The organism is Sphingobium xenophagum NBRC 107872, from assembly GCF_000367345.1.
GTDB lineage: Bacteria > Pseudomonadota > Alphaproteobacteria > Sphingomonadales > Sphingomonadaceae > Sphingobium > Sphingobium xenophagum.
In genome coordinates this window covers 1-57,671 of sequence record NZ_BARE01000011.1, presented here as the reverse complement: position 1 = coordinate 57,671, position 57,671 = coordinate 1, and the positions used below count along the sequence as shown (strand labels likewise).

Here is a 57,671-nt window from a genome sequence, read left to right as displayed (position 1 = left end):
CTGGCTCAGGCATCTCAAGGCTCTGCCGTTGATCGGCCCTCACCAGCACAAGCCCGCAACAACGATGACGACAGCAACGCGATCGTCGTTACCGCACGGCGAAAGGAAGAGTCGCTGACGGACGTGCCAGCCTCGATCACGGCCTATTCTTCGGACTTCTTCAAAAAGCAGAATATCCAGACCTTCGCTGATTATGCGACGAAACTGCCAAACGTCACGTTCCAGTACGGCCAGGGCGGCGATTTTTCGTCGGTCGGCTTTGTCGGCGGCAGGCAGACGACCATCCGCGGCGTCGCCGGAGCCAACACGACAGCCTATTACATCAACGATACCCCCGTCCCGGCCTCGATCAGCCCGCAGACCCTGGACCTTGATCGCATCGAAGTCCTTAAAGGACCGCAGGGCACGCTTTTCGGCGCCAGTTCGATGGGCGGCAATCTGCGCTTCATCACGCGCCAGCCGACCTTCACCGAAAACAGCTACACCGCCCAAATCCAGGGCGGCGGCACCAAGAATGGCGGCTTCGATTTCGACGGCAATGCCCTGGCCAACCTGGTTGTCGTACCCGACCGGGTGGGACTGGACATCGCTGGCGGCTACACGCGCGAGTCCGGTTTCATCACGCGCCGTTTCCCCGGTGCGTCTGGGGCCCTTGTTTCGGTGCCCGGTCAGGGGCGCGGCGACACCTACTCGGCCTCCGCATCCTTGCGGGCGAAGCTGACGGATGAGTTGGAGGCGACGATCAGCGGCATCGGGCAGATATATAATCTGCATGGTTTCCCCGCCGCCTATCTCCCCCTCCCCGGTTATCGCCCCGTGACCTACACGATTGATCGCGATCGCGACGTGCAGGAATATTCCAAAGATCGTTGGGGGCTAGGATCGCTTGTCCTCAAATATTCGGGCGAAGGATATTCGATCGTCTCTTCCAGCAGCTATTTTGCGCGTCGAACGAAGGAACTGGAAGACACGACCGAAGGCAATAACGGCTATATCAGGGATGTGCTTGGTGTGGATATCGGGGATCCACCTTTGCCGACCATCAACATTTCCAAGGACCGGCGCTTCACGCAAGAGGTCAGGCTTTCGTTCGACGAAGGCACCCTGCTGCCCGGCTTGTCCGGCATCGTCGGCTTTTTCTATCAGCACCGTTTCAACAGCTTTGCACAGCCGGCCCTGCCTGTTCCGGAATTCGAGGATGCGGGTTTCGATCCGCCATTCATCACGCGCCAGACGTTCCCGACGCATGAAGACAATAGCGCGATATTTGGCGAGCTATATTATGAAATTCTACCCAAACTGACACTGACCGGCGGGCTGCGCCAATATTGGATCAAGCAGAAGGCCGACGCCGTGCTGAGCGAAGGCATCTTCAATTCGCCGGGCGGCGACCTGGCACCGGCACGCCGCAGCCGCCAGAGCGGCATCGTTCCAAAGTTCGTCGTTTCTTACAAGCTGCCGCGGGAGGGTACGGTCTACGCATCGGCGTCGAAGGGTTTTCGTCTGGGCGGATCTCAGGGCCGGTTGCCGGATTTCTGCCAGTCGGACCTCGCTGCGATCGGGCGCACGCAGGATGATACGCAGGATTTCAAGTCCGACACGTTATGGAGCTATGAAGTCGGCGCGAAGAGCCGGATCGCCGGAGGGCGGCTGAACGTTGCGGCCGCCGCGTTCCAGATCGATTGGTCCAACATCCAGCAGCAGGTGATCCTGCCCACATGTACGTTCAGTTTCACCGCCAATGCCGGCAAGGCACGCATTCGCGGCGGCGAACTGGAAGTGAGTGGCAGGCCCATCGCCGGCGTGCCCTTGATGCTCCAACTCGGCCTTGGCTACACCGATGGCCGCTTGCTTGACCCCGGCCTCTTCGCGCAGGCGCCTGATACCCGGCTCGTCCAGACGCCCAGATGGACCGGATCGATTTCGGGCAATTACGATCATCCAATCAGCGACAACGCGTCGCTCCTTATCAGCGCTGACTATAGCTACACAGGGGGGCTGAAAGTCGCAAACAGCGCTGGCGGCTTCCTCGACCGCAAGCCACTTAACTTTGTCAACGCCTCCATCGGCGTGAAGTTTGGCACCTCCCAGATCACGCTTTATGGCAAGAACCTGCTCGACAAGCGCCTCAACCTCGGCGACCTGTACAGTTCGGGCATCGAGCGGTCGGAAATCCTGGCCGATGGCAGTGCCCAGCGCCTGCCGCGTGGTGCGGTCAGCCGTCCGCGCCAGATTGGCGTCCAATTCAGAACCGACTTCTGAGATGGCCATTATGAGCAAAGCGTCATCATTGCCCGACACAAAGCGACGGTGGCGCTCTCCCGCCTGCGGAACAGCACTGGCCCTTGCCATCGCTTTGCTGGTCGCGAGCGGTGCCGACGCTGAAGTGCTGCCGATGCCGACCGTCACTCCGGTCCCGCCCAGCGGAAAGCTACCGCTTTCTTCAGCGGCGCGGGCGGGAACCGAATATGTCGATCTCGAAGAGGTCGGCTATGAAGAGGCGGAATATTATCTCACGGGCGTAGCGCCCGCGATTACAGCAACGGGTCAGACCGTCACGACCGCTCCCTACATCACCCGGTTTCTGATACGCCAGCCCAAAGATCCTGCGCGGTTCAACGGTACAGTCATTATCGAACCGTTCAGCTGGTTTGGGGAGCGGGCTGCCGGCTGGATATTGACCCGCGATTACCTCACCCGAAAAGGATATGCGTTCGTCGGCTACACCCTGTCGATCAACACGCCGCCCAATGACCCGAAATTTCCGCCCGATGAAACCGGACAGAGCGGGGACGCCCGGCAATATGGCGACATCGTCAATTTCGATTTCATGCGCCGCTTCGACTATCCGCGCTATGCACCGCTTGGCAGCTACTTCGACGCAGGCAAGTTCCTGCGCGGTGGAAAGCCAGACCCGTTCATCCCCCAAGCGCAGGGCATCAGCGCTGAACTGGCGATGCTGCTCAAATCGAACCTGCCGCACGGTCCCCTGGCAGGGCGCAAGGTCGAACGGGTCTATGTCAACACCTGGGCGGTCAATGCCCAGATCTGGATGGACTATCTCGATCAGGGTCGACACCAGCAATGGCGTATGCCGGACGGACGTCCCTTGATCGACGCCTATATGACAGGCAAGCTCGCCTATGGCGAGGTGGCGGGAGACAGCATCCGCGTGCCGCGCCACATGCCGACAGACGCGCCCTTCGTCACCATTTTCAGTCAGTCTGAAACGGTGCATGATGCGATCGAACAGATAACCCTGCCGCCTGACACAGACCAACCCAAATTGCGTTATTATGAGGTGATGGGCACCCCACATTTGCGCAAAGCCGATCTGGGGACTGGCGAAGTGGAGCCCATGCCATACGAGCGCGGAAAGCCGGACGATCCGCGGTGCCAGCAGATTTACGACGAGCCATCCGAACTGCCATTCTCGGCGTTGCTGGACGCGCTTGACCGATGGGTGCGATTGGGGGTGCCGATGCCTCGTGCGGACCGGGTCGCGCGCGACGGCGCGGGCGTGCGGCGAGACGCCAAAACCGGCAATATAGTGGGAGGCGTACGCCCGCCCTGGATCATGGTGCCAAGCGCCGAATATTGGACCGACTATGAAACCGGCTGTGGCGTCGTCTATGACACAAAGCTTCCCTATTCCGCTGCGCGACTACGCGCTCTTTATGGCAATTATCGCAACTATGCCCGTCGGTTCGAGGACGCCAAGCGCCGATCCGTATCGGCAGGATATTTGCTTCCAGGCGATGCTGAAGGACTTGAGCCAATAGCCTCTCCCGCCGACTTTACGAAAAAGGCGCCCTGACAGCCGAAACATGGCTTTTGGCTTGCTGCGGAAACGGGTCGCATCGGATTTGCGGATCGGCAAATCCGATGCTGATCAGCGCAACTGCCGTTGCAAGAGCGGGAAACTCAACCACGCTCCTTCGCGGCCCTGTGCGACGCGGGCAGTAGAGAGAAACGCTGCCTATTCAGCCAGTTCCGCGTCATATTCAGCGAATGCAGCCTGTGCGATGCGGGTAGAATCGATCCCGGCGGGAATTCCGCAATATACCGCAACCTGCAACAAGGCTTCGCGAATTTCCTCGCGGGTGAAACCGTTGCGCAGAGCCGCCTTGACGTGCAGCTTCAATTCGTGCGGCCTGTTCAGCGCACTGATCATGCCGAGATTCAGCAGGCTGCGGTCCCGCCGCGACAAACCATCGCGGGCCCATATCTCACCCCAGCAATAGCTGCTCGAAAGCTCTTGCATCGGGCGGCTGAAATCATCTGCCTGCGCCATGGAACGGGCGACATAGTCCGCGCCCAGAACCTCGCTGCGAATGCTCAGCCCTTTGGCCAGTCGATCTTCGTCCATAACCGCTCTCCGAGCCAAGGCCGAGCCTATAGCCCGCCGATAAGGCAATATTTGATGTTCATATATTCCGACAGGCCATGGCTCGATCCCTCCCGACCAAAGCCTGATTCCTTGACCCCACCAAAAGGCGCGACCTCGGTCGAAATCAGACCGTCATTGACCCCAACCATGCCATATTCCAGCCCCTCCATAAAACGCCACTGCCGGGCGAAATCGGCGGTGTAGACATAGGCCGCCAGGCCAAAGGGCGTGTCATTGGCAATCTGCATGGCCTCGCTTTCGTGCGTGAAGCGGATCACGGGCGCTACCGGCCCGAATATCTCTTCATGCGCGATCGCCATGTCCGTGGTGACGCCGGTCAGAACGACAGGCGGGTGAAATGCGCCCTGCTCAGGAACGTCCGGAGCTGTTCCAGCCTTGGACGCGCCCTGGATTTCCGCCTGCTTGACCAGGTCAGCGACGCGACCGGCATCCTTGTCACTGATCAACGGACCCATGCCCGAAGGGTTATTGATGCCGTCGCCTACACGCAATGCCTCGACACGCGCGGTCAGGCGTTCGACAAAAGCGTCATGAACGCCTGCCTGAACCAGAAACCTGTTGGCGCAGACGCAGGTCTGCCCGGCATTGCGAAAGCGTGAGGCCATGGCGCCCTCGACCGCCCGGTCGATGTCGGCATCATCGAATATGATGAAAGGCGCGTTCCCGCCCAACTCCAGACTAAGGCGCTTAACCTGCCCCGCCGCCTGAGCCATGATGAGCTTCCCGACCTGCGTCGATCCGGTAAAGCTGATCTTGCGGACAAGGGGGTGGGTGCAGAACACGTCACCAGCCTCCGAAGACCGCACTGCCGGGGCGACCCGGAACAGGTCATGCGGCACGCCGGCCTGATGCGCCAGATTTTCAAGCGCCAGCGCCGAAAGCGGCGTCAGTTCAGCCGGTTTCACGACAATGGAGCATCCCGCCGCGAGCGCCGGTCCAGCCTTGCGCGTTATCATTGCCAGCGGGAAATTCCATGGCGTGATCGCAGCACAGGTGCCGACCGGCTGACGCAGCGTGATGATCCTCTTCCCCGACGCATGGGTCGGGATTACCTCGCCATAGGCGCGGCGCGCTTCTTCGGAAAACCATTCAATGAAAGCCGCGCCATATTTCACTTCGCCGCGCGCTTCATCAAGGGGCTTGCCGCTCTCCAGCGTCATCAGCATCGCCAGCGCCTCGGCATGTTCGCACATCAGATCATACCAGGCGCGCAACACATCGCTGCGCTCCTTCGCCGTGCGAGCGCCCCATTCATGCCGTGCCGCGTCAGCGCGCTCGACGATCTCGACCAATTCCGCGCGATTATAGCGGCGGATGGTCGTGACTTCGCGCCCGTCTGCCGGATTTGTGACCTTCAGCCCGCCTTGATCAAGATATTCAGGGCGTAACAAATGCAGTGCCGGGTCAGTCATTGCGACAGAACTCCAAGGAAATGAAAGAAAATGGTCTCACAACATGCGCGACAGGACGTCGGTTTCACCGCCCTTGTCTTGCAGGCGGTGCTTTGCCGCACCTGCAACGTGCAGAACGATCAATGCCAGAAGCAGATAGGCGCCATATTCGTGAAGCGCCTGAAATAACGCAAAGGCCTCATCATTCTTTGGCAGTAGTTCAGGCAAATGACCGAAGAAAAAGAAGGGAACGCCATCGCTCTGCGTAAAACTGGAGGACATTGAATAGCCAAAAATCGGGATCAGCAGTGTCAATGTCATGATCAAACGGTGGACCGCATGCGATAACATTCGTTCCCAGCCGGTCAGACCGTCCGGGGTTTGCGGCAACACCCGCCGCTTCTGCCAGCGAATAAGTAGGTGGAGCACCGCCAGCAGCCAGGCCAGGACGCCGAATTGCTTATGATTGGGATAGAAAAATTCGAATTTCGCTATCGGAGTGCTGTCCGGCAAGCTGGTCATATACCAGCCCGACCAGATCAGGCCCAGAATGATGACCGCTCGGAGCCAATGCAAAATGCGCATGGAGAGCGGATATTTGGGACTTTTCCGTCCAGTGTCTTCCTGCATGACCTTTTCCCGATCCTCTAGAGGTAAACGCCTCGCGAATAGCCTCCATCGATAGTCAGGGATTGCCCGGTTATCGAAGGACTCTGCGCATTTGCCAGAAAGGCAATGAATTGCCCGACCTGGGCAGGAGACAGGATTTCACCCGTCGGGATGTCATGGACGAATTCGGCCTCGATGTCCTTTGCGGTAACATCGCGTTCCTCGGCCATTTCGGCAAACAACTCGTCCAGGTGAGGCGTCCGGACGATGCCGGGATTGACGACATTCACCGAAATGCGAAACCGCCCGAGCTGATCGGAAAGTACCTTTGTCAAATGGGCGACCGCGGCATTGCGCAGACCACTCAAAGTGTCGCTCGACCGCCCGGTCAGCCCGCCGATATTGACGATATGTCCCGCCCCCTGTCGCTTCATCGCGGGGACGACCGCCTGCGCGTAACGCAAATATCCGCCCACCTTCACGTCGACATCGGCAATCAACGCATCAATATCGACGTCTTCGATAGCGCCGCCGATGGGCGTAGAGCTTGCTGCCGCGTTGACCAGCACATCGATGCGACCGAACCGATCGACGACCGTTTCGGCAAGGGCTTTGGTGGCGGTGGCATCGCGGGCGTCGGACGCAATCGCGACGACAGGCGTGTCGACGCTCTCCCTCAACCGCGCCGCCGCAGCCTCCAGCGCCGTCTCGCCACGCGCCGTCAAGACAATCGTAAAGCCGGCATTGGCCAGTTGATCGGCGATGCCGGGAACCAGTCCGCCGCTGCCGCCGGTCAGGATCGCAACCCGCTGGCTGCCGCTCATGGCAATTCTGCCTGTATCAGCAACGGCCCATCAAGCGTCAGGCCATGGCGTAGTGCCGCAGACAGCTCTCCATTCGTCGTGGCGCGGATCGCCTCGACACCATAGCCTTTGGCCAACGCGACCCAATCGACCTTGGGACTGTCCAGTTTCGTCAGATCGGCGACAATCTTGTCATCGAGCGGCACTTCGGCCCGATTAAGTTCGGTCTGCAGGATCGCGTAGCGATGATTGGCGGCGATGATGATCGTGACCTTCAGCCCCTCTCGCGCCATCGTCCAAAGCGATTGCAACGTATATTGTGCGCTGCCATCGGACTGAAGAGCAACGATACGGGCGTCAGGCTGCGCTAGCGCAGCGCCGACCGCGCAAGGCAGCCCCTGCCCAATCGCGCCTCCGGTATTCGTCATCACCCGGTGCCGCTTCGCGCGATGCGCGTTGCGCAGCCAGGGGCCGCCCAGAGTTGACCCTTCAAGTGAAATCACCGCGTCCTGCGGCAACTGGACCAGCAGTTCCTCCACCACCGATACCGGCGTTAAAGCTGCGTCCGCTTCGGGCGAGCAGACCGCCTCCATCGGCGCAGGCGCGGGCGCTGGCTCACCGCCAACCTGACTGGCAAGCGCGACCAGCGCGGCAACGGCATCCTCGCCAGGCGCAGCCAGGCGCACCAACCTTTCGTCGGGCACCAGCTGGCTGGGCCAGCCTTCATAGCCGAAATAGCTGATCGGCATGCGCGCGCCAGCCAGCACGACGCGGGCATCGCCCATTTGTGCGATGACATCATCGGGGAAATAGGCCTGACGCTCCACTTTCGGCAGATCCCCACCCAGCGTTACGATCCCCGGATAGGGTTCCATCAGCAACCGTCCGCCCAGAGCGGCGGCGAGCGCGGCCCCGGCACGAATCCCGGCTTCGGTGAGTGCGCTGCCCCCCAGCAGGACGATGGTTTCGCCCGGTTCGGACAGCGCGGCCACCGCTGATTTGATCCTGTCGTCCCCCACCGAAGTCAGCTGGTACGGCACGAACCCTACTGTGTTTCCGTTGTCAGGCGCCGGGGCATCAACCACATCGGTCGGGAAAATCAGCGTTGCAGCGCCACCTTCCGCCAGATTGGTCGCCGCGAACGCCTGTCGCACATCATCAGCGATCGCATCAGGCTTTGCGAGGGAGATGACCTGACGGGATACAGGTTGTGCCAGCGAGACAATGTCCGACGTCAGCGGCGCGTCATAGGCCAGATGCCATGTCGCATGATCACCGATCAGGTTGATGATCCGCGAACCCGCGCGGCGCGCATTGTGGAGATTGGCGATGCCATTGGCAAAGCCAGGCCCCAGATGCAGCAGGGTCAGCGGCACTTGTCCCGAAACGCGGGCATAGCCATCGGCCGCGCCTGTACACACGCCTTCAAACAGGCTGAGAACGCAGCGCAACCGTCCGTCACGCGCCAGCGCACTGACCAGCCCCAATTCGGTCGTCCCAGGATTGGCGAAACAAATGCGCGCGCCGCCTTCATACAGGCTGTCGAGCAAAAGATCGGCGCCCAGGCGCCCGCTGACGGGCGCTTTTGCTTCGCTTTGAACGTTCATAATATCTCTTTCCTGTCAGCCAAGCGCCGCCCCACCGACCTTCAGGCCGGCAAGGAAACCTTCGACAAGGCGCATGAAACTTTCATGTGCATCGTCATGAACATAATGGGAGGCTTCAGCCACGCTGGCATGTGCGAGCCTGGGGTTGCCGGCTTCCAGCTCCCTCACCTTATCGAGGTTGCAAAAATCCGATCGCCCGCCCCGGATCACCAGAGTGGGGGTACGGATCGCGGCAATCACCGGGTGCAGATCAACCACGCGCGATGGATCAGGTTGAATGCGGGTCGCCGCAATACCATCCGCATCATAACGCCATACCACCGAACCGCTGTCGTCTGCCCGCATCGATTCAAACAATCGTTCCTCGATGGCTGCATCAGACACGTTGGGCCGCAGCTTGCGCCAATAGGCGCGGGCCTCCGCCCAGTCGGCAAAGCGTGTTGGCAACGCAGCCATTTCTGCGACGATCCGTTCAAACCCGGCACCCGATACCGAAGAACCGGCAGTGATGTCTTCCACGACCAAAGCCAGCAACCGATCCGGATGCTTGGCGGCGTAGCAATAGGATGTCGTTCCGCCCATCGAATGACCGACCAGCACGAAGCGATCGAGCTTCAGGGCATCGGCAACCGCTTCCAGATCGCCAAGATAGGCGTCGGTATAATAGTTGCGCTCCGCATCCCAGTCGCTTTCCCCCCGGCCACGCGCGTCGAACGCAATCATGTGCCAGCGATCGGCCAGAGACGATGCCAGCTTGCGCCATGTCCCGGAATAGCCTCGCAAGCCATGCAGCAACAGCATGGCTGGCGCTTCCGGGTCACCCCATTCACGCACATATAGATCCAACGTGCCGCTCGAAATGCGGCGGGTCCGCTCCCTGTCAAGCGTCGCGACGGGAAGCGGAGCCTGGCCTTGGTCTGTCATCGTCTGGATGCTCATGCGTCAGGTCAGTCCGTTGCCTTCGGCATCTTCGGCCTTGAGGCCGCCCAGGCGCGCATTCAGCCGTCCGCGCGTGGCAAATGCCCAGCAAACGATCACTTCGTCACGATTGGGCGCATCATCGAAGGAAACGCTCATCGTGTCGTAATGCGAACGAACGTAGAGAGCATCCTTGTGGCCGAAGGGAATGTCGAGAATAGTGCCCGGAACGCCGCGCTTGCCCGTCGAGGGAACCCATGACGCGCCGCCGCCCACTGCATCACGGACCGGATTGGCCGCCGGGTTGGTCAGCAGGGCATTGCCATGCTCATACTCACCATCGATGCCGACCATGATCGCCTTGCCGTAGCTTTCGATCTTGGCACCACCCGACAGCGCATTCAGCCGTCGCCCGATTTCCGTGCCCAGTTCCGGGGAGGCATCGATCCAGGCCGAAAGATCCTCGACAAACTGGCCGGCATAGGGGTTCTTGATGCACGCGCCGATCATATATTTGACCAAAGGCTGGCCATCTGCAGGAGCGCCTGTTTCACCGGCCCAGATTTCTTCCACCTGGCTGAACCATTTGCGGATGTGGAAAGCGCCGAAGTTCGGCTCATACGTCTTCATGTCATTCTCCCTGCCTCTGCCGTTTGGCAAAGTGTGTTGGCTTGGCGGTCCAGTTCGCCGACCGCTGCTAAAGTTGGCTCGGATCTACCGGATCGGCCTGCCCCTGATTGCGGGTCAGTTCAGCCTGCGAGGCTCCGGTTTCCTGGGGAACGCGCTGGCAGAACACTTCCAGCATGTGCCCGTCAGGATCATAGAAATAGATCCCGGTCGAAACCCCATGGTCCAGGATTTCGGCGATCTTGACGCCACGCTCCGCGAAAAAAGCGTAGTTCCGCCGCAAATCGTCCATGCTCGTGCCAGCCATCATCAGGCCGACATGCTCAAACTCTTTGCCTGTGGTCGCGCCTTCTTCTGCCGGAAACAGCGCAATATCGTGGTCGCTGACCCCGAAGCTCAAAAATACGCCGCCCTTATACGGGCCATCGGCGGCACGAGCGACGATCTTCATGTTGAGGATGTCGCTATACCATTGCGCGGAGAGTTCGGGGTCCTTCACGAACAATACGATATGGGCGATCTTCTCCACCCGGATCGGGGAGGTTTCAGTTTGTGACATGCGGCAACCCCAAATCTTCAGGAATTCCAGGTATCCAGGTCAGATCCGTAATCTCGTTGAACTCGCGCCATTCCTTTGCCCAGGATTTTCCGGCATCTGTCGAGAGATACAGATAACCGAATTTGCTTCCCGCCAGCATGAAATCAGGATCGGCCGGATTTGCGCCGAATGCCCACATGCAGGAGTTTGAAGGGCGGTCGAGTTCCGCCTTCGTCCAGGTCAGGCCAGCATCGTCCGATGTCAGTATCGCGGCCGTGGTGCCGGGCGTCCCGTCACCAATTCCCAATGCAATCTCCCGATTACTGCCAGGCTTGCGCATCAGCAGTCGCGAATAGCGCAGGCCCCAACTTTCCTTGGCAGGCAGACGGACCCAGGTCTCGCCATTGTCGGTGGAACGATAGAGCGCGATGACGGTGAGCGCGAGATGCACTGTCGTTCCATCGTCCTGCTTCAGAATAACGATGTCATGCAGATCGGAATTGCCACCAAATTCCGACCAGCTCGTATCGATGCGTTGCCACGTATCGCCACCATCGCGGCTGCGGTACAGGCCGCCTTCTTCAACCCCTGCCCAAACATCATTGGAATCGGCCGGGTCGACGGCAAGCGCCAGCATGCGGGGGCGATTCACGCCCGCGCAAAACTCCGGCATTTCCAGCGGCGTGCGTTCCCAGCTCTTTCCGCCATCGCGCGAACGGAACAGGATAGCGCGCGAAGGGGCGCCAGTGCCGGCATAGATCACCTTCGGATCACTCTCGCTCACCACCAGCTTCCACACGGCAAGACCGTTCAGCGCACAATCAATCCTGCTCCAGTGAACGCCATGGTCAGCGCTGTAGAACAAACCTTTTTCCGCCCCGGCAAACAGCGCTTCGGGATTGGCGGGATCAATCAGCAGGCAGCGAACCCGGTCGTCATATTCCAGATCCTGCCCGATATTGATCCGATACCAATGCTTGCCCTCGTCATGGGTGCGAATGATCGCCTGCCCATCGGTTGCAACTATCATGGTCCTGCTCATGAGGTCTCCTGCTATTCTATCGATGCTTGCTATAGTCCGACGCCGTTCAGCTCAGATTGACCCAGATGCTCTTGATCTCGGTGTAGAGCTCCATCGCCTGGCGACCATGCTCACGCCCCCAGCCGGACTGCTTGAAGCCGCCAAATGGCGTGGCATTGTCGACAAGATTGAAACAGTTGATCCAGACCGTCCCGGCCTTGACCGCTCCGGCTAGGCGGTGCGCCTGCTTGAGGTCGTTCGTCCAAATTCCTGCCGAAAGGCCGAAATCGGAATCATTCGCCTGCGCCACCAGATCTTCGGGGTCCGACCAGCTCAGCGCGCTCAACACCGGGCCGAAGATTTCCTCTCGCACGATGCGCATGTCACGGCCCGCATTTGCCATGATCGTGGGTTCAAAGAAGAAACCCTCGCCATGGGCTTTTGGCCGACCGCCACCGATCAGGATTTCAGCCCCTTCATTCTTCCCGATTTCGACATAGCCGCTCACCTGGTCCCATTGCTCCTGTGACACCAGCGGACCGAAATTCACGCTCGGGTCCAGACCATTGCCGATCGTGAGCCGCGCCGCATGGTCAGCAACCCGTGCCAGAAGATCGTCATGGATCGAGGCATGCGCATACAGCCGCGAACCTGCGGTGCAGGTCTGCCCCTGATTGAAGAATATCCCCGCCGCTACAGATGCCGCGGCGGCATCGAGATCAGCGTCAGGCAGGACGATCTGCGGAGATTTTCCACCCAGTTCGAGACTGACCTTCTTGAGATTGACGGTAGAGCCGCGCACGATCGCCTTGCCGACAGCGGTCGACCCGGTGAAGGCTACCTTGTCCACGCCTGGATGGTCGACCAGTGCCGCACCCGCTTCGCCAAAGCCGGTTATGACATTGAAAACGCCAGCAGGAATACCGGCCTCCAGAGCCAGTTCAGCCAGCCGCAGGGCCGTCAGCGGGGTTTGCTCGGCTGGCTTGAGGATAACGGTACAACCTGCTGCCAGCGCCGGGGCCACTTTCCATGCCGCCATCGACATGGGATAATTCCACGGCACAATCAGTCCGCAAACGCCCACCGGCTCGCGCACCGTATAATTCAGGATTTTCGCGCCGCTGCGGGGCGATACCGGCAGCGTTTCACCGCCAAATTTCGTCGGCCAACCGGCATAATAGCGGAAGGTCTTGATCGAACCTTCGATTTCGACGGCCTGGGTCAGCGTTGCCGGCTTGCCATTGTCCATGCACTCAAGAACGGCCAACTCTGCTGCATCGCGCTCGATCAGATCGGCCAGACGATTCAGCAATTTGGAGCGATCCACTGCGCTCATGTCGCGCCAGCTGGGATCGACCAGCGCCTTGCGCGCGGCTTTGACCGCCAGATCGACGTCGGCTACGCCACCTTCTGCCACCTGGCAAATTTCCTGGCCCGTCGCAGGATTTACGGTGGCGAAGGTCTTGCCCGACTGCGCCTGCACCGATTTCCCATCGATAATCAGCCCGCGGGGCGTTTTGCCGAGATCAGAGCGAAGCGCTTCGGCCTTTGCATATGCTGTAGACTGTTCTGACATGGCCTTGACCCTCAATTGCTGAAACCTGTTCTGCCCGCGGCGCCTTGACGCCTGAGCGATTCCATCCATCTAATAGCGGATCGACACAATGTAAACAATTATAGATTTATCAGATTATTTGTTGCATATGCACGACAATGCCAAAGACGTTCAGACCGAAGGAATCATGGTGCAGGACAACAATTTCGATCTTGAAAGGGCACTGCTCGCGGCCACCGGGGAAAGGCGAATGTCGACGCCCCTGCCCCAGCAATTTCCGAGCGTTGACGAGGCGTATGCCATTCAGCGCAGAATCCACGCCCGGACTGGTCAACCCATCATGGTGTGGAAACTGGGCCTGACCGGCAAGGCCCCGCAGGACGCGTTCGGCGCTGCCGAGCCAACCGTGGGTCGCCTTCCGGCCAGCGCGATATTTTCGGACCGCAGCCAGATTTTCGCGGTCGTGCCGGAAATATATGCGGAGGCAGAACTGGTGTTCGAAATGGGCAGCGATCTGCCGGTGGTGGACAGGCCCTATACACGGGCCGACATCTGCGCGGCGCTCAAGGGGATTTATACCGGCATCGAGATCGTCTTTTCCCGTTTTACCGACGATCACCAATCGCTGCCCCTGCTGATCGCCGACAATGTCAATGCCTACGGCCTTGTGCTCGGCGGCAAACTGTCGTCGCAGTGGGAAGACAGGTTTGCCGATATGCCAGCCAAGCTCAGCCGCAATGACGAGGCGCCTGTCGAAGGCTCGACCGCAAGAGTTTTGGGCAACCCGCTTGATGCTGTCGTCTGGCTGGCCAACTGGTTGCGCGAAAACGAAAATGACAATTTGAAGAAAGAACAGTTGATCGCATCGGGCACCACGACCGGCGCGACCGAGATTTTCGCAGGAGACACTATAAGCGTCAGCTTCGACGGCGCACCTGCGGCCCGTATCTCCCTCATTCCGTCAGACGAGAAGGACCAGTCGTTATGAATTTGAAACTTGGTATTGAAGGCAAGGTTGCCGTCATCACAGGGGGTGGCGTTGGCATTGGCAAGGAAACGGCGCGCAAGCTGGCGCTTGCCGGCGTCAAGGTAGTGATCGCTGCGCGTACCGCTTCGAAGCTTGAAGCGGCAGCGCAGCAATTGCGTGACGAAACAGGTGGCGAGATCATCGCGGTTCCAACCGACACCACGTCCAAGGAATCGGTTCAGGCGCTTGTCGATATCGCAGTGGAAAAATTCGGTGCCGTTCACATATTGGTGAATTGCGCCGCAGCGCCGGGCGGACTGGTGCGCAATGCCATTGAGGAAGCGGACGAAGATGCGCTCATGCTGGACCTCAATACAAAATTGTTCGGCTATTTCCGCACGGCAAAGGCGTGCGTCCCTTACATGCGCAAGGCTGGCTGGGGACGGATCGTCAATGTTGGCGGGTTGACCGCGCGCTGCACCGAAGCGCTGTCGGGCATGCGCAATACAGCGCTCGTCCATTTCACAAAGACGCTGTCGGACGAAGTGGGCAAGGATGGCATCACGGTGAACATCATTCACCCCGGCGTCACCCGGACCGAACATATCGAGGAATGGTTCGCCGAAATGGCGGCCGAGGAAGGCACCACGGTCGATGCGATCGTCGCGCGCGAAGCCGGTGATCCGGCCGCGCTGAAACGCATGCTCGAAGTGGAAGAAGTAGCCGATCCGATCGTGTTCCTGTGCTCCAATCTGGGCAGCGGGATCACGGGCGAATCGATCGCCGTCGACGGCGGCCTGTCGCGCGCCATATTCCTCTAAACGGCAATGGGCTGCCCTGAGAGGGGCAGCCCGTTTTCAACCGTCGGACGATGATCGCAACGCATCGGCGCGTCGTTATGCGGGACTATATGCCCGCCATCTCCCTCATGCGGGGCTGCGTCCCCATTGTGCAGTCGAAATTGTGACAATGATGCTGAGCGCCAATATGAGACTTGCGGCATAGATCATGACCGCAAAAGATCCCGTGATCAGGCTAGCCGCCGCAGCAGCGGGGCCCAGCCCCGTGCCAAATGTCTGGATCGACGCCATTGCGCACACCACGCGTCCGCGTTTGCAGGCTTCCGAGCATATTCCTGACAAAAGCGGCTGCGCGAAATTCCAGCTGAACAACATCATCGCACAGGCCAGGATATAGGCCGTGCTCGAAACCTGGTCGCGGAACAACAGAAAGCTGATGGTGCCGATCAACCCGCTGAATATCAACGGCCAGCTCCGTCCCCAGCGGCGCGGCAGGACACCTGCCAGCCCTGCCCCGACGACGCCCGCCATGGTTCCAATGGACAGCCCGCTGGCAATGGCGTTGTCCGTCAAACGGCTCAACTGGCCGATGCGCTCGGCATAGCTCCACACCCCGCCCATGGCGAAGAAGAGCAGAAACACGCCGACAAGCGCGCCGGATGCCACCCGCAGGTCCAGCTTGCCGCCGCCCGCCGCGAATATGTCCGGCTCATCCTTGCTGCCGTCGGGAAAGGCCCGTAGCGAGAGCAGCACGAGAGCCGTAAGCCCTGCATTGGCGATGAAAATGGTGCTTGGCGCGAACATCGCCATCAACGCGGGAAGAAAGTAGAGAAACAGCGAGCTCAATGCGGCGCCGGTCACCAGATATATGGCAAACGCCCGATCCGGATTTTTCGCGCGGCCCAAAGCTGCAAAGGCAAAGCCTATCGCAATTCCTTCCCCTGCCCCGGCCACGACCCGCGCGGCGGCCATGGCCGGAAAACTGACAACGGCTGCCGTTAAAATATTTCCGCTTATTATGAGCGCCAGGCCAAGACCTACGGCCACACGCCAGGGCACTCTGGACAAAGCAAATGTGCTGAGGCCGATCGTCACGCCCATGGCGTTGATGTCCCAGGCCGCCAGATAACCCAGCTGGTCGTCGTTAAACCCGGTTTTCTGCGCTATTACCGCCAGGAAACCGGGCGTCACGAAAATCACGACCGCGCCGACCAGCCCAAGCAATATTGCAGAAATCAGTCCGCCTCTGGTCAGGCGTTCCGCGCCTTGTTCCGCAGCGCCCAGGCCCGAAATCGCCGTGTTAAGCTCCATGTCGCCCCATTCCCAAGGTTTAGTGAACGGGCCGCCCAGAAAGTCTGGACGGCCGTTATGCGATCAGGCTTTCAAAACATCGTCGACGGCCAGCGCGAATTTGTCGACGATCTCGTCGGCTTCCGCACGCGTGAGTACGAGCGGCGGGGCGAAGACAAGCGTGTCGCCCAATGCGCGGGTGATCAGCCCCCGTTGCGCCGCCGCTTTGAGAACCTGACGCCCGGTGCGATTTTCCGGCGGCAGGATTTGCTTTGTCTCACGGTCCTGCATCAGTTCGATGCCCAGCATCAGGCCCTGGCCCCGAATATCGCCGACATGGGGATGCTGGCCCAACCGGTCGCGCAAGCCCTGCATCATGTAGGGGCCAACATCGGCTACATTTTCAACCACCTTGAGCTCATCGATCAGCTTGAGCGCGGCCAGCGCGGCCGCCGCGCCGACAGGATGGGCCGAATAGGTGTAACCATGGCCAAATACGCCGATCTTGTCCGCGCCGGAGTCCAGAACGTCCCAAACCTTGGGAGAAATGAACACGGCCGACATGGGGAAATAGCCTGACGTCACCCCCTTGGCGGAGGTAATGAGGTCGGGTTCATATCCATATGTCTGGCTGCCCCAATAGGTGCCCAGACGACCAAAGCCCGAAACCACTTCGTCCGCGACCAGCAGAATGTCATTCTTCTTGAGGATCGGCATGATCTCTTCAAAATAGCCTTCGGGCGGCGGAATGAGACCACCAGCGCCCATTACGGCCTCTGCGAAAAATGCGGCGATGGTATGCGCGCCTTCCCGCTCGATCACATCTTCCAGTTCCTTGGCGAGCTGGCGGGAAAATTCCCGCTCGGACATGCCGTCAGGCGCCTTTCGGTAATAATAGGGGGCGCTGACATGCAGGATCGGCCCCTTGGGCAAATCGAACAGATTATGCATGCCCGGCAGGCCGGTCAGGCTGGCCGTGGCGACGCCGGAGCCATGATAGGCATTCCAGCGCGCAATGACCTTCTTCTTTTCAGGCTTCCCGCGCAAATTGTTGTAAACCCAGATGATCTTGAGCTGCGTTTCGTTCGCATCGCTTCCCGACGTACCGAAGAAGATGCGAGACATGGGCACCGGCGCGCGCGCCAGCAGCGCCTCCGCGCATTCGCCCACAACATCCGTGCTCATGCCGTTGAAGGTGTGGAAAAACGAAAGCTTCTCGCTTTGACGTGCAATCGCCTCGGAGATTTCCTTGCGCCCATAGCCAAGGTTCACGCACCAAAGGCCGGCCATCCCATCAAGATATTCCTTGCCGTGAATGTCCCGAACCCGCACGCCGGAGCCCGATTCCATCATCATCGTGCCTTCAGCCTTCAGATCGTTGATCGATGTGAACGGATGAAACTGGCTGCTCACGTCACGCTGCGAGGATTGGGAAAGCTTCTCAAACATCATAAATCTCCGTCGATCACCACAACACGAATCGCCGCCATGCAATTCAAGTGGGCGCACACTCGTGCATGGGCATCTGCATACGCAACAGTGAATATCAAAACAATATTATTTTTGCATAATCGCAACAATTACGAACAAGCGCGCCTTTAGCTTTCGCCCTATTTCAGCAATCCGATTGACTAATCTGGCTCTATGAAAGAGGGAGAGGCATGGAAGAAAGACCGGACCTAGGTAACGTGATGGCGATGATCTCGTTCGCCGCCGTTGTAAGCACAGGGGGGTTTTCGAACGCCGCCAATTTGCTGGGCTATTCAAAGGCCGCCGTCAGCCGCCAAATCGCCAAACTCGAACAAAGCATTGGCGTGCGCCTGCTGGAACGGACGACGCGTTCCGTTTCGCTGACCCCTGCCGGACGCGAAATGTATGCGCGCTGCGCCAGAATTGTCGATGAGGTGAACGAGGCAAATCAGATCATCACCGGGATGGTGTCAAAGCCTCGCGGCGATCTCAAGGTCAATGCGCCCGTCGTTTCCTCGCTGTTCGACCTGACGGCGATAATACCCAGATTCCTGCAAACCTATCCCGACGTACGCCTGTTCCTCAACTTGTCGGACAGCCATGTCGGAATGCTCAAAGGTCGTTTCGACGTGGCCTTCTGGATGGGCGATCCACCTGACTCCAGCTTTGAATATGTGCTGCTTCGGGATTATCCGATGGCTTTGATCGCAGCGCCGGCCTATCTCGCCAAGACCGGCAAGCCGCATACGCCGCATGATCTGAAGGATCACACTTTCATCATTGAAACCCATCTCTCGAAAGTGGGCGAATGGCGACTTTCCGATGATGTTTCGGTTACCGTCAATCGCGGCCCGCTGACCAGCAATTCGGTTCGCATGGCGCGCGAGGCCGCGCTTCAAGGTCTCGGCATCAGCTACCTGCCTCGCTTCCTGGTGGAAGAAGACATCGCGGCGAACCGGCTGGAACCGCTCCTGACCGATGTGGTCAGCGAAAGCATCCCGCTTCATATCATCTTCCCGCGCGGCAATTTCGCCCTTTCCAAGGTCAGGGCGTTCGTCGATTTCGTTCGTGAAAATATGCGGCCTGACAAGCCGGACGCTTCAGCCCCCCTGCTGGCACTCGCGCACGACCTGAAATCCTGACGCCACTTCAGCTCGGTATCCGGCCCCTCGCAGGGCCAGGATAAGCCGGGGTTGATCTGATCCGATCACAAATCCATGCAATCATTGTCGAAACCGAACGCAAGGCCGCCGACATTGCGCGCATAGGGATAGGGATTGTTGGCGACATGCGCGCGGGCGCAGTGAATATCGAGGAAAGCGCGCTGGACGACATTGCCAGAATAGATCGCCTTTCCTCCCGAAAACAGCATCAGCTTGTCGATTGCTTCGACGCAGCGCGAAACCATGGCGGTGGTGCTATGGCCCAATTCCGCGCGGCGCTCGATCGGCCAGTCGCCACTTACCGCCCTGGCTTCCAACTCCGCCAGATCCGCCGCGAGCCGCAGCTCAAGATCGCTCAATATGAGCTTCACGTCCGCGACCGCCTTCTGGATCGTCGGATCGCTCGCCACGCTCAATCCGGTATAAGTCGTGCGCTTCTTGCGCGTCGTTTCCACAAACACATTCAATGCCCGTCGCAGCGAACCTATGGACGTGGTCGAAACCGTCCGGTTGAAAAGCTGCGCAAACGGAATCGCATAGAGCGCTTCGCTGTTGAGCGCGTGTCCGGGACAATCCAGATTGAACATGTCGCGTTCGCGCAGGACGCGATGCTCCGGGACGAACACGTCATCCACAACGATATCGTTGCTTCCGGTCGGGCACAGGCCCATCACATTCCAGGTATCGACGATAGTATAGTCGCTGCGCGGCAGCAGGAAATTATAGGGTTCGGCTTTACCATCCCCCCCTTCTGCAACCATGTTCGCGCCCAATATCACCCATGAACAATGCGCCGACCCGCTCGAAAATGCCCAGCGACCGCTGAACCGATATCCACCATCCACCTTCCTGGCCTGCCCCGTTGGCATATAGGATGAACTGATCAGCACGCTTTGGTCCTGGCCCCAGACATCTTCTGCGGCCTGTGGATCGAACAGGGCGAGCTGCCAGTTGTGAACGGCGACGACGCCATAGACCCACGCGCTGCCCATGCAGCCCTCCGCCAGCGTCTTTGCCACCTCGCAATAGACAGCCGGTGACATTTCATAGCCGCCATAGCGTTTGGGCTGTAATATCTTGAAAAAGCCGGCCTCCTGAAACGCAGCGATGGTTTCCGCCGGCACCTGCCTGTTGGTGATCGCCTGTGCCTCACGCTCCTGCAAGATCGGAACGAGCGCACGGGCGCGCTCTACAATGGCGTCCGGGGTGATGCTGGTTTCCAGAGGGTGCATTTGCGATAATCCGTTTGCGGCTTTCAGGACCTGAGGCACGTTGCTCTCCTTTTCGGGCAGCGAATCACTGCGACGATTGATCCAATGTACCTCATGGCGATCTCAATTGACAATCGGCTATAATTCTCGCGATTGTTGCGTGATGGCAACATGAAGCGCGTCCATGATTGATTATTTAATGTCTATATTCAGTATGTTACATTCTCATCTGCCTGACAGCGCTCAAATCAGAAAAACCGGCTCCATCGATCAATTAATTGTTTCCATTTAGGAACAATGAAAGCATAATACCGCCTGCTGTAAATTTATATTGCCGCGTCACGACGGCTCGTTTTGCAGCTTGCCTGTTCGCAGTGCTGTGGGGACAAAAAAATCTAGGGAGTGAGTGATCATGCAGAATAAGACACGCGCCGCGCGGTGCGTTTCGTTGATATTGGCGTGCTCGGCGTTGACCGTTCCGGTTCTGGTTAGCGCTCAGGAAACCACTGATGACGGCGCGCAGCCGGCACTGTTCGGCGAAATCGTCGTCACCGCCAACAAGCGCAGTGAAAGTCTGCAGAAAGTTCCCATTTCGGTCAGCGCCTTTACCGGCGAACAGATCAACCGCCTGGGCATCACCGAAACGACGCAGATCACGCAGCAAATCCCCTCTTTGCGCGTCAATGCCTGGTCGCCGAACCTGACCATCTTCAGCCTGCGCGGCATATCGCAGAGCAATTTTACCGATAATCTGGAAGCGCCGGTCGCTGTCTATCAGGACAATGCCTACATCGCATCGATGAACGCGATTTCGGGCCAGTTGTTCGACATTAAGCGTGTGGAGGTCCTGCGCGGACCGCAGGGTACGTTGTTCGGTCGCAATGCCACTGGCGGGTTGATCCATTATCTCAGCGAAGATGCCAGTCGTGACGAATTGAACGGTTATGTTCAGGGCGAATATGGCCGATTTGACAGCAAGTCTCTGGAAGGCGCCGTCGGCGGGCAACTCACGCCGGGGCTGCGCTTCCGCGCCGCCGCCCGCATGGAAAAGGCCGATGGCTATATCAAGTCCCGCGACACGCTGGCGCCCGATGGTTCGCTGATCGCGCCAGGCAGCGGACAGGATCTGGGCGGCAAAAACGGATGGGCGGCGCGCCTCAATATCCAGGCGGACTTTTCACCCGATGCAACGCTCAGCCTCTGGTACAAGCATTCCGAAGACAATAATGTCGCGACCGGCGGCTATGTGTTTGAAAACTGCGTCTATCTCGACAATGGCTATTGCAACACCAATGCGGCGGGCCTGAGCGACGATCAGAATGGCGTGATCAACGGTGTCACTGGCGAAGCAGCATCGCCATGGGTTCATTTCGGCGAGCGCAAAGGCAGGCTCGACCGGGTGATGAACAGCTACCAGGCCGAACTGAACTGGGATCTTGGCGCGGCCAAGCTGACATCCATCACAAATTATCTGGAGATGGACAAAACCTATGCAGAAGATGGCGATGCGCTGCCCTTCCTTATCGTCAACGTCGATACCTCGATCAACTTTCACCAGTTTTCGCAGGAACTGCGGTTTGCGGGCGAGACAGACCGTCTGAAATGGCAGCTTGGCGCCTATTATCTCAACATGTTCTATGACGGCGTTCACGGCGTCACCGGCGCGCCGATCTACGATCTGGCAGTGTCGGGAAATGGCGGTTTCTCCGTCCCGACCGTCGATCAATTTTACAAGATCAGGTCGAAAAACTGGTCGCTATTCGCTCAGGGCGACATCACGCTGACGGATCGATTGTCACTGACATTGGGTGGCCGATATTCGAAAGATAATAAATCCATCGCCTATGTTAACATCCTGAGCGATCCCACCTACGCGCCGCAACCCAACCCCGTCGTGCTGTTCACCGACAAGGATCTGGCGGCCGTCGTACCTGGCGTCAATCGTGAAAAATATGGCGATTGGGCAGCCCGCGCGTCCCTCAATTTTCAGGCCACTCCAGACACGCTGCTGTTCGCATCCTGGAACCGGGGTATCAAGGGCGGCAACTGGTCGCTTTCATCCAATATCGCAGCCGCTGATTTCCAGCACCGGCCTGAAACGCTCAACAGCTTCGAAGCAGGATTCAAAACATCCCTGCTAGGGCGATCGCTGCGCCTCAACGGCACCCTATTCCATTATATCTACGATGATTATCAGGCTTTTTCCCTTGCCGGCGGCGTACCCCATGTTTTCAACAGCAATGCCCATGCGACGGGCGCAGAGCTGGAAGCCTTCTGGTCCCCGTCGAAAAATTTCGATGTTGTGTTGGGCGGCACATGGGAAACATCGTCGGTCGACAGCATACCGGCGACCGACGTCCAGTTTGGACCGGAGTTTTTTCCGGGAGCGCCTGACAGTCAATATTGCACCAATCTGGGCGGCCTGTTCCGCTGCGATTTCCCGCAAAAGACCATTAAAGGCGCACAATTTCCAAACGCCCCGCGCTTCAGCGTCAACTATCTGCTGCGCTACAACCATGACGTTCTGGGCGGCAACATCGCCGCGCAGATCGACGGCGTATGGTATGACGATCAATATCTGGAAGTGACCAACGGCCTGGGTTCGCAGCAGAAGGCCTATAATGTCACCAACGCGTCCCTGACCTATCGGCACGAAGGCACGGGCATGTCGCTCACCGCATGGGGACGCAATGTGTTCGACAAGGCCTATCGCGCCTATGCCCTCAACCTCGGCATTCTGGGCGTCACCTCCATCTATGCGCCCCCGGCCACATATGGTGCGACCCTGCGCATACCTTTTGGCGCACGATAAGCAGCCGGTGCCCAACCCCGGAGCTGCATGGCTCCGGGGCCATTTCCTCCTGACCGCAACCAGATAGCCTCCATCTCAAGCAACGCGATAACGCTCTCGACGACAACATTATCGTTTCAAATCTGTTGGTTGTATCCGACAATTCGAGTGATCGAGAGGGGCAGCAGAGCAGGTTGGCCGCCAAGGCGCGGACCTGATCGGGGCCAGGCATGACGCGCCAAGGCGCGTCAAATTTTTTTACGAACCATCCTCACCCTTTCCGACGTCGGCCGGCCAAACTGTCATGGCTGTGTCGCGAAGCGCCCCTAACCGCCCGTCATCCAAGCGGGGGAGTCGCTCAATGCAACCTACAGTTCACACGTCCAAAGCCGCCATTTTGATCACGTCGCTCAGCGTACTGGCGCTGTCGCTATCCGGCGCTGCCGCCGCGCAGGAAGCCGCGCCAGCCGTTGCTGCCGGTGCGGACGAAGATGCCGAATCGGACATCGTCGTGACCGGCAGCGCGCGCGCCCAACGCCGCTTTGACGTGTCCTATGCTGTCAATTCGCTCAGCGAGGGCGAAATCCAGAAGATCGCGCCCAAGAATTTCGCCGATCTGCTCGGCACGGTTCCGGGTATTCAGGTGGAAGCGACGGGCGGCGAGGTGCAGAACATCACCCGCGTACGCGGCATCCCGACCGATCGCGGCTATCTGATCTTCCAGCAGGACGGGCTGCCGCTCTATCATGAGATCGACGGCGTGTTCTTCAACTCCGGCGACGGCATGAACCGCTATGATCTGATGACCGAGCGGGTCGAAATCGTCCGCGGTGGTCCAGCGCCGATCTACGCGAGCAGCGCCGCCGCCATTGCAAATAACATCACGGTAACCGGCGGCCCGGAATCGCGTGGCAAGGCGCAGATCACGCTGGGCGATACCGGCCTCTATCGGCTCGACGCCATGCAGTCTGGTCCCATCAGCGATAGCAGCTATTACGCAATTGGCGGCTTCCTGCGCCAGCATGATGGCTATCGCGACGCCGGCTTTCCCAACGACAAGGGTGGCCAGATCCGCGCCAATCTGAAGCATGATCTGGATAATGGCTTCGTCAAGGTGACGATGCAGTATACGAACGATCACAACCTGTTCTATCTGCCGATCCCGATCGCCGATCCGCGCAATCCCTCCGTCTCGCTCGATCCTTACATCGACTATCACACCGGCACGATGAACTCGCCGTCGCTGCGCAACGTGAACTTCAAATATCGCGATGGCGCAGGCGTGACCCAGAGCATGACGCGCGATCTGGCCGATGGCCGCCATATCCGCTTCTTCAACGCCGGCATTCAATATGAAGGCGATTTCGACGGTTGGATCGTATCCGCCAAGGGCGGGTTTACCAAGGGCAAGAACAGCTTCGACGCCTTCTATTCGACCACCAACCCGGTCGATGGCAATGCCTTCATCGCCAGCAATCTGGCCGCCGCACGCACGGCCTTCGGTGCTGACGTGGCGCGGCTGGGCTATGCGATTGCCGGTACGAACGGCGCGACGGTCTATGATCCCTATGCCGCTTCCGGACTGGTCATGTCCGGCCAGTATCGCGTTTCGGAATCCAAATTCTATTCGGGACAGGCTGATCTGAGCGTGACCCGCCAATTCGAAACCGGCTTTGGCACGCACGACGTGCGCGTCGGCACCTATGGGTCATTCTACGGCAACACGCTGTTCCAGGCCTATCAGGACATGCTGATCGAAGTGAGGAGCCGGCCACGCACGCTCGATCTTGTCGCTTATTCGGCCACGGGCGCTGTGCTTGGCTCGGTCACGCAAAATGGGGTTTTGCGCTACACGACCACGCTCAACCAGGGCAAGGCCGATGCGAAGATGATCGCGATCTACGCAAACGACACCTGGGACGTCACCGACGGGTTGAAGATAGACGGCGGCATCCGCAAGGAATGGTACGATTATGATGGCTATTCGCTGCTGTCGACCAGCGCCAATCTGGGCGATCCCACCACGATAGCCGACAATAACACCCGCGCCTTCACGGGTGCGATCGTAACCCGGACGCTCAAGCCTTCGGCGACCAACTGGACATTGGGCGCCAATTACGATTTGAACGGCAATCTGGGCGCCTATGGCCGCGTCTCCAATCTGGAAGTGCCCCCGCAGATGGGCGTCGTATCCACCCCGGCGCCGACCATCATCAAGACCAAGGCGCGGCAGTATGAACTGGGCGTCAAGGCAAGCTACGGCCCGGCCTATGTCTATGTGACGGGATTTTACACCAAATTTAACCCGTTCAACGCCTCGTTCATCGCCTTCAACCCGGCGACCGGCCGCAACGACCAGTCCGTGCCCTTCATCGGGGAAGCTGTCGTGAAGGGGGTGGAAATCGATGGCAAGATTGCGCCTGTCCGCTGGTTCGAACTGGCGGGTTCGATCACCTATTCCGATGCGCAATATCGCAACCTGCAAAACTCGTCCGGTGCCGATCCCAGCGCAGTCAACGGCAATCAGATCATCCGCGAGCCCAAATTCTTCGGCAATGTGCGCCCGGCATTCACCTTCCCGGTTGGCGAAGGCGAATTGCAGATCGCGGGGCGTTATGAATGGGTCGGTCGCCGTTATGTCGACCTTTTCAATCTGACCGCGCTGCCCGCCTATCAGACCTTCGGCGCCAGCGCGGCCATGACCTACGGCAAATGGCGCTTCCAGGTGGTGGGCGACAATCTGAGCAACGCCAAGGGATTGACCGAAGGCAATCCCCGCACGGACCAGCTTGCCGGGCAAGGTGCAAGCGATGCGATCTATGGTCGTCCGGTGTTCGGCCGCAACTTCCGCTTCATCCTTAGCCGGAGCTGGTGATTTGCGCCTGATGCGTGCCTGCGCCTTCGGGCCTTTCGTGGCGATTGCCCTGTCGCTGGCGTCGGTAACGGCGGCGGCGCAGGAACCTGCAGGGTACGCATCACCCTTCGCCGACACGCTGTCGACGCGCGTCTTTCCGCTGTTCGCCATGTTGCGGACAGCGGACGGATGGGCCCAGGCATTGCGGGACGACAATGTTCTGCAAACGCTGATGGCCGATCGCGCGGCACGCATTCCCACAGGCACATGCACGCCATCGCCGCAATGTCTGGCCGATGCGTGGCTATGGACCGATGCGGACATCGCCTTGGTGCAGGCCCGCCTGCGGCTCCTGTTGGACGATCCCAAACTGGGCAAGGCGCTGGTCGCGCAGCAGATGCGCCCATCGGGACGTTTTGCGCGATATGCGGCTGTGTCCGATGCCGATCTGCTGGCTGCGGCATGGGCGGAAACGGCGGCGGCAACCAACCGCGTGATCGCTGTCTATGCCAAGGGTGTGGCGCCGCGCTATCCTGTCATAGATGCGACCATCTTTCCTGTAGCGTCGCCACAGATGGCCGACATTTTGAGCGCGCACGGTGTCGCCACCGCTGCGCAGGCCAAGGGCAACGACCTGTTTTTCGATCCCGCCTTGCGTTATGCGACGGGCCTGCTGCAAATGAACGAACGCATCGACGCGGGCAATTTCCGGCCATTGCTCGGCGGCGACAATGCCGCAACGAACCGCGCCATCGACGCAATGAACTGGCGCGGAAAGCCCTATACCGCTTTGCTGGTCTTTGGTCACGGACCAGAGGATGCGCAATCGCGCACGGGCGTGTTGGGGCATATCCGCCTGTCCATCGCCGCCGATATGTTCGCGCGCGGCGTCGCGCCGTTCATCATCGTGTCGGGCGGCAATGTTCATCCCAATCGCACACCGTTCAACGAAGCGGTCGAGATGAAGCGGCTGCTTGTCACGCAATATGGCCTGCCCGCCGACCGCATATTGATGGAACCGCACGCGCGCCATACCACCACCAATTTGCGCAACTGCGCGCGGCTGTTGCTGGCAGCGAAATTTCCGACCGACCGGCCAGCGCTGGTCGTGTCGGATCATCGCACGATCCAATATATCGGCAGCGACATCCTGGCGCAGCGCAATCTCGCCGAAATGGGCGTGCAGCCCGGTCGCCTGACAGCGGGGCCTGATCAGTTCACGCTGATGTTCACGCCGGACCCGGCGGCCTTCCATGTCGAAGCCATCGACCCGCTCGATCCATGAACCGCATCGTCTCTACCCTATCGGCAATCCTGGCATATGGCGCAATTGCCGCGACGGCGGGCGCGCGCGAGCCGGGGCGACTGGTCGATCCCTTCGTAGGCACGCTCGCCGATTATGGGCAACTCAGCCCGGCGGCCGTCGCCCCTTTTGGCATGGTCCAGCTTGGCCCTGACACGACGCCTGCCAATCATGCAGGCTATGACCATGCCGCCACCACGCTTACCGGATTTTCGCACACGCGCGGCGTCGGTGTCGGCTGTGACGGGGCGGGTGGCGACGTCAAGGTCATGCTTGCCTATGATGACGCCACTGGTTCCGCGCCGATCGACAAGCGCCGTGAGCGCGCCCATGCGGGCTATTATGGCGTAAGTTACGGTCCGGGCATCCTTGCGGAGATGACCGCCACGCGCGGAGCGGGCGCCTTGCGCTTCACCATGCCGAAATCCGGACAGGTGAACGTCATGATCGCCTTCGATCGTGGCTATTCCAGGCGCATCGCCGCCCATTGGCAGGCGCAGCCGGACGGTGATCTACAGGCCAGTTTTTCGGCAGGCACCGTCTGTGACGCAGGCACCTATCATCTCCACTCAGCGACCCGTCTGACCCATAATGGCAATCCGGTAACGGCAATCTGGCAAGGCGACCCGGCGCACGATGCGCAACTGGCGCTGAAGGTGCGCAGCGGCGATATTGTCGAACTGCGCACGGGCCTTTCCTCGGTTGATCCGGCAGCCGCAGCCAATGTACGTAAAGCCGAACTGGGCGACCGCCCCTTTCAGGCCGTTGCCGACCGGATATTGGCCGACTGGAACAGGCAACTTTCCCGCATCCACATCGGTGGTTCCCAAAAGCAGCAGGCACTGTTTTACACCGCATTGTTCCGGGTAATGCAGTCGCCGGTCGCCATCGCAGACCCTGACGGGCGCTTCCGCGGCAGCGATGGCATGGTCCAACGGATTTCCCCCGGACAGCAGCATTATACCAGTTGGGCGCTCTGGGACAATTACCGGACGCAAATGCCCCTGATCGCGCTGATCGATCCCGATCGTGCCGCGCAGATCGCACGCTCGCTGGTGAGGCTCTACCAGAGCGGCAAGGCGCGCTGGGCGACGCCGACCGAGCCATTTCTGACCGTGCGCACCGAGCATGCGGGCATAGCCCTGCTCGATTTCCGACGCAGGGGCATTACCGATTTCGACGCGAAGGCAGCCTTGGCCGGGATGGTCGCCGAAAGCGCCACGCTCGCGCGAAAGACGCCGGACGAACAGATCGAGGCCGCCTATGATGACTGGGCGATTGCCGAACTGGCGTCGGACCTGGGCGAAACCGCCACCGCGCAGGCGTTTCGTGCGCGGGCGCTCAGCTATCGTCCGATGTGGCTGGCCACCTTTCGGGATCTGGGTGACGATGCTGATATCGTGAAGGCGCGGGGGCTATATCAGGGCACATTGGCCCAATATCGCTGGGCCCCGGTGTTCGATCTCCCCTGGCTGGCGCAGACGCTGGGCCCGCGGTTCCGGCCTGAACTGGATCGCTTCTTCGCCGACAATCTGTTCAACATGACGAACCAGCCGGACATTCATACGCCCTATCTCTTTGCATGGGCGGGCGACAAGGCTGCGACCGAACGGGTGGTGCACCGCTATATCACCCAGTCGGTCCCCCATCGCTACGTCAATTCCGGCGTGCGGCCACAGCCTTGGGTAGGACACAGCTTTGCCTTGTCACCGCAGGGTTTTGCCGACGGCATGGACGATGACGCGGGCACCATGTCCGCCTGGTACGTGTGGGCCATGCTCGGCCTCTATCCGATAACGCCCGGCGACCCGCGCTATGTCGTCACGACGCCAATGGGCCGGAACATTCGGATCAACGGCACAGCTTTAGCGGACTTGCCGGTCCGGTCGATGCAGCAGGAGACAGGTCAGTGAAACGGTTTGCGATGATGGCCGGCCTTGCCGCGACCCTGTGTGGAGCAATGGCCGTGGCGCAACCTGCGTCGAATGCGGACGCCGTACCCATCAACGCCATACAAGTGGTCGGCACGCACAACAGCTATGCAATCCCGGCCGATCCGCGCGTGATGGCGCTGATGGCGCCACGTCTGTCCGCGTTCATGGCCAAAATAAACGACATGATGCTACCCGCGCAGCGGGCGCAGATGCTGGATGAACATCCCGGTCGCCTGACGGACATGGCGGTCAGCCTCGACTATGTGCAGATGCCGTTGCAGGCGCAGTTGCGCAGCGGCGTTCGCAGCATAGAAATCGATCTGCAACCCGATCCTGCCGGTGGCGCCTATGCCGATCCCCTGCCCTATCGCCAGTTGCGCGCGCAGGGGGTGACCGATCTCGCGCCAATCTATCGCGATGAATTGGCAAAGCCGGGGATGAAGGTGCTGCACGTTGCGGACCTGGATTTTCGCAGCCAGTGCCCGACCTTTCGCCACTGCCTGACACTGATGAAACAATGGTCGGACGCCACTCCGAACCACAGCCCTGTATTCGTGCTGCTGGAGCCCAAGCTGTCTGGCCTGGACAAGGCGATCCCCGGCGCGACACAGATTCCGCCCTTCGACAAGGCGGCGTTCGATGAAGTGGATGACAGCATCCGCAGCATCCTTGGCCGCGACAAGCTGTTTACGCCCGACGACCTGCGGGGGGACTTGCCGACCCTCGAAGCTGCCGCATTGGCAAAGCGCTGGCCAACGCTGGGGCAGGCCCGTGGCAAATTCCTGTTCCTGTTTCTCGTACCGGGCATGAATCTCAAAGCCTTCGCACCCTATCTGGACGGCCGCCCGTCACTTCAGGGACGCGCCGCCTTCGTCCAGGGTCAGGCCGGTATGGCGCACACGGCCTTCATGCTGTTCGACAATGCGCTGACGCGCGGCGCTGAAATAGGTGATGCTGTCCGCAAAGGGTATCTGGTGCGGACACGCGCCGACATTGACACCGTTGATGCGCGCGACGGTTCAGGCAAGCGCCGCGACGCAGCGCTGGCCAGCGGCGCACAGATCATATCGACCGATTATCTGACCGCGCCGAATGTCTACGCCAACGACTATCACCTTGCCCCCTTTGCGCAGGGATGGCGCTGCAACAGGCTGGTCTATCGTTGCAGCAGCGTACGATAGGCATTGGCTACCGCCTCTCTGGCTAGCGGACCTTTGATCAAGCCCGCTCTCTGTCCGCCGACAAAATAACGGCGCCTCGTCCCTCCCCGTCCTTGCCGCAACGCCCGCCCATTCAGCCGGGGAACCGCCGGGGTGCGGGGGATGTCGCGCGAAATCGCCTGAATACGTATGTGGGATTCTGTGCAGATCGGGCAGCACAGGGCTATCACGCCTCCAGACCCGCGAAAGCGGCAAGAAGCGCCTGACAGGCGTCTTGGGGAGGGTGTTTCTGCAATGCACAAATTTCATGGTTCCATTCTGCGCGCAGCTTTGATGGCGAGCGTTTCGCTTTCCGTAGCGTCTGTCGCATCCGCGCAGACGGCCGATGCGCCCGTCGCAGCCGACGAAGCTGGCGAGGCCATCGTCGTCACCGGCATCCGCGCCTCCCTCGCCTCCGCTGCGAAGATGAAGCGCGATTCGGTGCTGATCGTCGACTCCATCACTGCCGAAGATGTCGGCAAGCTGCCCGACGTGTCGATCGCGGACTCGCTGGCCCGCCTGCCCGGCGTCACCGCCCAGCGTCTCGAAGGCCGCGACCAGCGCCTGTCGATCCGCGGCCTTGGCCCCGACTTTTCCACCACCCTGCTCAACGGTCGGGAACAGGTGACGGTCGGCGACAATCGCGGCGTGGAATATGACCAGTATCCGTCCGAATTCTTCCAGAACGTCAATGTCTATAAAAGCACCGATGCGTCGCTGATCGCGGCGGGCATTTCGGGCACGGTCGACCTCAGGATGCTGCGCCCGCTCGACAAGAATGACCGCATCATCGCCGTGTCGCTGCGCGGCCAGATGAACGGCATGAACAAGCTCAACCCGGACGGCGAACGCTATGGCTATCGCGCGTCGGCGACCTATGTCGATCAATATGCCGACGACACGCTGGGCCTGGCCATCGGCTTTGCGGCATCGCAAACCCCCTCGCAGAATGAACGCTTCAACGCCTGGGGTTATCCCACCGACGCCAGCGGCAACCTGATCATCGGCGGCGCCAAGCCCTATGTGCAGTCCAACCTGCTCAAGCGCTATGGCGCGGTCGGCACGCTGGAATGGCAGCCCAGCGACAATTTCCATTCGACCTTCGACGTCCTCTATTCGCATTTCGAGGAAGAACAGCGGCTGCGCGGCATCGAATTCCCGCTCGTCTGGGGCGCCGATGTGGGCGTCAGCGACGTGACGGTCGACAATGGCTTCGTCACCGGTGCGACCTTCAGCAATGTCTATGGCGTCCAGCGCAACGATTATAACAAGCGTACCGCCGACACGATCTCGCTGGGCTGGAACAACCAGTTCAGCCTGAACGACGCGCTTCGCCTGAACGTCGATGCCAGCTGGTCGCGCGCCAAGCGCACCGACTTCCTGCTCGAAACCTATTCGGGCACAGGCTATCTGCGGTCGGGCGTGCCGGACAGCGTGCGGGTCGACCGCCAGTCCAACGGCCTGTTCAAGATCGTGCCGACCATCGACTATACCAACACCGGGATCATCAGCCTGACCGATCCCAATGGCTGGGGCTATAATGGCACGACCGCCGTGGTGCAGGCCGGTTTCCTCAATCGGCCCAAATTCATAGACGACATGCGCTCGCTCCGCATGAACCTCAACGGCGACATCGAAGGCAGCCTGTTCAGCAACTGGGAAATCGGCGGCAACTATAGCCGTCGCAAGAAAACCAGCGCCTTTACCAGCTTTTTCCTGTGCCCCACGGGCGGCACCGATTGCACCGTTGCAGGCGGCACCCCCGGTTCCGCGCCGGTCCCCAGCGAAGCGCTGCTCGGCTCCAACGTCTCGCTTGGCTATCTGGGCGTCCCGGCGATGCTGACGCTCAATCCGCTCTATCTCTACGACAATGTGCTGGACGCGGTGTATGACAATCGCCCGCAATCGCTGGTGCGCGACAATTTCGTGAAGGAAGACGTGTTCACCGGCTATGCCAAAATGACGATGGACGGCGAACTGGGCGGCAAGCCGCTCAAGGGTGCCTTCGGCGTACAGGTGATCCATTCCCGGCAACGCTCGGTCGGCACCATTTCCAGCTTCAGCAACGGCGTCGTCACGGTGGTGCCCGCATCGGGCAAGGCCAGCTATACCGACTTCCTGCCAAGCGCGCAGATATCGGTCGAACTGGAGCCGGGCTTCTTCGTCAAGCTGGGCGCGGCGCAGGCCATGGTCCGCCCCCGTCTGGATCAGGAGCGCGTGAACCAGGAATTCAGCTTCGATCCGTCCAAGATCGGCCTGGGTTCAGACCCCATGAACAGCCCGTTCAGTTCAAACGGCGGCAACACCAATTTGCGTCCTTATCAGTCGACCAATATCGACCTGTCGGTGGAGCGCTATTTCCGTAATGGCGGCTATGTGTCGCTGTCGGGCTATTTCAAGAATCTGACCGATTTCGTCGATCCCAACAACAGCATCGCCTATGATTTCTCGTCGCTCCTTCCGGCATTGCCAGTGGACGTCCGCAACGAAATCATCGCCAATGGCGGCGCGATCGGCCTGCTCAAAGCGCCCGCCAACAACGGTCGGGGCACCATCATGGGCGTGGAAGGGACCGCATCGCTCCCCTTCAAGCTGTTCAGCGAGTCGCTTGATGGCTTCGGCCTGTTCGCCAGCGGCTCCTACACCCACAGCGAAGTCAAATATGGCTCCAACCCCACCGACACCGTCACCCTGCCCGGCCTGTCCAAATGGGTCGCCAGCGGCACCGCCTATTTCGAACGAAACGGGTTCCAGGCGCGGGTCAGCTATCGCTACCGTTCCTCCTTCCTGGGCGAAGTGGCGGGCCTGTCGGCAGCCCCGACCTTCCGCACCGCCAAGGCGGAAGGGATTTTGGACGCGCAGATCGGCTATGAATTCCAGTCCGGTCCGCTCACTGGCCTGTCTATCCTGCTCCAGGGCAAGAATCTGACCGACCAGCCGTTCGTCACCTATCAGAATGACGATCCGCGCCAGGTCATCGACTATCAGCGCTATGGCCGCGACTATTATCTGGGCCTGACCTACAAATTCTGATCGCCCTTCGCCAAACTGCCTGACTGCACGCAGGCAGCGCCGGGACCGCCGCTCCTTTTCAAGGAGTTGGCGGTCCCTTCTTTTTGTCAGGCAGTCATGCGGGTGATCAGGCGGGGCGCCAGCAGCGTCGGCGTCACCGGCTTGCCCTGGATCAGCCCGATCAGCGCATCGACCAGCACTTCGCCCGCACGCAGATAATCCTGCGCCACCGTGGTCAATGGCGGGCGCGTCAGGCTGACCGCCGGAATATCGTCAAAGCCGATCAGGGCGACGTCGCCCGGCACCGCCATGCCCGCCTCATCCAGCGCCCGCATCGCGCCGATGGCGATCAGGTCCGAACCCGCGAAAATCGCGTCAAAGGGGACACCGCCCGCAATCAATCGGCGCGCGGCCTCATGCCCTGAATGTTCGATCGACAGGGCATCGACATGCAGCCTGGGGTCGACGGGCAGGCCCGCTTCCGTCATCACCTGCGCCAGCCCCGCATAGCGGTCGCGAAATTCGGGGTAGCGGTCGGACGCATCGCCCAGAAAGGCGATGGCGCGACAGCCCCGTTGGATCAGACGACGCCCCGCGTCACGCCCGCCCTGCCGATTGTCGCAGCCGATCGTCATCCCCAGCGCATGGTCGTCAACCGATCCCCAACGCACGAAATGCGTCCCCTGCGCTATCAATTGCTCCAGCCGCACCCGGTAGATCTCGTAATTGCCATAGCCCAGCAGGATGATGCCGTCGGCCTTGCGGCTATCCTCATAATCGACATGCCAGTCGGTCGATAATTGCTGGAAGGATGTCAGCAGATCATAGCCGCGCTTGGCGCAGGTTTGCAGGATCGGCCCCAGCATCGACAGGAAAAAGGGGTTGATCCAGCTTTCGTCGGGCAGCAGATCCTCGAAAAACAGCAGGGCCAGCGTGTTGCTCTTCCCCCGCCGCAGCGAAGAGGCATTTTTGTCCACCGCATAGTTGAGCTGGCGCGCAATCGCCTCGATCCGCTTGCGCGTCCCCTCGCTGACCGTGGGGTCGCCCCGCAGCGCGCGCGACACGGTCGGCTGGGAAACGCCGGCCAGTGTGGCGATGTCGAACGAGGTGATTTTTTCATTGACGGCCATGGTCTGATCCTACGCCCCTCCGGCCCGCTTGGAAAGCAGGGCGTTGAGTCTGGAACATGGCTTTGAATACGTATGTCACATGCTTGGCCCGGCGGACCAACGCCGCCTAAGAAGGGGGGAACAAGACCGCCGCAATCACGCAGGTGCGGCAAAAGGGGAGGATGAGGAATGGGCAGGCGCAATCCCACGCTGTTCGCTGCGCTGCTGGCACTGGCCAGCCCGGCCCTGTCGGAGACGCCCCCCTCGCCCGCCGCAGCGGATTTTCGCGCCCGCCTGCCGGAGGATGAAGTCATCTATTTCGTCCTGCCCGACCGTTTCGACAATGGCGATCCACGCAACGACAAGGGCGGCTATGGCGGCGATCGACTGACCCATGGCTATGATCCTGCGGCAAAAGGCTTTTACCACGGCGGCGATCTTAAAGGGCTGACCCGCCGGCTTGACTATATCCAGGGGCTCGGCGCGACCGCCATCTGGGTTGGCCCCATCTTCCGCAACAAGCCGGTGCAGGGGGCAAAAGGTCAGGAAAGCGCAGGCTATCACGGCTATTGGATCACCGACTTCACCCATGTCGACCCGCATTTGGGCACCGACGCCGATTTCGCGGCGCTAGTGGCGGCTGCGCACGCACGCGGCATGAAAGTCTATATGGACATCATCGCCAACCATACCGCCGACGTCATCCAGATGCGCCAATGTGCTGCGGCCCCCTGCCCCTACCGTTCGCGGGCCGATTATCCCTATCAGCGGCGCGGCGGCGTCAACGGCCCGCCGATCAACAGCGGCTTTGCCGGCGATGACGATCATAGCGCGGACAATTTCGCCCGGCTGACCGATCCTTCCTACGCCTACACCCCCTATGTCCCAAAGGGTGAAGCCCAGGCCAAGACGCCCGCCTGGCTCAACGACGTCACCCTTTATCATAACCGGGGCGAAACGACCTACCGGGGCGAAAGCGCGACGATGGGCGATTTTGCCGGGCTGGATGACCTGATGACTGAAAATCCCCGCGTCATTGCGGGGATGATCGATATATTCGGCGGCTGGATCGACCGTTTCGGCGTCGATGGCTTCCGGGTCGACACGGCCAAGCATGTCGATCCGCATTTCTGGCAGGCTTTCGTCCCCGCCATGCAGGCGCGGGCGCGGGCCAGGGGCATCCCCAATTTCCACATTTTCGGCGAGGTGGCGGAAAGCGACATAATGTCCGGCGCGCTCGCCTGGTACACGCGCGAAGGCGGCTTTCCCGCCGTCCTCGACTTCGCCTTCCATCAGGCCGCGATCCAGACCGTCGCGGGTCCAGGTGCGACGGCGCTGTGGGAAAAGATGCTGCAAGGTGACGATCTCTATGTCCGGGGTGCCGCCACCGCGCGGCAGTTGCCGACATTCATCAGCAACCACGACAATGGCCGCTTCGCCACCTTCGTCCGCCGCGCCTTCCCCGCCGCCAGCGAACAGGAAGTGCTGGACCGCGTGACGCTGAGCCATGCCATGATGCTGACGCTGCGCGGCGCACCGACGCTCTATTATGGCGACGAGCAGGGCTTTTCGGGCGACGGCGGCGATCAGGACGCGCGCGAGGATATGTTCGGCAGCAAGGTCGCGTCCTACAACGACAATCGCCTCGTCGGCACGGACGCCACGACGGCCACGGCCCGTTTCGATCCGACCCATCCCCTCTATCGCACCATCGCCACGCTCGCCCGCCTGCGCACCGCCCATCCCGCGCTGCGCCGGGGCAAGCAGACGATCCGCGCCCGGTCGGAGGAGCCCGGCCTCTTCGCCGTCTCGCGCTTCGATCCTGATAACGGGGCGGAATATCTCATCGCCTTCAACACTTCGACCGCGCCGATCGACACCCATGTTCAGGTCGATGTCGGATCGCGGGATTTCGTCACCCTCGCCGGTGCGCCCTGCGCCGCCCGCGCTGTCGCGCCGGGCAGTCTTTCGCTCCGCCTTCCTCCGCTTGGCTACAGCCTGTGCGCTGTCCGCCCTTCCCGTTCCTTGCCCGCAAAGTCCCCTGAATGACCGACACTCTACAGCCATGGTGGCGCGGCGCCGCCATCTATCAGATCTATCCGCGCAGTTTTGCTGACTCCAATGGCGATGGCATCGGCGATCTCAACGGCATCACCGCGCGCCTGCCCTATGTGGCATCGCTTGGCGTCGATGCCATCTGGCTGTCGCCCGTGTTCAAAAGCCCGATGCGCGATTTCGGCTATGACGTGTCCGACTATTGCGATGTCGATCCCATTTTCGGCACGCTTGCGGATTTCGACGCGCTGGTCGCCCGCGCCCATGCGCTTGGCCTGCGCGTGATCGTCGATCAGGTATGGGCGCATACGTCGGACCAGCATGGCTGGTTCGTCGAAAGCCGGGCCAGCCGCGACAATGCCAGGGCCGACTGGTATGTCTGGGCGGATGCCAAGCCGGACGGATCGCCGCCCAATAACTGGCAATCGGTGTTCGGAGGCCCGGCCTGGACATGGGATGCGCGGCGCGGCCAATATTATATGCACAGCTTCCTGCGCGAACAGCCGCAGCTGCACCTGCATCACCCGGACGTGCAGTCCGCGATCTTCGACATCATCCGCTTCTGGCTGGACCGGGGCGTCGACGGCTTTCGCATCGACGCGATCAACCATTCGATGCACGATCCGAAACTGCGCGACAATCCGCCAGCCCCCGACGATGGCAGCCTGCGCACCCGGCCATTCGATTTCCAGCTCAAACTGTATAGCCAGAGCCACCCGGACCTTCCCCTGTTTCTGGAAAAGGTCCGCACCGTGTTCGACGCCTATCCCGACCGCTTCACCGTTGCAGAGGTCGGCGGCGCGGACAATGACCGGGAAATGAAGGCCTTCACGCAGGGCGACCATCGCCTCAACACCGCCTATGGCTTCGACTTCCTCTATGCGCCCGCGCTGACCAGTTCGCTCATCAGGGACGCGCTGCAAAAATGGCCGGCGGAACAGGGGATCGGCTGGCCAAGCTGGGCCTTTGAAAATCACGATGCCCCCCGCGCCGTGTCGCGCTGGGGCAAGGGTCATGATCCGGACGCCTATTGCCGGATGAAGATGCTGCTGCTCGCCTGCCTGCGCGGCAATATCTTCCTCTATTATGGCGAGGAACTGGGCCTGCCGCAGATCGACATCGCCTTTGAGGATCTCAAAGACCCCGAAGCCATCGCCAACTGGCCGCTGACCCTGTCGCGCGACGGCGCCCGCACGCCGATGCCCTGGATTGCCGACGCCCCCTATATGGGCTTTTCCACTGCAAAGCCCTGGCTGCCGATCGGCGAAGCGCATCGCCCGCGCGCGGTCGACCGGCAGGAGGCCGATCAGGCATCCCTGCTGCACTGGACCCGTCAGGTGCTGGCGCTGCGCAATGCCTCCCCTGCCCTGCGCAGCGGCACGATGACGTTCCATGATCTGCCCGGCGACCTGCTCGCCTTCACGCGCAGCCATGCGGATCAGCAGATGCTGTGCATTTTCAACCTGGGCGACCAGCCGGCGCACTGGACGCCGGACGATGCCGACCATTGGCGTCCCCTGCTGACATGCGGGGACGCCGCCCCATGGCATTTCCCGCCTGCCTCCGCCCTCGTCGCCCAATTTCAAGGATCTGTTTCATGACGCGACTGACTGCGCTTGCCCTGCCGATTTTCGCCCTGTCGCTCGCCCCTGTCGCCGCGCGCGCAGATGTCGTTGCCAAGGCCGCCTCGCCCGACGGTCGCATCACCCTCACCGTCAGTCTGGATGGCGAAGGCCGCCCCAGCTACGCCGTGCAGCGCGATGGCCAGCCGCTGATCGCCGACAGCCGCCTGGGCTTCATGCTGACGGACGCTCCCAAGATCGAACGCAACCTGATGCTGGCCGATACGAAGCGCGATCGCAGCGACACGACATGGACCCAGCCCTGGGGCGAATGGGCGACGATCCGCGACAATCACAGCGAAATCCGCCTCGCCTTCCGCGAAAAGAGCGATCTTGAACGGACGATGGACGTCACCTTCCGTCTGTTCGACGATGGCGTCGCCTTTCGCTACACCCTGCCCGATCAGCCCAATCTGCACCACGTCAACATTGCGGAGGAACTGACCCAGTTCGCCTTCGCCCAGCCCGGCACTGCCTGGTGGAAACCCGCGTTCGAATGGAACCGGGAGGAATATCTCTACAACAAGACCCCGCTCGATGCCGTCGGAACAGCGCAGACGGTGATGACGGTGAAGCTGGCGGGCGGCACCCATGTCGCGCTGCATGAAGCGGCTCTGGTCGATTATAGCGGGATGAACCTGGCGCGGGTTCAGGGCAACACCTTCCGCGCCGCGCTGACGCCGGGCGCAGGCGCACCCAAAGTCTCGCGCGATGCCGGCTTCTCGACGCCATGGCGCACCATCGCGATCGCGGACGATGCGGCTGGGCTCTACATGAACCACATGATCCTCAACCTCAACGAACCCAACAGGCTGGGCGACGTGTCGAGCTGGATCAAGCCGGGCAAATTTGTCGGCGTGTGGTGGAACATGATCAAGGGCGACTGGAGCTGGGCGCGCGGTCCCAAACATGGCGCGACCACCGCCAACGTCCGGCGCTATATCGACTTTGCCGCCGCCAGCGGCATCCCCGCCGTCCTCGTGGAAGGATGGAATGTCGGCTGGGACGGCAACTGGTTCGGCAATGGCAACGCCATGAATTTCTCTCAACCGACCGAGGATTTCGACGCCGACGGGCTGGCCGCCTATGCCAGGTCCAGGGGCGTCATGCTGATCGGCCATCATGAAACCGGCGGGTCGGCCAGCCATTATGACGGCCAGCTGGACAGCGCCTTCAAATGGGCCGCCGATCATGGCGAGCGGGTGGTGAAAACCGGCTATGTCACCGATGCGGGCCAGATCGAGCGCGTCGATGCCGATGGAACCCGCCATCGCGAATGGCATGAAGGCCAGTGGATGGTGAACCACTATCTGCGCGTCGTGCAGACAGCCGCGAAATATCATGTCAGCATCGACAGCCATGAACCTGTCAAGGACACCGGGCTGCGCCGCACCTATCCCAACTGGGTATCGCGCGAAGGTGGGCGCGGCATGGAATATAATGCATGGATCGGCGGCAAGAACCCGCCCGAACATGAAGCCAATCTGGTCTTTACCCAATTGCTGGGCGGGCCGATGGACTTTACGCCGGGCGTCCTTAGCCTTTCCGGATCGGAAGGCAGTGCGATCCAGTCGACGCTGGCCAAGCAGCTCGCCCTTTATGTTGTCCTCTATTCGCCGGTCGTGATGGCAGCCGACACGCCTGAAAATTACGCGAAATATCCCGGCCCGTTCCAGTTCATCAAGGATGTGCCGACCGACTGGTCCGACACACGGGCGCTCAATGGAGAGGTCGGCGATTATGCCACGATCGCGCGCAAGGAAAAGGGCGGCGATGACTGGTATCTGGGCGCCGTGGGTGATGAAGAAGCCCGCGCGGTTCAGGTGACGCTCGATTTTCTGGATGCGGGACGAAGCTATACAGCGGAAATCTACCGCGACGGACCGGGCGCGGATTATCGCACCGATGCGCGCCATGCGATCGTGATCGAAAAGAAGGCGGTCAGGAAAGGCGACATATTGACGATCGCAATGGCGCCGGGCGGTGGCCAGGCGATCCGCTTCGTCGCTGGCGGCAAGGCGCGCCGCCGCTGATCCTATATCCTGTCCTACAGGCGGGCAAATCTCTATGCTGCACGCTGCCCGCATGGATGGCCGCTTGTTCGATAGGATCAGGATCGGGTAATAAAATTTCAGAATTGCCGGGAAATATGCGAAGTTAAGGGGCGGATGCAGGATGGACGGTCACACAGGCAGCGCGAGCGCGAGCCGCCCCCGGCAGGGTTTTGCAGGGCTATGGAATATCAGCTTCGGCTTCTTTGGCATCCAGATCGGCTTTGCCCTTCAGAACGCCAATATGAGCCGCATCTTCCAGTCGCTGGGCGAAAGTCTGGACGATCTTGCATTGCTGTGGATCGCCGCGCCCCTGACCGGCCTGCTGGTCCAGCCGATCATCGGTCATTATAGCGACCGGACCTGGTGCCGCTTTGGTCGGCGGCGACCCTATTTCTTTGTCGGCGCGCTGTTCGCCGCCGCGGCGCTGATCGGGATGCCCCATGCGCCCGGCTTGCTGGCGGCAGCGATGATGCTCTGGATACTCGACGCATCGCTCAACGTGTCGATGGAGCCTTTCCGCGCCTTTGTCGGCGACATGCTGGCAAAGGATCAGCATATGGCCGGCTATGCCCTGCAAACCGCCTTTATCGGCGCGGGTGCGGTGATCGGTTCCGCGACGCCCTGGCTGCTTGATCATATGGGCGTTTCCAATGTCGCCGCTGCGCAGGGCATACCCGACACGGTGCGGATCAGCTTCTATATCGGCGGGGCGGCCCTGTTCCTGGCCGTCCTGTGGACGGTCCTGACGACGCGCGAATATGCGCCCGATCAGATGGCGCGCTTTGCGAAGGCTGACGGGCAACCACCCGCCGCCTTGTCGGCCGATCGGGCCATGCCTGCGGGCGGGCCGGGCTGGATCGTGGCGGGCGGCGTCATATTGGCGATCGTATGGGCCTGGTCGCTTGAAAAGGAACTCTATCTGCTGGGCGCGCTGCTGGCCGCCTATGGCTGCGCGCGCCTCGTCGCGCGTCGGCTTCATGCGCAGGGTCGCAGCGACAATCTGCTCAGCCATGTCGTCGGTGATTTTGCGACCATGCCACCACTGATGAAGCGACTGGCGCTCGTCCAGTTCTTCACCTGGTCGGCCCTGTTCATCATGTGGATCTACACCACGCCCGTCGTTGCCCAATATATGTTCGGATCGGCCGATCCCACCAGCCCCGCCTATAATGCCGGTGCGAACTGGGTCGGCATCCTGTTCGCCGCCTATAATGGCGTGGCCGCCCTGGCCGCCCCCTTCCTGCTCCAGCCACTCGCCCGCCGCATCGGCCAGGCCAATACCCACGCCATCGCGTTGATGCTGGGCGCGCTGGGCTTTCTCTCCTTCCTGTTCCTGCGCGACGCGCAACTGCTGCTCCTGTCGGAGATCGCGATCGGCATCGCCTGGGCGTCGACCCTCGCTATGCCCTACGCCATGCTCGCCTCCAGCGTGCCGCAGACAAAGCTCGGCATCTATATGGGGCTGTTCAACGCCTTCGTCGTCATCCCACAACTGCTGGTCGCGACCGTGATGGGCACGATCATGCGCCATTTCTTCCCGACCGAACCGATCTGGACGATGGCCTTTGCAGCCGGTGTCATGATGCTGGCATCCATCGCGACGCTACGTTGCCGATAGGGGGGGTAGAGGCGCGCAAATCGGCAAGTCGCCCCTCAGGCAATCGTCACGATCCGGGCGTCGCCATCATGCTTCATGGGTTTGACCACCACCTGATCGCCCAGTCGATCGAACATGATATCGACCCTGTCGGGACCGATGCTCAGATCCTTGATGGCGAGGCTGTGGAGGAAATGCGGCAGCTTGGGCTGGTGAAAGGATATTTGCGCCGCCGGGACATCGAACCTCAGCCCCAGGCTCGACTGGATGAGCGCCAGCGGTGCCGCCGCCGACCAGGCCTGCGGGCTGCACGCCACCGGATAGAATGTCGGCCCCTGCGACCGACGGCGGGGAAAGCCGCAGAACAGTTCGGGCAGGCGCATCATGTCCACATAGGTGGCGGCGGCGAACAGCCCCTCGAATATCTGCGCGGCCTCCCGCTGATAGCCATAGCGCGCAAAGCCCCCCGCAATCAGGGCATTGTCATGCGGCCAGATCGAGCCGTTATGATAGCTCATGGGATTGTAGCGCGCCTCGGTCGAGGCGATGGTACGCACGCCCCAGCCGGAAAAGGAGGCAGGCGCCATCAGCGTCCGGACGACGGCCTCGACCCGCTCCTCGCGCGCCAGTCCTGTATAAAGGACATGACCCGCATTGGACGATCGCACCCTGCAGGGCTGCTTGTCGCCATCCAGCGCAAGTACATAGGTACCCAGTGCCGCGTCAAAGAAGGCGGCGTCGAACCGGTCGCGCAAACGCGCCGCGCGCTCGCGATACTCGGCGGCGCGCGCCTCCTGGCCAATCGTCGCGAACAGCGCCCCCGCTGCCTGCCACGCGCCATAGACATAGGCCTGCACCTCGGCGAGGGCTATCGGCCCGCGCGCCAGCGTGCCATCGGCGTGAAAGATGGAATCGTGGCTGTCCTTCCAGCCCTGATTTTGCAACCCCTGGTCGGTCAGGCGACCATATTCGACGAAACCGTCGCCGTCGCGATCGCCATGGGTGTCGATCCACTCCAGAGCCGCCTCGATATGCGGCAATATGCTGGTCAGGAAGGCAGCGTCGCCGGTCCGTTCCAGATAGGCGCCCGCCAGCATCACGAACAGGGGCGTTGAATCGATGCTGCCATAATAGTGGCGGAACGGCACCTCGCCCAGTTCCGCCATTTCTCCATGCCGCACCTCATGCAATATCTTGCCAGGTTCAGCGTCCGCCGCCGGATCGAAGCTGGTGGCCTGATGCGCGGCAAGATAGCCCAGCACGCCACGGCTGATCGCCGGGTCCATCCACAGCGTTTCGAGCGCGGTAATGATCGCGTCGCGACCGAACACCGTGCTGAACCAGGGAATGCCCGCATAGGGATAGGGGCCAAATTCGGTATCTGTCGACAGCATCGAGATGTCGGCAACCGATCGACGGGCAACCTCGTTGAACAGGTCATTGGAAGAATGCAGCCTCGCGCCACGCCTGCGCGCCGTCCGTAGCGCCCCCATGGCCTCCCTCAGCGATTTGAGGAACTGCTTGGGAAGCGGCTCCGTCGCCTCTGTCCGTTCGCAGCAGATGCGGGTGAACAGCGCGCAACGCTGACCCGGCGGCAGGGTCACCTCGAACCGCGCATGACTGTCGGTCAATGCGTCGGGCATGGGATCGAAATGCAGATGCGTCTGCCGTTCGCGATCATCGCGTCCGACATAGCCGAGCAGGACATCGGCCGCGCCGACTTGCGGTTCGCACATCGTCCCCCGGCGCAACCGCGTCATGCCGCGTATCTCGAACAGGTCGGCAAAGTCCGCAGCAAAGCTGAAATCGACGCTGACCTGACGCGTTTCCGCGTCGAAGTTGCGGATGGTGACACGCTCATACAACGCATCCTTCCACAAAAAGCGCGTGCGCCGCAGGTGGATGAGATCATGCTCGACCGCCACCCGCCCGTCGTCCCCGAAAAAATCGGGGTTGGTCAGGTCGCATGTCAGCATCGCATTATCGTCGCGCAGCGCCGAACTCAGCAGGATCGGCCGCATGGCGTTGATGGTGAGATAGAGGTGGGAAAGGTATCGGGTGTCGCAGTGATACAGCCCCTCCGGACTGCCCGGCCCGGAGATCGCGTCGCCGCTATGATCGAACACGGCAAAGCTGTTGCCATATTTGAGCGTGCGCGGCCTGCGTTCGTGGAGGGAGGCGGTCGCCGGGATGAAAAATTGGGTTTGCGCCTGGGACAGCGCTTGCCCTCCAGCGATACCCGGCATGTCGGGTTGGGGCTGACTCAGGGTCATGGCGTCTCCTATGCGACGATCTGCAATTCGGCTTCCACGCCCCGATGACGCCGCAATCGGGCGGCATCGGTACGGGCACCGGGCAGATCATGGTACAGCGCCACATAGTCCGCTGCCATCCGCTGCGCCGTGAAACGTGCGTCGAACGCGGCGCGTACCCGCCGCCGATCCAGATCAGGCAGCGCAGCAATGGCCGCCACCGCTTCATCCTCGCTATCGACGATGAAGCCGGACACGCCATGTTCGACCACTTCGGGCACCGAACCGCAACGGAAGGCGATGACCGGCGTGGCGCAAGCCATCGCCTCGATCATGACCAGGCCGAACGGTTCGGGCCAGTCGATCGGAAACAGCAACGCGGCCGCCTCGCCCAGAAACTGGGCCTTTTGCTGCTCGTTGATTTCGCCAATGAATTCCACATTGGGATAATGGTCCACCAGCGGCGCGATTTCGCGTTCCCAATAGCTGCGATCGACAGCATCGATCTTGGCCGCGATCTTGAGCTTGAGCCCCGATCGCGCGGCAATGCGGATCGCGCGATCGGGCCGTTTTTCCGGCGATATGCGCCCAAGAAAAGCGAGATAATCCTCGCCCGCGCCCAGCCGGGGCGCCAGCAGGTCGGCGGGCAGGCCATGATAGATGGTGCCACCCCAATTGACCGGCGGCATGGGCAGCCGCTGATGATCGGAAATCGACACCAGGCTGTGCTGTGCAAAGGTGCGGTAGAATGGCGGCAGGTCTGGCAGATCGAGCCGGCCATGCAGCGTGGTCACGGTGCGCCCGATGAAATCATGCGCCATCGGCAGGTGCAGCATGTCGATATGGAAATGCAGCGCGTCAAACTCGTCGGCGCGGCGGCGGACCTGCTCCATCATTATCATATGATAAGGGATTGTGTCGACGACAGCGGGGTTGAGACGCAACGCCATGTCCGTGATCGGCACCAGTTCCGCGCTGGTTTGCGAATCGCCGCTGGCGAACAGGGTGACTTCATGGCCCTGACGGACCAGTTCTTCGGTCAGATAGGATACGATACGTTCGGTGCCGCCATATAATTTCGGCGGGACACTTTCGGCCAGGGGAGCGATTTGCGCGATTTTCATACGGGCGTCCTCTCAAACGAGTTGAGCCCTTCGTCCCCCATCCACGACAAGGCTGCACCGCTACAAGCCTCCAGAAGCACGCAAGTTTCATGAACGACAATCTTTCGTCTATTCCTCCTCGTCGTCGGTCTGGGCGCTCTCACGCAGATGGCCAACATACTGCTGAAGATGGCGGCTACGGATTTGAAGGTTTCCGCGCGACTCTATACGAGCATCCGATGTGTTGCTTCAATCGCCTCGCGCGCCGCTTCCCCACCCGGCGGCTCGTATGAAGGCAGATCGTCAGGATTTTGAATCTCAATGAATTATCGCCATTCCTTCCATGCTGGCAATAGCGCCGATGTCGTGAAACACAGCCTGCTGATCGCCCTTGTCCGGGCGTTGCAGCAGAAAGAAGGCGCCCTGACCCTGATCGACACCCATGCCGGCTGTGGGCTGTACGACCTTGGCAGCGAGGAGGCCCAGCGCACCGGCGAGGCCATTAACGGCGTGCTGCGGGCGTTCGCCGACACCAACCCGTTACTGGACGACTATCGCGCCGCCGTGCGGGCAGTGAATGACGGGCCCGAACCACGCCTCTACCCCGGCTCGCCGCATATTCTGGCGCAGCTTCTGCGCCCGCAGGATTTCCTGATCCTGAACGAAAAACATCCCGAGGACGTTCATGCCTTGCGCAGCGCGATGCGCGGCACGTCCGCCGCCGTGCATCAGCGCGACGCCTACGAGCTATGGCTGGCATTGCTGCCGACCCAAACACCGCGCGGCGTGGTGGTGGTCGATCCGCCGTACGAGCAGACAGACGAACGCGCCCGTATCACAGCCACTCTGGCCGCCGCTTCCCGCAAATGGGCGCACGGCGTCACGGTGATCTGGTATCCGCTGAAAGACCGCGCCACGCATTCACGGTGGAAGGACCAGTTGCGCAGGCTCGGCATCCCGAAGTTTCTGTGCGTGGAACATTGGCTGTACGATGACGACCAGTCCGGCATCTATAATGGTGCAGGTCTGTTTATCGTCAACCCGCCCTACGCCTTCACGCAGGCCCTGCCGCCGTTGCAAAAGGCTCTGCGCGCTGCGCTGGCGCCGGAGGGGCATAGCGGCGAGATCACCTCCGATTGGCTGGGCCGGTAAAATCGCTGTCTTGCCATGGGTGATGTAGCCAATCCGACGATTGCGTCGTTATCAGGCGATGCAGCAAATCATTTCAGCACCTGACCCCTATATCCTGATCCTCACCGGCGCCGGACTACTGATCGCGCTCGTGGCATGGCTTCCATTGGCGCTCAAGCGCCTTCCGCTGTCCTTGCCCGTCGTCTGCATCGCCATCGGCGTAGCCATATTTTCCTTGCCTGCGGTTACGCTGCGCCCCCTGCCGCTCACCTATCCCGAAGTGACCGAGCGCTTTACCGAATTCGTCGTAATCATCGCCCTGATGGGGGCCGGGCTGAAACTCGACCGACCTTTCAGCTGGGGCAAATGGAACATCACCTGGCGGCTGCTCGCCGTCACGATGCCGTTGGGTATCCTGGCCATAACGCTCATCGGTCAGTGGTGGCTTGGCCTCTCCTGGGTAGCGGCGCTGCTGCTGGCGGCCAGCCTTGCGCCGACCGATCCCGTGCTTGCTGCCGACGTTCAGGTAGGCCCACCCAAGTCCGGGGAAGAGGACGAGGTGCGGTTCGGACTGACCTCGGAGGCGGGACTGAATGACGGCCTGGCATTTCCATTCGTGCATCTCGCCATCGCCATGGGATTGGCGTCAACGACGGGCGAGCCCTGGGCTGCGCAATGGCTGTTGCACAATGTCCTGTGGGAAATTTGCGCGGGCGTTCTGGTTGGCTGGCTGATCGGCCGTCTGTTTGGGTGGCTGACCTTCCATATTCCCGCCGACACCCGATTGTCTAAGACCGGCGACGGACTGATCGCGATTTCCGCGACATTCATATCCTATGGCGTCACCGAAATCCTGCATTGCTACGGGTTCCTGGCCGTATTCGTGACCGCGCTAACGCTACGGCGATCGCATCGGGATCATGCCTTCAACCGGCAAATGCACGATCTGACCGAACAAGTTGAGCGGTTGGCCATGATGGTGCTGCTTCTGCTATTTGGCGGCGCGCTGTTGAGTGGCATGCTCTGGCCGCTGCGGTGGGTCGATGTAGCGGCGGCCATCGTCATCCTGCTGGTGGTCCGGCCCTTTACCGGGCTGGTAGCCCTTGCCGGGTTCCGCGCGAGCCGGGCGGAAAAGAGAACTATCGCCTTCTTCGGCATCCGGGGCGTCGGATCATTCTATTATCTTGCATATGGCCTCAATCACCTGAAGATTGATGAGGGGCCTCGCCTGTGGGCCATCGTCGGTTTGGTGGCTTTGCTGTCAATCCTGCTGCATGGCCTGACCGTCACCCCCGCCATGCGAATGCTTGATCGCTGGCATGGGCGCGATCCCGACGGGAACGGTTCCGCCGCTCATTAAATCGGCCAAGGAGCGCCGCTGCCTGATATAATGTCCCGCCGCGGCAGCCGCGGCGGGACATCCGGCCTTCAGAAGGTGACGCGGGCCGTGACGCGGATGTCGCGTCCCGACAATGGCGCAAAGTCCTTCAGGAAGGAGGCATGGCGGCGGGCAACAACGTCGAAGATGTTGTTCGCCGACAGCGCAAAGCTCAGGGGACGCTCCATACCCCAGGGGCGGTAGTTGACCTCGGCATTGACGAGCGTGAAGCCCTTCGTTTCCGTCTCGAAGTCGGATATGCGCTTCTGGTCGTCCGTCCACTCGACCTCGCCGCGCACATCCACCTTGGGACTGGTGACGCCCAGGCCGCCGAGCACACGCAGCGGCGGAATGCGCGGCGCGGGGCCCTCGCCGACGATCCGGGCATGGACATAGTCGCCCAGCGCATCGGCGACGAGTTTCATCTCGCCGAATGTGGCGAGGGTAACCGAACCCTGCGCTTCAAACCCGTAATATCGCGCCTTCGCCTGATTGAACTGATAGACGGGCAGGCCATCCTCTTCCTCGCCGGTCAGCCCTTCATAGATGAAGTTGGAAAACCAGTTATGATAGGCCGAGGCTTCGAAACTGTAATTGTCGCCCTTCCCGCGCAACACAGCTTCCACCCCCAATGCGCGTTCGGTCTTGAAATCGGGATTGCCGACTTCGAACGCCTGCGTCCCGGCATGCGGACCATTCGCAAACAATTCTTCTGCCGAAGGCGCACGTTCGGACCGGGAGATGTTGGCGCCCAGACGCCAATTGTCATTCAAGCCATAGGACGCGCCGCCGGAGAAGGAGAAAGTGTCGAAGGTCCGCTTGCCCGAAAAGAACTGGTCCTGTTCTTCGAGCGGCAGCGCCTGCAACTCGCTATGCTCATAGCGCGCGCCCGCTTCCAGCTTCACCGGGCCATAATTGAGGGTCTGCAGGGTGAACGCGCCGAACTGCTGCGTGTCATTCTTGGGCAGGAAGGCTTCGTCGCCAACCACGTTGAAGTTTCGCGAATAATATTGAACGCCACTTGCGCCCTGCCACGGGCCACGATCGGCCTGCACCAGTTCGATGCGCCCTTCCATGCCCTTGTTGTAGAAAGCAGTGCCGACTGCGCCGTCCTCCTCCAGTTCGAAATGGCGATAGGCGGCATAGCTCGCGCGCGCGCGAATGGTCTTGAGGAAACCGCCGCCCGTCTCGACCTCCGCCCGCAAATCCAGTCGATCCTGCGCGAGATCGAGGCGCGGCGCCTCCTGTTCCTGGCCGGGTCGGGTCGCGTAACGAACGGGCACGCCATAGAGGCTATCATAGTGGCTGTAGGAAACGCCCAGATTGCCGGTCTCGGTAATCAGGGCAGCACCGACGCCTGCAGTCCAGGTCTTGGCCTGGCTGTTGGGCAGCTTGCCCCGGATAGCGGCGTTGCCGGCAAAATCGATGGCTTCCTCGCCCTCTGCCGGCTCTTCTGCGGGAAGCTGGCTGGATGCCAGCGCTTCCGCACGGGCACTGGGCGACAGGGCGTAGCCACCAATACGCATATTGTCGGATTTCAGATAGCTGCCGTCGGCGTGAACGACGAACTTGTCACCCAGCGGTACGTCGACCGAACCCGCGCCGCTGCGCTCGTCGGCCGCGCTGCCATAGGTGGCGATCGCGTCGACATGAACAGGCTCTTCGGGCACGCTGCGGGGAATGCGCTTGTCAATGACGTTGACCACGCCGCCGATCGCCGACGCGCCGAACAGCAGCGACTGGGGACCGCGCAGCACCTCGATGCGTTCGGCCAGCAAAGGGTTGACCACGGGAGCATGATCGACGCTGGTGTTGGACACGTCGATCGAGCCGATGCCATCGACCAGGACACGGACGCGCTCCCCCTGAAGCCCGCGCAAAACCGGGCGGGACGCGCTGGGACCAAAGGAGGTCGCGGACACGCCGGGCGTATGCTGGAGCGTTTCGCCAATCGAAGGCCGGATGGCCTGGGTCAGCTCGCTGCCCTGAAGCACCGACGTGCCAGAGAGGATGTCGGACCGATCACGCTGGAAAGGCGCAGTCACGATGATGTTGGCAGGGGTTTGTTCGTGCGATCCCGCTGTGGCTGACCCGTCATCCTCCGCCAGAGCGGGATGGCTTAGCGTCAGGACCGCGATGGCCGAACAAGTAGATAGTAGAAAACTGATGCGCATGGGGTACCCTTTTTATGATCCGAACCTCGGATCCTCTCCTGAATGCGCTCTTGGCGCGTTCCCCTGTCGCGGCTCTCTTATGCGGCTTTGTTTTTAGATACAATATATCATAAACAAATCGTGTCAAAATATTGCTGGATCGGCGCAAAGGGTGATGAGGGGCAGAAACCCGCAGCCGGATTATGCCTTGCCAGCGGGCTTCATGACCAAGCCCCCCCTCCGGGATTCAGGCCGGGCGCGCGTTCAACAGGCGATAGAAGATACCGCTTTCATCATAGCCGGTCAGTTGCAATGTCCCGGTTACGACATGCACCTTGCTTTCGTCGGTCGGGAAAGGAACCGCCGCATTGATCTCGATGAACTGATTGGGCAGCGCATGCATGTGGAAGGGGCAGCCGGGTGGATAGCCAAGCAGAACCCAATGTTTCTGCTTTAACCCATTGTCGAGCGGCATCATCCAGCCCGCAATCTTGATCTGCTTGCCATTGAGAGCCTTCACCGCCGGCGGAAAGCTCGGCTTGGTGTAGATCATCATCGTCGCCTCGTCCGTGCGGTCGTTCAGCTTCGTTTGCTGGAGCAAAGACCAAGGCGTGCCGCCCGCAGGCGTCTTTGCCGGTTGCCACACATCTTTGGTCGGGGCTGGCTTGCCCAGTTGCATCGCGGCGCCAACCGGAATCGCGGTCAGCGCCAGCAGGGCAGGTAAAATCAAAAGGCGCATCATGGACTCCTTAACTGGATCGCGTCAGGCTGTCGGCCAGATCGAGGCGGAAGACGCGCAATGCGGGGATCAGGGATGCCACAAGGCCAATGGTCAGGACCGCAAGCAGGATCGCTGCTTCACCAGGCAAAAGCGTGAAGGGATCGAATCCGAAATCCCTGAGTTGCTCGAAGCTTTTGCGCGCCAACGCCAGCGCGCCATGGCCAAGCAGCAGCCCCGCAAGCCCGCCAATGGCCGAAATGACGAGACCTTCCGCCATGATCGTTCCGAAAATCTGCGCGCGGCTGGCGCCCATGACACGGAGCAACGCCAGATCGCCTTCCCGCGCCGACGCCGCCGCAAGCAAGGCGACAAAGATGGAAAGACCGCCGGTCGCCGCGAGCAGCCAGGCAAACGCGCGCGCACCATCAATGCCGACACCCAGAAGCGACAGGAGCCGGGCTGTCTCGACGGCGGGCACCGCAGCCTGCATGTTGGTTTGGCGGTTGATCATCGATGGTATGCGTACGGCGCCGAACGCGGACCTGTACGATACCAGAAGCGCCGTAATTTCCGGCTTCAACTGTTCCCGCTCGGTCAGATTGGCAGGCCGATCATGCGCGTCATGATCCGCATCATGATGCTCGGCCGCTTCATGCTGATCTGCACCCATCGCTCCATGCTCATGTGCGTGCTGGCCCTCGTGCAATTCCTCCTCGTCATGATGATCATGCTCGATGCCATGCACCTCCCAGGCGCTTTCCACATTGGAAAGGATGAGGCGATCCATCACAGATCCGGTAGGCGCGAGGATGCCGACGGTGGTAAAAGGAGTATGGTCATGATGGCCGGCATTTTCGTCTTCGGTCAGCCCATGCGACCCGACGAAGCGCTGTCCAAGCGTCATGCCGAGTTCTTCGGCCACCCGCGCGCCGATGACGACCTCCTGCGCCTTGGCGAACATCCGCCCCTGCGCCAGCTTCGCATCCTGAAGGCCAAGATAGGCCGGCTCGGTCCCGACGATCCGGAAACCCCGGAAATTGTCCCCCAGGGCAAGCGGGATAACCTGCCGCACGGATGGATCGCGACGGAGCAAGGCAATGCTGTCCAGGGGAATGTTTCCCGTGGGCGTATCCATCTGGTAGATGCTGGACAGGATCAATTGCAGCGGCGACCCCTTGGCCCCCACGACCAGATCGACGCCGCGTGCGTCGCGCTCGAAGCGATCGCCCAATTGGGTGGATACCGACAGCAGCATGACGAGCATGGCAACGGCCAATGACAGCAGCAGGATGTTGAGCGCGCTCATCAGCGGACGATCGCGCAGATAGGCCAGGGCAACGCGGATCATTGGATCGTGCCCCCTTGGGCGCCCAGAGTGATGGTATGCGGGATCAGCTTTCTAAGGCGCTGATCATGGGTTGCGATCAGCAGGGTCGAACCGTTGCGATCCGCCGCTTCGATCAGCAGCGAAGCCACCCGCGCAGCATTGTCATCGTCCAGTGCCGATGTCGGTTCGTCCGCGATCAGCAGGCTGGGCCTGCCTATGAGCGCGCGCGCGATCGCCGCTCGCTGGGCCTCGCCCTGGCTCAGGCGACGGGGCTTGGCGGCGGCGCGGTGGGCGATCCCCAACTGGGCAAGCAGCCCGTCAATCGCATCGTTCGTCGTGGGATGACCGCTCAGCCGTCCGGCCAGATGCAGATTCTGCCGCACGGTCAAAGCCGAAACAAGGCGCAGCGACTGGAAGATCAGGCCGATCTTGTTCCGCCGAAGGGCATCGCGCGCCGTCTGGCTGCGCCCTGTCATGGCCTCGCCATCAACCATGATCTGGCCCTTGTCAGGTGCCAGCAGTCCGGAAATGGCGTGAACCAATGTCGTCTTGCCCGATCCTGACGGTCCCAGGAGCAAATGATGCACCCCACGGTCCAGCCGGATTGCCAGGTCATTCAGGACCGGCGTCGGGCCGTAACCATGGGTCAATCCGGCGATATCCAGAACCGGCGTAGCGGGGGATTGCATATTGTCTCCCAAGAAGATGGCCGTGAAACCTTGGCTGAATGTCACGGTGTATCATAACGATCAACTGTGCAAGCTTCCACTCCTGTCACGCCCCAAATGCCAGAAACATTTTGTAACTAACTGGAAACATTGATTTGTTCTGCAAAATTTTTGCCGATCCGGGGTTGTTTCATGATATGATATTACGTAACTGCGCCCTACTCAAATCATTGGCAGGGGCATTTTGTGAGAAATCACCTTCATTATCTATGTGCCGTATCGCTCATCGCGATCGCACCCGGTACGGCAGTTGCCCAAGCGGGCGGTCATGGCAAGAACGACATTGTCGTGACGGCGGCGCCATTGGGCCAGACGGCCGATGAAACCGTTACACCGGTTGTCACGCTCACAGGGGAAGAACTGATCCACCGACGCGCGGCGACTCTGGGTGAAACGCTGGCCGGCCAGCCTGGTATCAATTTCGAGAATTTCGGCGGCGGCGCCAGCCGTCCGATCATTCGCGGCCAATCCTCGCCCCGCGTGCAGGTGCTGAGCGACAGCGCCAATGTGCAGGACGCCTCGGCAATCTCGCCCGACCACAATGTCACGGGCGAACCGCTATTGCTGCGCGGGATCGAGGTGCTGCGCGGTCCGGCGACCCTGCTCTATGGTAGCGGTGCGATCGGCGGTGCGGTCAACCTGCTGGATGAAAAGGTGCCGACCTACGTTCCGGAAGGGGGCATCGCCGGCGCAGCCGAAGGCCGCTTGGGCACGGGCGATGACGAGCGCAGTCTCGTAGGCGGTGCGACCGTGGGCGTCGGGCCGCTGGCGCTGCGTGTTGAAGGCGTCCACCGCCGCTCCGACGATTATCGGGTGCCTCGCGCCTTTGGGGAGGACAGAGTGCATGGCTCCTACAATGACACATCGACCTTCAGTGTCGGGGGAAGCTGGATCGGCCCGGACGGCTATCTGGGCGTTGCCTATACCCGCCAGCGCAATGAATATGGCGTGCCGGGCCACAATCATGATTATGAAAGCTGCCATCCCCATGGCATCGGCCTGCATTGCGGCAGTCATGGAGAAGAAGAGGAGCATGATCACGACCATGATCATGAACACGACCATGAGGAGGAAGTGCCGTTCGTGAAGCTGCGGAGCAATCGCTTCGACATTCGCAGCGATTATGACAATCCGGTGCCCGCGCTGGAGAAGGTACGCTTCCGCCTGTCCTTCACCGACTATGCCCATGATGAGATCGAGGATGGGGAAGCGGAAAACACCTTCCTCAACAAGGCCCACGACCTGCGTGTGGAACTGACCCATGCGCCGCTGGGGGGCTTGCGCGGCACGTTCGGCATCCAACAGAGCGGCAGCCGGTTCCAGGCGATCAGCGGCGGCGAGACTCACACGCTGAATACCGACAGCAGCAATACCGCGATTTTCCTGATGGAGACCTATTCGCTTGGTCCTGTCCGGCTGGAGGCAGCCGCCCGGCAGGAATGGCAGACGGTAAAGTCGCTGATCACGCGCTATCCGTCGATCAGGCACAAGCCCTTTTCGGCATCGGCCGCCGCGATCTGGAATGTAGGCAGCGATTACTCGCTCGCGCTGTCGCTGGCGCATACCGAACGCGCGCCTTCGGTGCAGGAACTTTATGCCTATGGCCTGCACCTTGCGACCAACACCTATGAGATCGGGATCGTCAGCGGCAACAGCCGCCTTGCCGAAAAAGTATCGCAAGGCGTTGAAAAGGCGAATTCGGTCAACCTGACGCTGCGCAAGACGGCAGGGCCGACGACCTTCACCATCGGCGCCTATCATCAGGACTTCGACAATTATATCTACGCCCAGACGCTCGACCAGTTCGAAGATTTCCGTCTGATCCGCTATGCCGGGGCAGAGGCGACCTTCACCGGCATCGATGGGGAAGTGCGTCATGCCTTCAACGATCAGTTCGCCCTGTCGGTGTTCGGCGACTATGTTCGCGCCAAGCTGAAAAATGGCGGCGGTGACCTGCCGCGTATTCCGGCCGGGCGCCTTGGCGCACGCGGCGATGCGCATGTCGGGCCGTTCACGGCGGATGCGGAATATTATCATGTGTTCGAACAGGACCGGATCGCAGCCTTTGAAACGCGCACGCCGGGCTATGACATGGTCAATGCGACGCTCGCCTATCGCCTCGAACTGGGGGACAAGCGCAGCGCGGAACTGTTCGTGCGCGGCACCAACCTGACCAACGAATTGGCATATAACCATAGCTCGTTCATCAAGACCTTCTCTCCGTTGCGCGGTCGCAACTTCGTGTTCGGCCTGCGGGGGGCATTCTGAGCAAGACGGAAGGAACAGCGCGGCGACCGTCCGCGCTGTTCCGCCATATCCAGGCGCTCCAGGGCGATCGGCTCTGGGGCACCTTTCTGGACGCGGGAACGGGCACCAATTCGATCGGCTGGGTGTCGGGGCTTGCGACCGATCGCTGGGTCGCCGTCACCGGCGCGGCGGGCCATGCCGTTCAGGTGCGTGACGCATCGGATCGCGTTCGTCGACCGCAGGACAGGATCATCGTTGGCAACTGGGCGGATCCGACGCTGCTGGCAGGTGAGCGTTTCGATACCATTCTCGCCGATTATCTGATCGGGGCGATCGAAGGCTTCGCACCCTATTTTCAGGAACGCATGTTCGCCCGCCTGCGGGCATTGGCGCGCGGGCGGCTCTATCTGATCGGGCTGGAACCCTATATCACTGAGCGTGCCGGGACGCGCGATGGCCAAATCCTGGGCGACATCGGGCGATGGCGCGACGCCGTCCTGCTCCATGCGGGCGAGCGGCCCTATCGTGAGTTCCCGATGGAATGGGTGCTGGAACAGATGACGGCATTGGGTTTTCGCATCGTGAACGCGCATCGCTTCCCCATCCGCTACCAGCGCCGGTTCGTGAACAGTCAGATCGACATGTGCGCGCCGCGGCTTTCAAGGCTTGGGGATCGGTCGCTGGCGGCGGCGCTGCACGCGCGGGGCGAAGCCTTGCGACAGGACGCCTTGGCCATCATCGCGCGCGAAGGCGGGCTGCGGCATGGCTTTGACTATGTGATCGCGGCGGAGGCAGGCTGAGCGGTCCGCAGCACGGGGGGCGTTACCGGGAAATGTAGATTGCCGCCCTTTTAGACCCCGCTCATGCGCCGGCTTTCCGGCTTTGGCTTGCGAGCCGCAGCCCTTGCCAGTTCAGCGCATGACCGATCGCCAGCAAAAGCACGCCAGGGACGGTAAATGCTGTTTCCATCCATTCCGATGATGTCGCAAGTGCGCCGATTGCCATCTGTGCAAGGCCCGGCAGGGCGATGAACAGGGGGGCGGCAGCCCTGTGATGTCGATAGCCAGCAGACAGCGCCACCAGGCTGACCGGCGCAGCAAAGACGAGCGCCCAGACATGAAAGGCTTCCGGCACGACCAGAAATGCCCCCAGCGCGGGCAGCAGCATGATCAGCAGCGGCAGGGCCAGACAATGAATGAGGCAGGCGAAGGATGCTCCGATCGCCAGCCCGTCGAGGAGCGGCTGCCTGGAGGACAATAGTTTCATGACATTCTCCGACCGACGCTGGACAGACGTCGCGCATATCCGTATCAGAGATGATATACCGTCACATAAAGGTCAAGGGCAGAATATGGCTTCCACTGACAATCGGCTTCCGGTCACCGTGCTTTCGGGCTTCCTTGGCGCGGGCAAGACCACCACCCTCAATCACATCCTCGCCAATCGCGAGGGACGGCGCGTCGCGGTGATCGTCAATGACATGTCGGAAGTGAATATCGACGCCGATCTCGTGCGCGGCGGCGACGCGGCGCTTGCGCGCAGCGAGGAAAGCCTGGTCGAGATGACCAATGGCTGCATCTGCTGCACCCTGCGCGATGACCTTCTCAAGGAAGTGCGCGCCCTTGCCGAGGCAGGCCGTTTCGACAGCCTGGTGATCGAGAGTACCGGCATCTCCGAGCCTCTGCCGGTCGCTACCACCTTCTCCTTCCGCGACGAGGAAGGGAACAGCCTCGGCGACGTCGCCCGACTCGACACGATGGTCACGGTGGTCGATGCGCTCAACCTGCTTACCGACTATTCCAGCCAGGACTTCCTTGCTGATCGCGGTGAAAGTCTGGGCGAAGATGACACACGCAGTCTGGTCGGTCTGCTGGTCGAGCAAATCGAATTTGCCGATGTGGTCGTGATCAACAAGGCAAGCGCCGTGCCTCCTGAACAGCTTGCGATCGTCAAGAAGCTCGTCGCCTCGCTCAATGCCGATGCGCGCATCATCACCTGCGATCATGGCTGAGGATCAGCGTGCAATAGGCACCCCCTTCGTGGGGTGATCGGCGTGCAAAAAGGACCCCTTCATCCCGGGGATTTAGTCGGCCGACTGGTTTTGATCAGTTGGCGAGAACGGGATGTTGATCGTGGAGACAGTGGTTCGGATTCGGCGTGAGCATGCAGCGGGTAAGGCGATCAAGGCGATCGCTCGTGACCTTCGTTTGTCGCGGAAGGTCGTCCGCAAAGCGATCCGGTCGCCGGAGGCGGCGTTCAACTATCAGCGCAAAGTCCAGCCGCTGCCGCGGATCGGTCCTTATCAGGATCGTCTCGATGCGCTGCTTGAGGAGAACGAAGGTCGCGGCCGCCGCGATCGGCTACGGATGACGCGTATCCATGACCTGCTGGTGCGCGAGGGGTTCGATGGATCCTATGATGCGGTGCGCCGCTATGCGGCGCGCTGGCGTGCTGCGCGGCGGAAGGATGCTGGCGAAGGCGCACCGGCGTTCATCCCGATGACCTTCCAGCCGGGTGAGGCCTACCAGTTCGACTGGAGCCACGAGGATGTGGAGATCGCCGGCAAGCCGATGCGGGTGAAGGTGGCGCATATGCGTCTCTGCGACTCGCGCGCACCCTATGTCCGGGCCTATCCGCGCGAGGGCCAGGAGATGCTGTTCGATGCCCATGCCCGGGCGTTCGCGTTCTTCGGCGGTGTGCCGCGACGCGGTATCTACGAT

Annotated in this window: 42 protein-coding genes (1 of these 42 running past the window's edge); 21 read left to right on the top strand and 21 right to left on the bottom strand. The window is 61.0% G+C overall.

The features are described 5' to 3' along the window. Together SX1_RS06070 and SX1_RS06065 are read left to right on the top strand one after the other, a co-directional pair. Positions 1-2,262 carry the 3' portion of a TonB-dependent receptor gene (locus SX1_RS06070; protein ID WP_019052316.1) on the top strand. 63 nt of this gene lie to the left of the window's left edge, so 2,262 of the gene's 2,325 nt are visible here — the last part of the coding sequence; its start codon lies beyond the left edge, outside the window; its stop codon occupies positions 2,260-2,262. 10 nt (positions 2,263-2,272) lie between these two features. Beyond that, on the top strand, positions 2,273-3,817 hold the full coding sequence (locus SX1_RS06065; RefSeq protein ID WP_026002076.1) for an alpha/beta hydrolase domain-containing protein: 1,545 nt from the start codon (positions 2,273-2,275) through the stop codon (positions 3,815-3,817). 162 nt (positions 3,818-3,979) lie between these two features. Here SX1_RS06065 and SX1_RS06060 read toward each other — a convergent pair whose 3' ends face one another. The 10 genes from SX1_RS06060 to SX1_RS06015 all read right to left on the bottom strand — a co-directional run bounded on the left by SX1_RS06060 (position 3,980) and on the right by SX1_RS06015 (position 13,501). Further along, the gene (locus tag SX1_RS06060) at positions 3,980-4,369 is read right to left on the bottom strand and encodes a carboxymuconolactone decarboxylase family protein (RefSeq protein WP_017181275.1); all 390 of its coding nucleotides are present in this window, start codon (positions 4,367-4,369) and stop codon (positions 3,980-3,982) included. Positions 4,370-4,395: 26 nt separating this feature from the next. Then, positions 4,396-5,823, bottom strand: a complete 1,428-nt coding sequence (locus SX1_RS06055) for an NAD-dependent succinate-semialdehyde dehydrogenase (protein WP_017181276.1) — start codon at positions 5,821-5,823, stop codon at positions 4,396-4,398. Positions 5,824-5,859: 36 nt separating this feature from the next. Then, on the bottom strand, positions 5,860-6,432 hold the full coding sequence (locus tag SX1_RS06050) for a cytochrome b (RefSeq protein WP_017181277.1): 573 nt from the start codon (positions 6,430-6,432) through the stop codon (positions 5,860-5,862). A gap of 17 nt (positions 6,433-6,449) precedes the next feature. Then, complete coding sequence (locus SX1_RS06045; protein ID WP_017181278.1) at positions 6,450-7,235, bottom strand: SDR family oxidoreductase; 786 nt, start codon at positions 7,233-7,235, stop codon at positions 6,450-6,452. Further along, on the bottom strand, positions 7,232-8,821 hold the full coding sequence (locus SX1_RS06040; protein ID WP_017181279.1) for an acetolactate synthase large subunit: 1,590 nt from the start codon (positions 8,819-8,821) through the stop codon (positions 7,232-7,234). Before SX1_RS06040 ends, SX1_RS06045 begins: the two co-directional genes overlap by 4 nt. 15 nt (positions 8,822-8,836) lie before the next feature. Continuing rightward, complete coding sequence (locus SX1_RS06035) at positions 8,837-9,745, bottom strand: alpha/beta fold hydrolase (protein ID WP_241763568.1); 909 nt, start codon at positions 9,743-9,745, stop codon at positions 8,837-8,839. 18 nt (positions 9,746-9,763) lie between these two features. Beyond that, on the bottom strand, positions 9,764-10,369 hold the full coding sequence (locus SX1_RS06030) for an amino acid synthesis family protein (RefSeq protein WP_017181281.1): 606 nt from the start codon (positions 10,367-10,369) through the stop codon (positions 9,764-9,766). A 67-nt stretch (positions 10,370-10,436) separates the two neighbouring features. Beyond that, positions 10,437-10,925, bottom strand: coding sequence for a VOC family protein (locus SX1_RS06025; protein WP_017181282.1), 489 nt, complete (start codon positions 10,923-10,925; stop codon positions 10,437-10,439). Then, positions 10,912-11,946, bottom strand: a complete 1,035-nt coding sequence (locus SX1_RS06020; protein WP_241763569.1) for a WD40/YVTN/BNR-like repeat-containing protein — start codon at positions 11,944-11,946, stop codon at positions 10,912-10,914. The genes SX1_RS06025 and SX1_RS06020 overlap by 14 nt, the downstream gene beginning before the upstream one ends. A gap of 46 nt (positions 11,947-11,992) precedes the next feature. After that, positions 11,993-13,501, bottom strand: a complete 1,509-nt coding sequence (locus SX1_RS06015) for an aldehyde dehydrogenase family protein (protein WP_017181284.1) — start codon at positions 13,499-13,501, stop codon at positions 11,993-11,995. A gap of 229 nt (positions 13,502-13,730) precedes the next feature. Here SX1_RS06015 and SX1_RS06010 point away from each other — a divergent pair, with 229 nt between their 5' ends. Both SX1_RS06010 and SX1_RS06005 read left to right on the top strand, forming a co-directional pair. Further along, positions 13,731-14,468: a 2-keto-4-pentenoate hydratase gene (locus tag SX1_RS06010; RefSeq protein WP_255209707.1), complete on the top strand. Its 738-nt coding sequence runs from the start codon at positions 13,731-13,733 to the stop codon at positions 14,466-14,468. Then, positions 14,465-15,268, top strand: coding sequence for an SDR family NAD(P)-dependent oxidoreductase (locus tag SX1_RS06005; protein ID WP_017181286.1), 804 nt, complete (start codon positions 14,465-14,467; stop codon positions 15,266-15,268). The genes SX1_RS06010 and SX1_RS06005 overlap by 4 nt, the downstream gene beginning before the upstream one ends. A gap of 105 nt (positions 15,269-15,373) precedes the next feature. Here the strand turns inward: SX1_RS06005 and SX1_RS06000 are convergent, their stop codons facing one another. Beyond that, positions 15,374-16,558, bottom strand: coding sequence for an MFS transporter (locus SX1_RS06000; protein ID WP_017181287.1), 1,185 nt, complete (start codon positions 16,556-16,558; stop codon positions 15,374-15,376). 63 nt (positions 16,559-16,621) lie between these two features. Beyond that, positions 16,622-17,989: an aminotransferase gene (locus SX1_RS05995; RefSeq protein WP_017181288.1), complete on the bottom strand. Its 1,368-nt coding sequence runs from the start codon at positions 17,987-17,989 to the stop codon at positions 16,622-16,624. 209 nt (positions 17,990-18,198) lie between these two features. Between SX1_RS05995 and SX1_RS05990 the strand changes: the two genes are divergently transcribed. After that, on the top strand, positions 18,199-19,149 hold the full coding sequence (locus SX1_RS05990) for a LysR family transcriptional regulator (protein ID WP_241763570.1): 951 nt from the start codon (positions 18,199-18,201) through the stop codon (positions 19,147-19,149). A gap of 65 nt (positions 19,150-19,214) precedes the next feature. On the opposite strand, the gene SX1_RS05985 is transcribed toward SX1_RS05990, so the two are convergent. After that, a complete protein-coding gene (locus SX1_RS05985; RefSeq protein WP_017181290.1) occupies positions 19,215-20,402 on the bottom strand; it encodes an acyl-CoA dehydrogenase family protein in 1,188 nt (395 codons plus the stop codon). Between the two features lie 391 nt (positions 20,403-20,793). Between SX1_RS05985 and SX1_RS05980 the strand changes: the two genes are divergently transcribed. From SX1_RS05980 to SX1_RS05955, 6 genes are all read left to right on the top strand, one after another. Continuing rightward, positions 20,794-23,193, top strand: a complete 2,400-nt coding sequence (locus SX1_RS05980) for a TonB-dependent receptor (protein WP_241763571.1) — start codon at positions 20,794-20,796, stop codon at positions 23,191-23,193. Positions 23,194-23,533: 340 nt separating this feature from the next. Further along, positions 23,534-26,047: a TonB-dependent receptor gene (locus SX1_RS05975; RefSeq protein WP_051034277.1), complete on the top strand. Its 2,514-nt coding sequence runs from the start codon at positions 23,534-23,536 to the stop codon at positions 26,045-26,047. 10 nt (positions 26,048-26,057) lie between these two features. Further along, positions 26,058-27,311 carry a YdcF family protein gene (locus SX1_RS05970; RefSeq protein WP_017181293.1) on the top strand — a complete coding sequence of 418 codons (1,254 nt, stop codon included), beginning with the start codon at positions 26,058-26,060 and terminating at the stop codon, positions 27,309-27,311. Next, positions 27,308-29,242: a glycoside hydrolase domain-containing protein gene (locus SX1_RS05965; RefSeq protein WP_017181294.1), complete on the top strand. Its 1,935-nt coding sequence runs from the start codon at positions 27,308-27,310 to the stop codon at positions 29,240-29,242. Before SX1_RS05970 ends, SX1_RS05965 begins: the two co-directional genes overlap by 4 nt. Next, positions 29,239-30,444: a Ca2+-dependent phosphoinositide-specific phospholipase C gene (locus tag SX1_RS05960; RefSeq protein WP_019052314.1), complete on the top strand. Its 1,206-nt coding sequence runs from the start codon at positions 29,239-29,241 to the stop codon at positions 30,442-30,444. The genes SX1_RS05965 and SX1_RS05960 overlap by 4 nt, the downstream gene beginning before the upstream one ends. A 273-nt stretch (positions 30,445-30,717) precedes the next feature. Beyond that, complete coding sequence (locus tag SX1_RS05955) at positions 30,718-33,495, top strand: TonB-dependent receptor (protein ID WP_017181296.1); 2,778 nt, start codon at positions 30,718-30,720, stop codon at positions 33,493-33,495. 86 nt (positions 33,496-33,581) lie between these two features. Here the strand turns inward: SX1_RS05955 and SX1_RS05950 are convergent, their stop codons facing one another. Further along, positions 33,582-34,604, bottom strand: coding sequence for a LacI family DNA-binding transcriptional regulator (locus tag SX1_RS05950; RefSeq protein ID WP_017181297.1), 1,023 nt, complete (start codon positions 34,602-34,604; stop codon positions 33,582-33,584). A 168-nt stretch (positions 34,605-34,772) separates the two neighbouring features. On the opposite strand from SX1_RS05950, the gene SX1_RS05945 reads away from it, so the two are divergent. The 4 genes from SX1_RS05945 to SX1_RS05930 all read left to right on the top strand — a co-directional run bounded on the left by SX1_RS05945 (position 34,773) and on the right by SX1_RS05930 (position 41,932). After that, positions 34,773-36,632 carry an alpha-amylase family glycosyl hydrolase gene (locus SX1_RS05945; protein ID WP_017181298.1) on the top strand — a complete coding sequence of 620 codons (1,860 nt, stop codon included), beginning with the start codon at positions 34,773-34,775 and terminating at the stop codon, positions 36,630-36,632. Next, positions 36,629-38,239, top strand: a complete 1,611-nt coding sequence (locus SX1_RS05940) for an alpha-glucosidase (RefSeq protein WP_017181299.1) — start codon at positions 36,629-36,631, stop codon at positions 38,237-38,239. The genes SX1_RS05945 and SX1_RS05940 overlap by 4 nt, the downstream gene beginning before the upstream one ends. Then, on the top strand, positions 38,236-40,293 hold the full coding sequence (locus tag SX1_RS05935; protein ID WP_019052313.1) for a glycoside hydrolase family 97 protein: 2,058 nt from the start codon (positions 38,236-38,238) through the stop codon (positions 40,291-40,293). Before SX1_RS05940 ends, SX1_RS05935 begins: the two co-directional genes overlap by 4 nt. A 142-nt stretch (positions 40,294-40,435) precedes the next feature. Beyond that, a complete protein-coding gene (locus SX1_RS05930) occupies positions 40,436-41,932 on the top strand; it encodes an MFS transporter (RefSeq protein ID WP_017181301.1) in 1,497 nt (498 codons plus the stop codon). A 35-nt stretch (positions 41,933-41,967) separates the two neighbouring features. Here the strand turns inward: SX1_RS05930 and SX1_RS05925 are convergent, their stop codons facing one another. Next, positions 41,968-44,184: an amylo-alpha-1,6-glucosidase gene (locus SX1_RS05925; RefSeq protein ID WP_017181302.1), complete on the bottom strand. Its 2,217-nt coding sequence runs from the start codon at positions 44,182-44,184 to the stop codon at positions 41,968-41,970. A gap of 8 nt (positions 44,185-44,192) precedes the next feature. Continuing rightward, entirely contained in the window at positions 44,193-45,287 is a 1,095-nt protein-coding gene (locus SX1_RS05920) for a glycosyltransferase family 4 protein (RefSeq protein WP_017181303.1), read from the bottom strand. Positions 45,288-45,587: 300 nt separating this feature from the next. Here SX1_RS05920 and SX1_RS05915 point away from each other — a divergent pair, with 300 nt between their 5' ends. Both SX1_RS05915 and SX1_RS05910 read left to right on the top strand, forming a co-directional pair. Beyond that, positions 45,588-46,418 (top strand): 23S rRNA (adenine(2030)-N(6))-methyltransferase RlmJ, encoded by an 831-nt coding sequence (locus SX1_RS05915; protein ID WP_017181304.1) that lies wholly within the window; start codon positions 45,588-45,590, stop codon positions 46,416-46,418. Positions 46,419-46,476: 58 nt separating this feature from the next. Next, a complete protein-coding gene (locus SX1_RS05910; RefSeq protein WP_017181305.1) occupies positions 46,477-47,757 on the top strand; it encodes a cation:proton antiporter in 1,281 nt (426 codons plus the stop codon). A 68-nt stretch (positions 47,758-47,825) separates the two neighbouring features. Here SX1_RS05910 and SX1_RS05905 read toward each other — a convergent pair whose 3' ends face one another. The 4 genes from SX1_RS05905 to SX1_RS05890 all read right to left on the bottom strand — a co-directional run bounded on the left by SX1_RS05905 (position 47,826) and on the right by SX1_RS05890 (position 52,665). Next, positions 47,826-49,949 carry a TonB-dependent receptor gene (locus SX1_RS05905; protein WP_017181306.1) on the bottom strand — a complete coding sequence of 708 codons (2,124 nt, stop codon included), beginning with the start codon at positions 49,947-49,949 and terminating at the stop codon, positions 47,826-47,828. Positions 49,950-50,175: 226 nt separating this feature from the next. Further along, positions 50,176-50,670 (bottom strand): DUF3299 domain-containing protein, encoded by a 495-nt coding sequence (locus tag SX1_RS05900; RefSeq protein WP_017181307.1) that lies wholly within the window; start codon positions 50,668-50,670, stop codon positions 50,176-50,178. Positions 50,671-50,677: 7 nt separating this feature from the next. Beyond that, complete coding sequence (locus SX1_RS05895) at positions 50,678-51,997, bottom strand: ABC transporter permease (RefSeq protein ID WP_017181308.1); 1,320 nt, start codon at positions 51,995-51,997, stop codon at positions 50,678-50,680. Beyond that, positions 51,994-52,665, bottom strand: a complete 672-nt coding sequence (locus tag SX1_RS05890) for an ABC transporter ATP-binding protein (protein ID WP_017181309.1) — start codon at positions 52,663-52,665, stop codon at positions 51,994-51,996. Before SX1_RS05890 ends, SX1_RS05895 begins: the two co-directional genes overlap by 4 nt. A gap of 225 nt (positions 52,666-52,890) precedes the next feature. On the opposite strand from SX1_RS05890, the gene SX1_RS05885 reads away from it, so the two are divergent. Together SX1_RS05885 and SX1_RS05880 are read left to right on the top strand one after the other, a co-directional pair. Further along, positions 52,891-54,972: a TonB-dependent receptor domain-containing protein gene (locus SX1_RS05885; RefSeq protein WP_017181310.1), complete on the top strand. Its 2,082-nt coding sequence runs from the start codon at positions 52,891-52,893 to the stop codon at positions 54,970-54,972. A gap of 122 nt (positions 54,973-55,094) precedes the next feature. Next, positions 55,095-55,751 (top strand): hypothetical protein, encoded by a 657-nt coding sequence (locus SX1_RS05880; protein WP_017181311.1) that lies wholly within the window; start codon positions 55,095-55,097, stop codon positions 55,749-55,751. Positions 55,752-55,812: 61 nt separating this feature from the next. Here SX1_RS05880 and SX1_RS05875 read toward each other — a convergent pair whose 3' ends face one another. Continuing rightward, the gene (locus tag SX1_RS05875; RefSeq protein WP_019052312.1) at positions 55,813-56,217 is read right to left on the bottom strand and encodes a MerC domain-containing protein; all 405 of its coding nucleotides are present in this window, start codon (positions 56,215-56,217) and stop codon (positions 55,813-55,815) included. Between the two features lie 85 nt (positions 56,218-56,302). Here SX1_RS05875 and SX1_RS22420 point away from each other — a divergent pair, with 85 nt between their 5' ends. Next, positions 56,303-56,962, top strand: a complete 660-nt coding sequence (locus SX1_RS22420; protein WP_017181313.1) for a GTP-binding protein — start codon at positions 56,303-56,305, stop codon at positions 56,960-56,962. A 112-nt stretch (positions 56,963-57,074) separates the two neighbouring features. Beyond that, the coding region (istA, locus tag SX1_RS05865) for an IS21 family transposase (protein WP_019052311.1) at positions 57,075-57,671 on the top strand (597 nt) is incomplete at its 3' end.

Bases quoted from the DNA above. Each gene is read 5' to 3' on its own strand.
- SX1_RS05970 (WP_017181293.1), top strand. From the start codon at position 26,058: ATGCGTGCCTGCGCCTTCGGGCCTTTCGTGGCGATTGCCCTGTCGCTG.
- SX1_RS06015 (WP_017181284.1), bottom strand. From the start codon at position 13,501: ATGTCAGAACAGTCTACAGCATATGCAAAGGCCGAAGCGCTTCGCTCT.
- SX1_RS05915 (WP_017181304.1), top strand. From the start codon at position 45,588: ATGAATTATCGCCATTCCTTCCATGCTGGCAATAGCGCCGATGTCGTG.
- SX1_RS05955 (WP_017181296.1), top strand. From the start codon at position 30,718: ATGCACAAATTTCATGGTTCCATTCTGCGCGCAGCTTTGATGGCGAGC.
- SX1_RS06045 (WP_017181278.1), bottom strand. From the start codon at position 7,235: ATGAGCGGCAGCCAGCGGGTTGCGATCCTGACCGGCGGCAGCGGCGGA.
- SX1_RS05980 (WP_241763571.1), top strand. From the start codon at position 20,794: ATGCAGAATAAGACACGCGCCGCGCGGTGCGTTTCGTTGATATTGGCG.
- SX1_RS05920 (WP_017181303.1), bottom strand. From the start codon at position 45,287: ATGAAAATCGCGCAAATCGCTCCCCTGGCCGAAAGTGTCCCGCCGAAA.
- SX1_RS05940 (WP_017181299.1), top strand. From the start codon at position 36,629: ATGACCGACACTCTACAGCCATGGTGGCGCGGCGCCGCCATCTATCAG.
- SX1_RS05995 (WP_017181288.1), bottom strand. From the start codon at position 17,989: ATGATGTTTGAGAAGCTTTCCCAATCCTCGCAGCGTGACGTGAGCAGC.
- SX1_RS06035 (WP_241763568.1), bottom strand. From the start codon at position 9,745: ATGACAGACCAAGGCCAGGCTCCGCTTCCCGTCGCGACGCTTGACAGG.
- SX1_RS06040 (WP_017181279.1), bottom strand. From the start codon at position 8,821: ATGAACGTTCAAAGCGAAGCAAAAGCGCCCGTCAGCGGGCGCCTGGGC.
- SX1_RS06065 (WP_026002076.1), top strand. From the start codon at position 2,273: ATGAGCAAAGCGTCATCATTGCCCGACACAAAGCGACGGTGGCGCTCT.
- SX1_RS05975 (WP_051034277.1), top strand. From the start codon at position 23,534: ATGCAACCTACAGTTCACACGTCCAAAGCCGCCATTTTGATCACGTCG.
- SX1_RS05935 (WP_019052313.1), top strand. From the start codon at position 38,236: ATGACGCGACTGACTGCGCTTGCCCTGCCGATTTTCGCCCTGTCGCTC.
- SX1_RS05875 (WP_019052312.1), bottom strand. From the start codon at position 56,217: ATGAAACTATTGTCCTCCAGGCAGCCGCTCCTCGACGGGCTGGCGATC.
- SX1_RS05890 (WP_017181309.1), bottom strand. From the start codon at position 52,665: ATGCAATCCCCCGCTACGCCGGTTCTGGATATCGCCGGATTGACCCAT.
- SX1_RS06005 (WP_017181286.1), top strand. From the start codon at position 14,465: ATGAATTTGAAACTTGGTATTGAAGGCAAGGTTGCCGTCATCACAGGG.
- SX1_RS05985 (WP_017181290.1), bottom strand. From the start codon at position 20,402: ATGCACCCTCTGGAAACCAGCATCACCCCGGACGCCATTGTAGAGCGC.
- SX1_RS05965 (WP_017181294.1), top strand. From the start codon at position 27,308: ATGAACCGCATCGTCTCTACCCTATCGGCAATCCTGGCATATGGCGCA.
- SX1_RS06055 (WP_017181276.1), bottom strand. From the start codon at position 5,823: ATGACTGACCCGGCACTGCATTTGTTACGCCCTGAATATCTTGATCAA.
- SX1_RS06025 (WP_017181282.1), bottom strand. From the start codon at position 10,925: ATGTCACAAACTGAAACCTCCCCGATCCGGGTGGAGAAGATCGCCCAT.
- SX1_RS05945 (WP_017181298.1), top strand. From the start codon at position 34,773: ATGGGCAGGCGCAATCCCACGCTGTTCGCTGCGCTGCTGGCACTGGCC.
- SX1_RS06020 (WP_241763569.1), bottom strand. From the start codon at position 11,946: ATGAGCAGGACCATGATAGTTGCAACCGATGGGCAGGCGATCATTCGC.
- SX1_RS06010 (WP_255209707.1), top strand. From the start codon at position 13,731: ATGTCGACGCCCCTGCCCCAGCAATTTCCGAGCGTTGACGAGGCGTAT.
- SX1_RS22420 (WP_017181313.1), top strand. From the start codon at position 56,303: ATGGCTTCCACTGACAATCGGCTTCCGGTCACCGTGCTTTCGGGCTTC.
- SX1_RS05950 (WP_017181297.1), bottom strand. From the start codon at position 34,604: ATGGCCGTCAATGAAAAAATCACCTCGTTCGACATCGCCACACTGGCC.
- SX1_RS06000 (WP_017181287.1), bottom strand. From the start codon at position 16,558: ATGGAGCTTAACACGGCGATTTCGGGCCTGGGCGCTGCGGAACAAGGC.
- SX1_RS06030 (WP_017181281.1), bottom strand. From the start codon at position 10,369: ATGAAGACGTATGAGCCGAACTTCGGCGCTTTCCACATCCGCAAATGG.
- SX1_RS05905 (WP_017181306.1), bottom strand. From the start codon at position 49,949: ATGCGCATCAGTTTTCTACTATCTACTTGTTCGGCCATCGCGGTCCTG.
- SX1_RS05910 (WP_017181305.1), top strand. From the start codon at position 46,477: ATGCAGCAAATCATTTCAGCACCTGACCCCTATATCCTGATCCTCACC.
- SX1_RS05925 (WP_017181302.1), bottom strand. From the start codon at position 44,184: ATGACCCTGAGTCAGCCCCAACCCGACATGCCGGGTATCGCTGGAGGG.
- SX1_RS05990 (WP_241763570.1), top strand. From the start codon at position 18,199: ATGGAAGAAAGACCGGACCTAGGTAACGTGATGGCGATGATCTCGTTC.
- SX1_RS06050 (WP_017181277.1), bottom strand. From the start codon at position 6,432: ATGCAGGAAGACACTGGACGGAAAAGTCCCAAATATCCGCTCTCCATG.
- SX1_RS05900 (WP_017181307.1), bottom strand. From the start codon at position 50,670: ATGATGCGCCTTTTGATTTTACCTGCCCTGCTGGCGCTGACCGCGATT.
- SX1_RS06060 (WP_017181275.1), bottom strand. From the start codon at position 4,369: ATGGACGAAGATCGACTGGCCAAAGGGCTGAGCATTCGCAGCGAGGTT.
- SX1_RS05895 (WP_017181308.1), bottom strand. From the start codon at position 51,997: ATGATCCGCGTTGCCCTGGCCTATCTGCGCGATCGTCCGCTGATGAGC.
- SX1_RS05930 (WP_017181301.1), top strand. From the start codon at position 40,436: ATGGACGGTCACACAGGCAGCGCGAGCGCGAGCCGCCCCCGGCAGGGT.